At 64.5% G+C, this 57,065-nt stretch carries 51 protein-coding genes and 1 other RNA gene (1 of these 52 running past the window's edge); 41 read left to right on the top strand and 11 right to left on the bottom strand.

The window, feature by feature from the left end; all coding sequences use genetic code 11:
• Positions 1 to 203 precede the first annotated feature (203 nt).
• Positions 204 to 1,124, bottom strand: coding sequence for a DMT family transporter (locus FJ957_RS04550; RefSeq protein WP_140828942.1), 921 nt, complete (start codon positions 1,122 to 1,124; stop codon positions 204 to 206).
• Positions 1,125 to 1,340: 216 nt separating this feature from the next.
• Between FJ957_RS04550 and FJ957_RS04555 the strand changes: the two genes are divergently transcribed.
• Positions 1,341 to 2,561 carry an alanine racemase gene (locus tag FJ957_RS04555; RefSeq protein ID WP_140828945.1) on the top strand — a complete coding sequence of 407 codons (1,221 nt, stop codon included), beginning with the start codon at positions 1,341 to 1,343 and terminating at the stop codon, positions 2,559 to 2,561.
• A gap of 159 nt (positions 2,562 to 2,720) precedes the next feature.
• Here FJ957_RS04555 and FJ957_RS04560 read toward each other — a convergent pair whose 3' ends face one another.
• Both FJ957_RS04560 and FJ957_RS04565 read right to left on the bottom strand, forming a co-directional pair.
• Complete coding sequence (locus FJ957_RS04560; protein ID WP_140828948.1) at positions 2,721 to 3,899, bottom strand: lytic murein transglycosylase; 1,179 nt, start codon at positions 3,897 to 3,899, stop codon at positions 2,721 to 2,723.
• A gap of 183 nt (positions 3,900 to 4,082) precedes the next feature.
• Entirely contained in the window at positions 4,083 to 4,874 is a 792-nt protein-coding gene (locus FJ957_RS04565; protein WP_140828952.1) for a GH25 family lysozyme, read from the bottom strand.
• A gap of 232 nt (positions 4,875 to 5,106) precedes the next feature.
• Here FJ957_RS04565 and FJ957_RS04570 point away from each other — a divergent pair, with 232 nt between their 5' ends.
• Positions 5,107 to 6,489 (top strand): serine hydrolase, encoded by a 1,383-nt coding sequence (locus FJ957_RS04570; RefSeq protein WP_140828956.1) that lies wholly within the window; start codon positions 5,107 to 5,109, stop codon positions 6,487 to 6,489.
• Between the two features lie 25 nt (positions 6,490 to 6,514).
• Here FJ957_RS04570 and FJ957_RS04575 read toward each other — a convergent pair whose 3' ends face one another.
• The 5 genes from FJ957_RS04575 to FJ957_RS04595 all read right to left on the bottom strand — a co-directional run bounded on the left by FJ957_RS04575 (position 6,515) and on the right by FJ957_RS04595 (position 12,862).
• Positions 6,515 to 6,823 (bottom strand): HigA family addiction module antitoxin, encoded by a 309-nt coding sequence (locus FJ957_RS04575; RefSeq protein ID WP_140828959.1) that lies wholly within the window; start codon positions 6,821 to 6,823, stop codon positions 6,515 to 6,517.
• 8 nt (positions 6,824 to 6,831) lie between these two features.
• Positions 6,832 to 7,128 carry a type II toxin-antitoxin system RelE/ParE family toxin gene (locus FJ957_RS04580; protein WP_140784107.1) on the bottom strand — a complete coding sequence of 99 codons (297 nt, stop codon included), beginning with the start codon at positions 7,126 to 7,128 and terminating at the stop codon, positions 6,832 to 6,834.
• Positions 7,129 to 7,231: 103 nt separating this feature from the next.
• Positions 7,232 to 7,897 carry a class I SAM-dependent methyltransferase gene (locus FJ957_RS04585; protein ID WP_140828963.1) on the bottom strand — a complete coding sequence of 222 codons (666 nt, stop codon included), beginning with the start codon at positions 7,895 to 7,897 and terminating at the stop codon, positions 7,232 to 7,234.
• The gene (locus FJ957_RS04590; protein ID WP_140828967.1) at positions 7,894 to 9,192 is read right to left on the bottom strand and encodes a DUF3419 family protein; all 1,299 of its coding nucleotides are present in this window, start codon (positions 9,190 to 9,192) and stop codon (positions 7,894 to 7,896) included. Before FJ957_RS04590 ends, FJ957_RS04585 begins: the two co-directional genes overlap by 4 nt.
• Positions 9,193 to 9,235: 43 nt before the next feature.
• Positions 9,236 to 12,862, bottom strand: a complete 3,627-nt coding sequence (locus FJ957_RS04595) for a hydantoinase B/oxoprolinase family protein (RefSeq protein ID WP_140828968.1) — start codon at positions 12,860 to 12,862, stop codon at positions 9,236 to 9,238.
• A gap of 179 nt (positions 12,863 to 13,041) precedes the next feature.
• Here FJ957_RS04595 and FJ957_RS04600 point away from each other — a divergent pair, with 179 nt between their 5' ends.
• The 7 genes from FJ957_RS04600 to FJ957_RS04630 all read left to right on the top strand — a co-directional run bounded on the left by FJ957_RS04600 (position 13,042) and on the right by FJ957_RS04630 (position 17,022).
• Positions 13,042 to 13,254: a hypothetical protein gene (locus FJ957_RS04600; protein WP_027168700.1), complete on the top strand. Its 213-nt coding sequence runs from the start codon at positions 13,042 to 13,044 to the stop codon at positions 13,252 to 13,254.
• A gap of 144 nt (positions 13,255 to 13,398) precedes the next feature.
• Positions 13,399 to 14,118 carry a DnaJ family molecular chaperone gene (locus tag FJ957_RS04605; RefSeq protein ID WP_140657459.1) on the top strand — a complete coding sequence of 240 codons (720 nt, stop codon included), beginning with the start codon at positions 13,399 to 13,401 and terminating at the stop codon, positions 14,116 to 14,118.
• Positions 14,115 to 14,900, top strand: a complete 786-nt coding sequence (locus FJ957_RS04610) for an N-acetylmuramoyl-L-alanine amidase (protein ID WP_140828970.1) — start codon at positions 14,115 to 14,117, stop codon at positions 14,898 to 14,900. The genes FJ957_RS04605 and FJ957_RS04610 overlap by 4 nt, the downstream gene beginning before the upstream one ends.
• 168 nt (positions 14,901 to 15,068) lie before the next feature.
• The gene (locus tag FJ957_RS04615) at positions 15,069 to 15,773 is read left to right on the top strand and encodes a transglycosylase SLT domain-containing protein (RefSeq protein ID WP_140828972.1); all 705 of its coding nucleotides are present in this window, start codon (positions 15,069 to 15,071) and stop codon (positions 15,771 to 15,773) included.
• 127 nt (positions 15,774 to 15,900) lie between these two features.
• Positions 15,901 to 16,296: RNase P RNA component class A (gene rnpB, locus FJ957_RS04620), an RNA gene on the top strand.
• Between the two features lie 153 nt (positions 16,297 to 16,449).
• Complete coding sequence (locus FJ957_RS04625) at positions 16,450 to 16,725, top strand: type II toxin-antitoxin system ParD family antitoxin (protein ID WP_140657453.1); 276 nt, start codon at positions 16,450 to 16,452, stop codon at positions 16,723 to 16,725.
• 3 nt (positions 16,726 to 16,728) lie between these two features.
• Entirely contained in the window at positions 16,729 to 17,022 is a 294-nt protein-coding gene (locus FJ957_RS04630) for a type II toxin-antitoxin system RelE/ParE family toxin (RefSeq protein ID WP_140657451.1), read from the top strand.
• Positions 17,023 to 17,030: 8 nt separating this feature from the next.
• Here FJ957_RS04630 and FJ957_RS04635 read toward each other — a convergent pair whose 3' ends face one another.
• Positions 17,031 to 18,146, bottom strand: a complete 1,116-nt coding sequence (locus FJ957_RS04635) for a cystathionine gamma-lyase (RefSeq protein WP_140828974.1) — start codon at positions 18,144 to 18,146, stop codon at positions 17,031 to 17,033.
• A 396-nt stretch (positions 18,147 to 18,542) separates the two neighbouring features.
• On the opposite strand from FJ957_RS04635, the gene mraZ reads away from it, so the two are divergent.
• From mraZ to FJ957_RS04740, 21 genes are all read left to right on the top strand, one after another.
• Positions 18,543 to 19,001 carry a division/cell wall cluster transcriptional repressor MraZ gene (mraZ, locus tag FJ957_RS04640; RefSeq protein ID WP_140644023.1) on the top strand — a complete coding sequence of 153 codons (459 nt, stop codon included), beginning with the start codon at positions 18,543 to 18,545 and terminating at the stop codon, positions 18,999 to 19,001.
• On the top strand, positions 18,998 to 20,014 hold the full coding sequence (rsmH, locus tag FJ957_RS04645) for a 16S rRNA (cytosine(1402)-N(4))-methyltransferase RsmH (protein ID WP_140828978.1): 1,017 nt from the start codon (positions 18,998 to 19,000) through the stop codon (positions 20,012 to 20,014). The genes mraZ and rsmH overlap by 4 nt, the downstream gene beginning before the upstream one ends.
• Before the next feature lie 4 nt (positions 20,015 to 20,018).
• Positions 20,019 to 20,414: a hypothetical protein gene (locus FJ957_RS04650; RefSeq protein WP_140828981.1), complete on the top strand. Its 396-nt coding sequence runs from the start codon at positions 20,019 to 20,021 to the stop codon at positions 20,412 to 20,414.
• Entirely contained in the window at positions 20,411 to 22,135 is a 1,725-nt protein-coding gene (locus tag FJ957_RS04655) for a penicillin-binding protein 2 (RefSeq protein WP_140828983.1), read from the top strand. Before FJ957_RS04650 ends, FJ957_RS04655 begins: the two co-directional genes overlap by 4 nt.
• A gap of 54 nt (positions 22,136 to 22,189) precedes the next feature.
• Positions 22,190 to 23,644 carry a UDP-N-acetylmuramoyl-L-alanyl-D-glutamate--2,6-diaminopimelate ligase gene (locus tag FJ957_RS04660; protein WP_140828985.1) on the top strand — a complete coding sequence of 485 codons (1,455 nt, stop codon included), beginning with the start codon at positions 22,190 to 22,192 and terminating at the stop codon, positions 23,642 to 23,644.
• The gene (locus FJ957_RS04665; RefSeq protein WP_140828988.1) at positions 23,641 to 25,074 is read left to right on the top strand and encodes a UDP-N-acetylmuramoylalanyl-D-glutamyl-2,6-diaminopimelate--D-alanyl-D-alanine ligase; all 1,434 of its coding nucleotides are present in this window, start codon (positions 23,641 to 23,643) and stop codon (positions 25,072 to 25,074) included. The genes FJ957_RS04660 and FJ957_RS04665 overlap by 4 nt, the downstream gene beginning before the upstream one ends.
• Before the next feature lie 26 nt (positions 25,075 to 25,100).
• Positions 25,101 to 26,183, top strand: a complete 1,083-nt coding sequence (gene mraY / locus FJ957_RS04670) for a phospho-N-acetylmuramoyl-pentapeptide-transferase (protein ID WP_140828990.1) — start codon at positions 25,101 to 25,103, stop codon at positions 26,181 to 26,183.
• 9 nt (positions 26,184 to 26,192) lie between these two features.
• Positions 26,193 to 27,596, top strand: a complete 1,404-nt coding sequence (gene murD, locus FJ957_RS04675) for a UDP-N-acetylmuramoyl-L-alanine--D-glutamate ligase (RefSeq protein ID WP_140828992.1) — start codon at positions 26,193 to 26,195, stop codon at positions 27,594 to 27,596.
• On the top strand, positions 27,596 to 28,747 hold the full coding sequence (gene ftsW / locus FJ957_RS04680; RefSeq protein ID WP_140828994.1) for a putative lipid II flippase FtsW: 1,152 nt from the start codon (positions 27,596 to 27,598) through the stop codon (positions 28,745 to 28,747). Before murD ends, ftsW begins: the two co-directional genes overlap by 1 nt.
• A gap of 6 nt (positions 28,748 to 28,753) precedes the next feature.
• Positions 28,754 to 29,878, top strand: a complete 1,125-nt coding sequence (gene murG / locus FJ957_RS04685; RefSeq protein ID WP_140828996.1) for an undecaprenyldiphospho-muramoylpentapeptide beta-N-acetylglucosaminyltransferase — start codon at positions 28,754 to 28,756, stop codon at positions 29,876 to 29,878.
• Positions 29,875 to 31,281 carry a UDP-N-acetylmuramate--L-alanine ligase gene (gene murC, locus FJ957_RS04690; RefSeq protein WP_140828998.1) on the top strand — a complete coding sequence of 469 codons (1,407 nt, stop codon included), beginning with the start codon at positions 29,875 to 29,877 and terminating at the stop codon, positions 31,279 to 31,281. The genes murG and murC overlap by 4 nt, the downstream gene beginning before the upstream one ends.
• Positions 31,278 to 32,243, top strand: a complete 966-nt coding sequence (gene murB, locus FJ957_RS04695) for a UDP-N-acetylmuramate dehydrogenase (protein ID WP_140829000.1) — start codon at positions 31,278 to 31,280, stop codon at positions 32,241 to 32,243. The genes murC and murB overlap by 4 nt, the downstream gene beginning before the upstream one ends.
• Positions 32,244 to 32,554: 311 nt before the next feature.
• A complete protein-coding gene (locus tag FJ957_RS04700; RefSeq protein ID WP_140829002.1) occupies positions 32,555 to 33,481 on the top strand; it encodes a D-alanine--D-alanine ligase in 927 nt (308 codons plus the stop codon).
• The gene (locus FJ957_RS04705; protein WP_140829004.1) at positions 33,469 to 34,416 is read left to right on the top strand and encodes a cell division protein FtsQ/DivIB; all 948 of its coding nucleotides are present in this window, start codon (positions 33,469 to 33,471) and stop codon (positions 34,414 to 34,416) included. Before FJ957_RS04700 ends, FJ957_RS04705 begins: the two co-directional genes overlap by 13 nt.
• The gene (gene ftsA, locus FJ957_RS04710) at positions 34,413 to 35,720 is read left to right on the top strand and encodes a cell division protein FtsA (protein WP_140829006.1); all 1,308 of its coding nucleotides are present in this window, start codon (positions 34,413 to 34,415) and stop codon (positions 35,718 to 35,720) included. The genes FJ957_RS04705 and ftsA overlap by 4 nt, the downstream gene beginning before the upstream one ends.
• Before the next feature lie 67 nt (positions 35,721 to 35,787).
• Positions 35,788 to 37,446 (top strand): cell division protein FtsZ, encoded by a 1,659-nt coding sequence (ftsZ, locus tag FJ957_RS04715; RefSeq protein ID WP_140829008.1) that lies wholly within the window; start codon positions 35,788 to 35,790, stop codon positions 37,444 to 37,446.
• A 378-nt stretch (positions 37,447 to 37,824) separates the two neighbouring features.
• Complete coding sequence (lpxC, locus tag FJ957_RS04720) at positions 37,825 to 38,772, top strand: UDP-3-O-acyl-N-acetylglucosamine deacetylase (RefSeq protein ID WP_140829010.1); 948 nt, start codon at positions 37,825 to 37,827, stop codon at positions 38,770 to 38,772.
• Positions 38,773 to 38,973: 201 nt separating this feature from the next.
• Entirely contained in the window at positions 38,974 to 39,843 is an 870-nt protein-coding gene (locus FJ957_RS04725) for an outer membrane protein assembly factor BamD (protein WP_140829011.1), read from the top strand.
• 8 nt (positions 39,844 to 39,851) lie between these two features.
• Positions 39,852 to 41,525 carry a DNA repair protein RecN gene (recN, locus tag FJ957_RS04730; RefSeq protein WP_140829013.1) on the top strand — a complete coding sequence of 558 codons (1,674 nt, stop codon included), beginning with the start codon at positions 39,852 to 39,854 and terminating at the stop codon, positions 41,523 to 41,525.
• A 134-nt stretch (positions 41,526 to 41,659) separates the two neighbouring features.
• Positions 41,660 to 43,867 (top strand): NAD-dependent DNA ligase LigA, encoded by a 2,208-nt coding sequence (gene ligA / locus FJ957_RS04735; protein ID WP_140829015.1) that lies wholly within the window; start codon positions 41,660 to 41,662, stop codon positions 43,865 to 43,867.
• Positions 43,867 to 44,559: a TIGR02453 family protein gene (locus FJ957_RS04740; RefSeq protein ID WP_140829017.1), complete on the top strand. Its 693-nt coding sequence runs from the start codon at positions 43,867 to 43,869 to the stop codon at positions 44,557 to 44,559. The genes ligA and FJ957_RS04740 overlap by 1 nt, the downstream gene beginning before the upstream one ends.
• Positions 44,560 to 44,586: 27 nt before the next feature.
• Here FJ957_RS04740 and FJ957_RS04745 read toward each other — a convergent pair whose 3' ends face one another.
• Positions 44,587 to 45,345, bottom strand: a complete 759-nt coding sequence (locus FJ957_RS04745) for an SDR family oxidoreductase (RefSeq protein ID WP_140829018.1) — start codon at positions 45,343 to 45,345, stop codon at positions 44,587 to 44,589.
• A 182-nt stretch (positions 45,346 to 45,527) separates the two neighbouring features.
• Between FJ957_RS04745 and FJ957_RS04750 the strand changes: the two genes are divergently transcribed.
• The 11 genes from FJ957_RS04750 (at position 45,528) to FJ957_RS04800 (ending at position 55,867) form a co-directional block, all read left to right on the top strand.
• Positions 45,528 to 46,937, top strand: a complete 1,410-nt coding sequence (locus FJ957_RS04750) for an aldehyde dehydrogenase family protein (protein ID WP_140829020.1) — start codon at positions 45,528 to 45,530, stop codon at positions 46,935 to 46,937.
• A gap of 19 nt (positions 46,938 to 46,956) precedes the next feature.
• A complete protein-coding gene (locus FJ957_RS04755; RefSeq protein WP_181180495.1) occupies positions 46,957 to 47,754 on the top strand; it encodes an N-formylglutamate amidohydrolase in 798 nt (265 codons plus the stop codon).
• A gap of 71 nt (positions 47,755 to 47,825) precedes the next feature.
• Positions 47,826 to 48,410, top strand: a complete 585-nt coding sequence (locus FJ957_RS04760) for an XRE family transcriptional regulator (protein WP_140829024.1) — start codon at positions 47,826 to 47,828, stop codon at positions 48,408 to 48,410.
• Positions 48,411 to 48,548: 138 nt separating this feature from the next.
• Positions 48,549 to 49,274, top strand: a complete 726-nt coding sequence (locus FJ957_RS04765; RefSeq protein ID WP_140829026.1) for an ABC transporter ATP-binding protein — start codon at positions 48,549 to 48,551, stop codon at positions 49,272 to 49,274.
• A gap of 41 nt (positions 49,275 to 49,315) precedes the next feature.
• The gene (locus FJ957_RS04770; RefSeq protein ID WP_140829028.1) at positions 49,316 to 50,470 is read left to right on the top strand and encodes an ABC transporter substrate-binding protein; all 1,155 of its coding nucleotides are present in this window, start codon (positions 49,316 to 49,318) and stop codon (positions 50,468 to 50,470) included.
• Between the two features lie 15 nt (positions 50,471 to 50,485).
• Positions 50,486 to 51,190, top strand: coding sequence for an ABC transporter ATP-binding protein (locus FJ957_RS04775; RefSeq protein WP_140829030.1), 705 nt, complete (start codon positions 50,486 to 50,488; stop codon positions 51,188 to 51,190).
• 8 nt (positions 51,191 to 51,198) lie between these two features.
• Complete coding sequence (locus tag FJ957_RS04780) at positions 51,199 to 52,098, top strand: branched-chain amino acid ABC transporter permease (RefSeq protein WP_140829032.1); 900 nt, start codon at positions 51,199 to 51,201, stop codon at positions 52,096 to 52,098.
• Between the two features lies 1 nt (position 52,099).
• Complete coding sequence (locus FJ957_RS04785) at positions 52,100 to 53,197, top strand: branched-chain amino acid ABC transporter permease (RefSeq protein ID WP_246685767.1); 1,098 nt, start codon at positions 52,100 to 52,102, stop codon at positions 53,195 to 53,197.
• 29 nt (positions 53,198 to 53,226) lie between these two features.
• Positions 53,227 to 54,621 (top strand): glutamine synthetase family protein, encoded by a 1,395-nt coding sequence (locus FJ957_RS04790; RefSeq protein ID WP_140829033.1) that lies wholly within the window; start codon positions 53,227 to 53,229, stop codon positions 54,619 to 54,621.
• Positions 54,622 to 54,845: 224 nt separating this feature from the next.
• On the top strand, positions 54,846 to 55,574 hold the full coding sequence (locus tag FJ957_RS04795) for an AzlC family ABC transporter permease (RefSeq protein ID WP_140829035.1): 729 nt from the start codon (positions 54,846 to 54,848) through the stop codon (positions 55,572 to 55,574).
• Positions 55,571 to 55,867, top strand: coding sequence for an AzlD family protein (locus tag FJ957_RS04800; RefSeq protein WP_140829037.1), 297 nt, complete (start codon positions 55,571 to 55,573; stop codon positions 55,865 to 55,867). Before FJ957_RS04795 ends, FJ957_RS04800 begins: the two co-directional genes overlap by 4 nt.
• 122 nt (positions 55,868 to 55,989) lie before the next feature.
• Here FJ957_RS04800 and FJ957_RS04805 read toward each other — a convergent pair whose 3' ends face one another.
• Positions 55,990 to 57,065: the 3' portion of an aminopeptidase P family protein gene (locus tag FJ957_RS04805; protein ID WP_140829039.1), read on the bottom strand. The gene runs 769 nt beyond the window's last position; only the last 1,076 of its 1,845 coding nucleotides appear in the window; its start codon lies beyond the right edge, outside the window; the stop codon is at positions 55,990 to 55,992.

Genomic DNA, 57,065 nt, shown 5'->3' on the forward strand with positions numbered 1-57,065 from the left:
TCAGTCCCATGCCATAGCCTCCTCTTCAGAGCTATGGCGGGAGTCTAGGGTCATTTGTGCCACAGGCAAGCGGAAAACGTGCTGCGATGCGACATGATTGTGGAATTTGCGACCTGGAATTTGCCGTTAGCCGTTGAAACTCTTTGGCAAAAGCCGGCTCAGGGGTTGTGAATAAATTGTGGCGGCGGTGTGGCATGACACCGCTACCATTTGCCGAACAGCCGCCCGTCGATGGTGATGAGGCCGAGTCCGATCAGCGTCATGCCGCCGATCTCGAACAGCGCCAACCGCTCGCCGAGGAACAGGAAGCCGAGCAGCACCGCGCTGACCGGCACGACGAGGGTGACCAGCGAGGCATTGGTGGCGCCGGCCGAGGCGACGAGGTTGAAATAGAGGATGTAGGCAAAGGCGGTGGACAGCAGCGCCAGGCCCAGCACCGCGGCCCAGACGGGTGGCGAGGCCGAGAACAACCCCGCCGGACCATAGGCAATCAGCACGATGGGGGTCATGATGATGGTCGATGCGGTCAACTGCCCGGTGGCGATGACGGGCGAAGGAATGCCCTTGAAGCGGCGCGCGATCATCAGGGCGACGGCGTAGGAGAGCGAAGCGCCGATCAATGCGAACTTGGCCCAGACCGGTCCGCCGAGCCCGGCAAGCAGGCCAGGTCCGATCATCACCGCAGTGCCGGCGACACCGAGAGCGATGCCGGCCAGCTTGTTCAAGGACAGCTTCTCGTCGGTCGTGAGCGCGTTGGCCAGGATCAGCGTCCAGAACGGCGTCGTCGCGTTGAGCACCGAGGCGACGCCGGCGCCGAGTTGCGTCTGGCCGGCGAAAATCAGCGAGAACGGTATGACATTGTTGGTGAGCGCCAGCAGAAAGAACAGGCCGGTATGCGGTAAGGCGAGCCGGAACGAAGGGCCGCGGATCGCCAGATAGAGATGAAGTGCTGCCGCGGCGATGGCGACGCGGAAGAGCACCAGCGCCAGCGGGTGGATTTCCGATACTGCAATGCGGGCAAAGAAGAACGAACCGCCCCAGATCGCGCCGAGCAGGAGAAGCTGCGCCCAATCCTTGAGCGCCATCGGTCCGCGCGTCGGCGCGGCGTCGGCCGTAGTCGACATGTCCTGTTTCCTCCCCGGAGCCAATCGCAATCTCAGCCCGTCAGACATCTCAACAACCGTTATCGGGTTCGGCGGCAAGAGCCACCCGAAACCTGACCGGTGGTTTAGCGTTGGCAAGAAGTGCGGCCGGCTGCGCGGTATGGCGAGACACAGAACTGTTTTCTTTGGCGGCTAGCTAGGATTAATTGTGCGCGCTCCAGACCTGAGGATTCGTCCATGCAGCGATTCGAAAATGCCCGTGAGGCGGCACTGGCGCTTCGTCCGGACGACCCGGTCTACTGTTTCCGCCCGCAGGTGTTGAAGGCGGATGCCTTGCAGTTCATGGGGATGTTCCCAGGCAAGACCGCTTATGCGGTGAAGACCAATGGCGAGCAGATCGTGCTGAAGACATTGGTCGAAGCCGGCGTCAGCACTTTCGACGTCGCTTCGCCGGGCGAGTTCGCCGCCGTGCGCGCGGTCTCGGCGGATGCCGAGATGCTCTACATGCATCCGGTCAAGGCGCAGTCGGACATCAAGCTGGCGCTGGAGAAGTACGGCATCCGGGTGATCTCGCTCGACCATGAGGACGAGATCACCAAGCTGACGCGCGTTGTGCGGGCGCTCGATATCGATCCGGGCGCTATCACCGTCTTCGTGCGCATCCAGACCAAGGGCCATGCGGCCTACGAATTGTCGAAGAAATTCGGCGCCGGGCCGGCCAACGCGATCGAGCTTGCCGAGCGGCTGAACCGCACCGGCTACAAGGTGGGGCTCTGCTTCCATGTCGGCAGCCAGATCGAGGATCCCGATACCTATGAACGGGCGCTCGCCTCGGCCGACTGGGTGCGCAACCGCTTGACCTTCGACATTGCCGGGCTCGATGTGGGCGGCGGTTTTCCCGCCGAATACGGCCACGATCCCAATCGCAAGCAGGTCGAGATGCCGTCGCTCGGCCAACTGATGTCGCGGCTTGCCGGCGACCTGAAAGAGTATCAGTTCGACCAGATGCCGCTGGTGGCCGAGCCAGGCCGCGTGATCGTGGCGCGCTGCCTGTCGCTGATCGTGCGGGTGCTGTTGCGCAAGGGCAAGCGGCTCTACATCAATGATGGCATCTGGGCCTCGCTGTCGGATTCATGGACCGGCAAGATCACGCTGCCGGCCCGCTTCATCCCCGATCCGGCGATCCGCACGCGCAATGGCGACGAAAACACCATCGTGCCGTTCAAGGTCTGCGGCGCGACCTGCGATTCCGTCGACATCCTGTCCAGGCCATTCTGGCTGCCGGAAACGGTCGACACCGGCGACTGGATCGAGATCGGCCATATCGGCGCTTACTCGCTGTCGCTCAGGACGCGTTTCAATGGGTTCTATCCCGACACTTTCGTCGAGGTGACGACGCCGTTCGACGAAGGCGACGCGCCGCAAGGCTTTGCCAGCCTGGAGACGATGGCGGATTGATGAGTGGGGAATAGTGAATAGTGAGTAGTGAGTAGTGAGTAGTGAGTAGTGAGTGGTAATTCGGATTGACCTCACTCATATATGGGTGATTTTCCTGTTATTCACTATTCACTATTCACTATTCACTATTCACTATTCACTATTCACTATTCACTATTCTCACAATTTTGCCAGCAATTCCGGCGTCGGCCAGCCATCGACCGGCAACCCGAGCCGCGTCTGCTCCTTGCGGACAGCTTCGCGCGTGTTGGTGCCCAAGATGCCGTCGACCGTGCCCACGTCATATCCCTTGGCCTCGAGCTTGGTCTGCAGCGCCTTCATCTGGTCGCCGCTCAGACCTTGCTCGGGCATACGCGGGTCGAATTGCGGCGCGCCGGCAAGGCGCGTGGCAAGCACGGCTGCGGTCAGCGCGTAGGTGAAGGACTGGTTCCATTCCAGGTAGACGTCGAAATTGTCGTAGGCCAGGAAGGCAGGCCCCTTGCGGCCCATAGGCAGCGCCAGGCCGGCTTTCAGCCCGTTGTCGGCGAGCGGCGTGCCGTTCGGGTTGGTCACACCCCATTGTGCCCATTGCGACAGCGGCAGCTTGTTGGTGCGGCCAGTCTGATCCCAGGGCATGTCGTCGGGGACGCGCACTTCCTGGATCCAGGGCTGGTCGCGCTTCCAGCCGCGCGACATGATCTTGTTGGCGGTCGTCATGATGACGTCCGGGACGCTGTTCCTGAGATCGACCTTGCCATCGCCATCGCCATCGATGCCCTCGGCCAGATAGTCGGTCGGCAGGATCTGCGTCTGGCCGATCTCGCCGGCCCAGGCGCCCTTGACGTCGGCCGGCAGCACCCCGCGGTCGATCAGAGTGAGCAGCGGCACCAATTGCGGCCGGAAAAGCTGCGGGCGGCGGCAGTCATGCGAGAGCGTCACCAGCGCATTCAGCGTATGGAAGTCGCCCTGCACGGCGCCGAAGTCGGTCTCCAGCCCCCAGAAGGCGGCGATGATGGCCGGCTGGACGCCGAACTCCTTGTCGGCGCGGTCGAAGACCTCGGCATATTTCTTCAGATTGGCCGCGCCCTGCTTCAGGCGGTAGGCCGAAATCATGCGGTTGGAGAATTCGGTGAAAGTCTGGGTGAAGACGCCCTGGGCGCGGTCGCGCGCCAGCGCCCGCTCGTCGATGGTAGCGTCCTCCAGCGCGTCGAGGCCGACGGCGCCGACGCCGGCGGCCTTGGCTTCGGCCGCCACGCCCTGCTTCCAGGTCTCGAAATCGCCGCCGCATTCCTGCGCCGCCGCGGGCAGTGCAAGCGCGCCGACAAACAGCGCCGCCAGGATTTCAACGCGCAATCGCATCGCTTCCCTTTCGAGACCGGCACATGACCCCATCGCGACCCCGGACGGGATCGGACAAGTGCATGCGAGGATTTCAAAGCCCAGGAGCCGCGCCAGGCACTCGCGTGAGTGCGCCGCTCCGGATTACCAGCGGTTGCATGTTTCGCCGCCCGCCGTGTCGAAAAGCAGGCGGGGCGGCCGATGTCAACGGGTGTTCTGCCGCAGCCACTTCTTCCAGGCGGCTTCCGAGCCGTTGAAGACGTTGATGTCGGATTTGCCGATCATGCCGGGCACGATGCCGGTTCCGGTGTACTGCCAGAAGGTGAAGGGGTGGCTGCCGTATTTCTCGCGCGGATGGCCCGCGACCGAGCGCAGCCAGTAGGGATAGCCGCGGAAGGTCGCCAGCTGGTTGTCGTCGAAGAAGTCGAGCGAGGTGTAGATGATCGGCTTCTTGCCGTAATGGCGCTCGACCATTTGCAGGAAGACGGTCATTTCGCTGCGCACAGTAGCCGGATCGGGGCGCAGCCTGCAGGTCGGCGATTTCGGGTTCCATTCCATGTCGAGCACCGGCGGCATCGCCGACGGGTCTCTTGGAACATTGGCGATGAACCAGCGCGCCTGGGTTTCGGCCGGCGTGCAGAAATAGAAGAAATGATAGGCCGCGCGCGGAACTCCGGCGGCTCTGGTGCGCGACCAGTGCTCGTTGAAATATTCGTCGAAGCGGTCGCCGCCTTCGGTCGCCTTGATGAAGGCGAAGGAAATGCCGCTGGCCCTGGCAGTCGGCCAGTCGACCGAGGTCTGATATTTGGAGACATCCGTGCCGTGGATGGCGTAATTCCACGGCGCGCCGCTGTCCCATTCATGCGGCTTTGAGTCCTCGAACTTGGGCGCGCGCACGGCCACCGTCTGCGTAGACGGCGACAATGGCGAAAGATCGTCCACCGTGGAGCAAGCGCCCAGCAGCGTAAGCATCAGGATGGCCGCAAGACGGCGCATGGCATTTCCCAAGCCGGGTTCAGCCGGCCGCTGATGGGTCCTTCACTGGTGGTGGTCGCTTGCGCAAGCCCCCTCCGGATTGTCGCCCCACGAGACTATCCGGCTCCTCCGTTGATCGCCGAACATGGTTGATAATCCATTGACGGCGCTCGACAACATCGATGATTTTGCGGAAGCAATGGCGGCAAATCGATGACATAAATCGAGCCGAAGACTCCAAAGGGCGGAAATGATGCGGGCTGTCGTGAAGTTCATCAAATGGCTGCTTGGCCTTGCGATCCTGGCCGTGGTCGCGCTCGTTGCCTGGCTTTATTTCGCGCCGCCGGAACTCATCCGCGTCGGCTCCGGCTATTCGGCCAAGATCGTCTGCTCGAACGTCTTCATCGCCGGCCGCGACGCCAAGCAAGTGCTGGCTGTCGACGTGCAGGCGCCGGGCCATCCGCTGCTCAAGCTGATGAAGGTCTCCGTCGACAAGGAGAGGGGGCTGGTTTCGGCCAGCCTGTTCTGGGTTCTGGGCAAGAGCGTCGCGGTCGAGCGCGACGGCGTCGGCTGCGCGTCGCTTCCCGATGGAGACACCGGCAAGGCAAGGCAGACGTCGCTGCGCGCCGCGGCCTCCACGCCGGCGCAGCCGGACGCGCTTTGGCCCGATGGCGAGCGCGTGGACGCTTCCCAGAATCCGGATGTGGCGAAGATCGTCGACGATGCCGCCATGGCAGGCACGGGTATGCGAGCGATCGTTGTGGTGAAAAACGGGCGTGTCGTCGCCGAGCGTTATGGCGAGGGCTTTTCGGCCAAGACGCCGCTGCTCGGCTGGTCGATGACCAAGACGGTGAATGCCGCGATCGTCGGCACGCTGGTCAAGGACGGCAAGATGGCAGTCGACAAGAACGGCCTATTCGCGCCATGGAAGGCCGATGGGCGAGCCGCCATCAGCCTTGCCGACATGATGGCGATGTCGAGCGGGCTCGAATTCAACGAGGATTATGGCGACGTCGCCGACGTGACGCGCATGCTCTATCTCGAGCCGGACATGGCAGGCTTCGCCGAGGCCAAGCCGTTGAGCGGCGAGGTCGGCAAGGTGTTTTCCTATTCAAGCGGCACCGCGGTGATGCTGTCGCGCCTGTGGCAGGACGCGGTCGGCGACAAGGCCAAGGCGCTGGCGTGGCCGCGCACGGCGTTGTTCGAGCCGCTCGGCATGCACAGCGCGGTGCTCGAGACCGACGAGCAGGGGACTTTCGTCGGCTCGTCCTATCTCTACGCCACGGCGCATGACTGGGCACGCTTCGGCCAGTTCCTGCTGCAGGGCGGGACCTGGAACGGCAACCAGATCCTGCCCGCCGGTTTCGTCGACTGGATGCGCGAGCCCGCGCCGGCCTCAAAGGTGTACGGCAAAGGCCAGGTCTGGATCGAAGGCCCGGGCGATGAGGAAAATCCCGGCGCAGGCGTCGCTGCAGGCCTGCCCAAGGACACCTATTGGATGGAGGGCCATGACGGCCAGACGGTGGCGATCATTCCGTCGGAGCAGTTGGTGGTGGTGCGGCTTGGATTGACGCCGGCCAAGTTCGGTTATCGTCCACAAGCGATGGTTGGGGCGCTCGCAAAAGCGCTCCATTAGAGGCGTGGCGGTCAATCGCCGGCCTCTATGCGGCGGTCGGCAAAGGTTTGGCGCGATCCACGCGCGCCCGCTCGTCAGGCGAGTTCATGACTTGCCAAAGATCGCTGCGGCGCTGGACGTTCAGCCAGAAATCCGGGCTGTTGCCGAACACCCGCGCCAAAATGAGCGCAGTCGCTGCGGTAATGCTGCGGCGATCGTTGCACAATTCGTTCACATGCTTGCGCGGGACGCCCATTGCCTCGGCCAGAGCGGCTTGCGTCAAGCCAAGCGGGTGCATGAACTCCTCCGTGAGGATTTCGCCAACCGTTGCCGGCTTGCGTGCGGTCATCAACATGTCTCACCTCACTTATAGCTGTGGTCGTCCAAGTAGATGTCCGACGCCTCACCCCGGCCGCCATCCCAGCGGAAAACCAACCGCCATTGCTTGTTGACCCGTATGGAATGAAAGCCTTCGAGATTGCCGCGTAGCTTTTCGAAGTGGTTGCTGGGCGGCACTCGCAAATCCTGGTCGGTAGCAGCGTCGTCGATCATCTGGAGCTTGCGAAACAAGCGGCTTTCGAGATCGGACGGAATGTTGCGGGAGTGGGTATCATCCACAAAGAAGGCTCGCAGCCATCCATCTCTAAATCCAACGATCATCACATGTTTCCAAGCGGGGTCAGTGTACCACTCCTTGGGTCATGGGTGCAATTGTTCAGTTGATTGCGTTCGATACAGGCACAGGCGCCTCAAATTGCGAAATTCAGGGGGCGATCTTGATCACCGCCAGCCAGGCATAGCCGCGATAAAGCGTTCTGAAACGGAAGGTTGCGCCGGTGCGCTCGGATTCCGATTCAAGCACGTCGCGCAGCGAGGCGCGCGGCGTGACATGGAATTTCCGCAGCCAGCCGCGCAGCAACGCCCTGAACCAGCGTGGCAGGCCTTCCTGCTGGCCGAAATCGACAACATGCAGCGAGCCGCCGGGCGTGAGCGCGGCGAGGGCAGCCGATACGGTCTTCTCCCAGCCGGGGATCATCGACAGCGAATAGGAGACGAAGACCCGGTCGAAATGCTCGATGCCGAAGAGAGCCTTGGCGTCGAAATCGGTGGCGTCGCCGCGTGCGAGGTTGACCTTGTCCGTGAGATCTTCGCGAGCGACGGTCGCGTTCGCAGTCTCCAGCATCTCGGTCGAGATATCCAAACCGAAGAAGCGGGCGTCCGGGTAGCGGCGGGCGGCGAGAACGATGTTGCGGCCGGTGCCGCAGCCGAGCTCCAGCACGGTTCCGCCTTGCGGCACGTCCAGTCCGTCGATCAGCCGGTCGCGGCCGAGCAGGTAGTATTTGCGGGTCAGGTCGTAGATGTGGCGCTGCCAGCGGTAGACGCCGTCCATCAGTTCGGCATGGCTGGCAGGCAGCTCCGTCGTGCTCATGCGGCGCGCTTCACATAGAAGTGGAAGCCGCCATAGATGGCCGAGCGGTCTTTTGCGGAGAATTCGCGCGAGGCATCGCTCTCGTAGGTCCACTGGTCGAGCAGCGAGTTGGAGAGGCGTCCCGGCAGCAGGCTGGGTTCGGCCGCGGTGCGGAAAATGACGCGGGCGCCTGCCGATGCCGTGCGGGTGATTTCCGTCCACAGCGCATTGAGCTGGTCGTCGGTCATCCAGTCCTGCGCATCGAGCAGGACGAAACGGTCGACGGTGCCGGCGTCCTTGGCGGCCAAGAACTTGATCAGGTTGGCGTGGTGGATGGCGACGCGATCGATGTTGTCGCGGATCGTCTCGTAGTTGCTCTGTTCCAGATAGGCGGGCAGCGCTGCCTCGCCAGGTTGCGGATAGCGACGGGCAAAGGCCTGCCAGGCGAAGTAATTGTTCTTGAGCGGAAAGTCGCAGGCGAGCTTTTCAAGGCGCGCCTTGAGCACGCTCGCCATCGAGCCGTCGCCAGACGTGATCAGCGAGTCGTATTGCGCCGGCGGGATGCCGAGGCCGAACAGCGAGGCTTTCCGCGACGTCGCCCAGCGCAACAGCTTCTTGTCGAAAACAGGCGCCAGCTCCTCGTTGAAGAAACGGCGCTGCTCGCCGATGTTCTCGGCCTTCATGATGCCGGCCGGGTCGACACCGAACAGCTTGCCGACGCGATGGCCCATGGCGATGAAGAGGCCGAGCAGGCCGGTCTGGTAGAAGTTGCGGTCGAAGACGGAGATGCGGCGGCGACCGCGCCAGCTGCGGCGCTCCCAATAGTGACGGCTGACCGCATCGAGATGCGGCGCGATGAAGCGATCATAGGCGTCGGAATTGTGGCTGGTGCCGGCGGCGCCGAAGAAGCGGAAGAGATCGCCCTGCGACGGCAGGTGGCGCACCGCTTCCAGCTTCATGCGGTTCAGCGCGACGTGCGCGGCATTGAGATCGACGGCATCGATCCTGGCCGGCGAGCGGGTCAGGTAGGCCAGAATGTTGCAGCCGCCCGAGGCGATTGTGACGATGCGGTGGCCCGCGCCGAGCTGCATGGCCTCCATGTCGACATCCGGGTCTTCCCAGATCTGCGGATAGACGAGGCCGGAGAACAGAAAGGCGAACAGCCGCTCGGAAATGCCGTCCTTCGACAATGCGCGGTTCTGGTAGACGGCCTTTCCGACTTCCTTGCCTCGGCGATAAACGAGTTCTCCGGAAACATCCGACATGACAAGGTGATTCCCCGTTTGCGTTGGCGCAAGCGGGTAGCGCAGCGTCATGACAGGCAGGTGACAGCCTGTTGACGGCAGGTTGACGCTGATTTCACGCTTTACCGAAAGCTCCGGGCGTAGGCGTGGTGACGATGACGGCCTCGCCGGCATCGAGCGTGGTCTGGTCGCAGGCCTTCAGAACGTCGACCGAGCCGTCATTGCGCCTGACCTTGGTCGAGCCCGCCTCGCCGTCGCCGCCGCCGTCGAGGCCCTGGGGTGGGCGATTGCGGTGGGAGGACAGGATCGCGCATTCCATCTTTTCGAGGAAGCGGATGGTGCGCCTCGTGCCGTCGCCGGCGTTCCACTTGCCCTTGCCGCCTGAGCCTTCGCGGATGTGGAAGTCCTCCAATACGACAGGGAAGCGCAGTTCCAGCACTTCCGGGTCGGTGAGGCGCGAATTGGTCATGTGCGTATGGACACCGGACGTGCCGGCAAAGCCGCGTCCCGAATTCATCCGGCCGGCCGGCGAGCCGGAGCAGATCGTCTCGTAATATTGGTATTTCTTGTTGCCGAAGGTGAGGTTGTTCATCGTGCCTTGCGCATTGGCGATCGCGCCCATCGCGCCGAACAGCGCATTGGTGACATGCTGCGAGGTCTCGACATTGCCGGCGACGACGGCGGCAGGGTAGGCCGGCTTCAGCATCGAGCCTTCGGGGATGACGATGTTGATCGGCCTCAGGCAGCCGGCATTCATCGGGATCATGTCCTCGACCATGACGCGGAAGGCATAGAGCACAGCGGCGCGGGCGACGGGCTCCGGCGCGTTGAAGTTGTTCTTCATCACTGGCGACGTGCCGGTGAAATCGACGGTCGCCTCGCGCTTTTGCCGGTCGACGGTGATGTTCACCCTGATCACCTGGCCGGTGTCGGTGGGGTATTCGTACGCCGCGCTGTCGGGGAGCCGCTCGATCACGCGGCGCACGCTCTCGGCGGCATTGTCCTGGACGTGGCCCATATAGGCCTCGACGACGTCGAGCCCGAAATGCGCGACCATCTTGCGCAACTCCGCCACGCCTTTTTCGTTGGCGGCGATCTGTGCCTTCAGGTCGGCGATGTTCTGGGCCGGATTGCGCGCGGGGTAAGGGTGGTCGGTCAGCAGCGTCTCCAACTCCGTCTCGCGGAAGCGGCCGCGGTCGACGATGCGGAAATTGTCGAACAGCACGCCCTCCTCATCGACCGTCGTCGCAAGCGGCGTCATCGAGCCGGGCGCGGTGCCGCCGACATCGGCGTGATGGCCGCGCGAGGCAGCCCAGAACAGGATCTCCTTGCGCGCATCGTCGAAGACAGGCGTCACCACGGTGATGTCGGGCAGATGCGTTCCGCCATTGTAGGGCGCGTTGAGAGCGAAGACGTCGCCGGGATGGATGTCGCCCGAATTCAGGCGGATGACGGTTTCGACCGAGCGGTCCATGGAGCCGAGATGCACCGGCATGTGCGGCGCATTGGCGACCAGTGCGCCATGGCGGTCGAACACGGCGCAGGAAAAATCGAGCCGTTCCTTGATGTTGACCGAATAGGCGGTGTTCTGCAGCGTCACGCCCATCTGCTCGGCGATCGACATGAAGAGGTTGTTGAAGACCTCCAGCATCACCGGATCGGCCTCGGTGCCGAGTGCGGCCTGCCGTCGTTTCTTGCTCGTTCGGCGCAGGAGAATATGGCCCTTTGCGGTGATCTCGGCCTGCCAGCCCGGCTCGACAACAACGGTCTGGTTGGGTTCGATAATCAGGGCTGGGCCGGCAACCTTGTTGCCTTGCCTAAGGGCTTCGCGACGAAAGACGCCGGCCTCGCGCCATTCGCCTTCGGCGAATATTTTCCGCTTCTCGGAAGGAACAACGGCAAGATCCTGCAACTCCGCTTCGATTTCCGCGCGGCCCGCGCCGCCGGCATCGCTGCCCTCCACCCCTACAGCCTCGATAATCATCGGCTTGTTTTCATAGACGAACCCGAACTGCGCTTTGTGCGCGGCCTCGAAATCGTCCTTCGCCCGCAGGATCGAGCCGTGCTCGAAATTCACCGGCAGAGCCGTGTCGGTGCCATCGTAGCGGATCTGGAGGATCGGCCTGGCGGTAATCCCGCTCTCGGCGATGCCCTGAGACACAAGTTCGGCGACCACAACCCCGCGCAGGGCGGCCATGAGATTTTCGATCGCCGGCCTGGATGCGTCCGCGAGCGGCTCCAGCAGGGCCTGCTGGCGCGAGGCGAAGACCGATGAGAGACCGATGCCATAAGCGGAAAGCAGCCCCGAAAAGGGGTGGATGAGCACGGCTTCCATGCCGAGTGCATCGGCAACCAGGCAAGCATGCTGACCACCGGCGCCGCCGAAGCAGTTGAGGAGATACTCGGTGACGTCGTAGCCGCGCTGCACCGAGATCTTCTTGATGGCGTTGGCCATGTTCTCGACGGCGATGGTGACGAAACCTTCGGCCACCGCCTCAGGCGTCCGGCCGTCGCCGATTTCGGCAGCAAGTGCGACGAATTTTTCGCCAACCGTGCCGACATCGAGCGGCTGGTCCTGGCCCGCGCCAAAGATCGCCGGGAAGAAATCGGGCTGCAATTTGCCGAGCATGACGTTGGCATCGGTGACGGCAAGCGGACCGCCGCGCCGGTAAGCGGCGGGGCCGGGATTGGCGCCGGCGGAATCCGGGCCGACGCGGAAGCGGCCCGCTTCATAGTGCAGGATCGAGCCGCCTCCGGCGGCGACGGTGTGGATGCGCATCATCGGCGCGCGGATGCGCACGCCGGCGACCTCGGTGTCGAAGGCGCGTTCGTATTCGCCGTCATAATGTGCGACGTCGGTCGAGGTGCCGCCCATGTCGAAGCCGATGACCTTTTGGAAGCCGGCGAGCTTCGCCGTCTCGACCATGCCGACGACCCCGCCCGCCGGGCCGGACAGCAGCGCGTCCTTGCCCTGGAACAGGTCGGCGGCGGTAAGACCGCCCGACGACATCATGAACATCAGGCGCGGTCCGGCGCCAAGTTCGCCGGCTACCCGCTGCACATAGCGCGACAGGATCGGCGACAGATAGGCGTCGACCACGGTGGTGTCGCCGCGGCCGACCAGCTTGATGAGCGGCGAGACCTCGTGAGAGACCGATATCTGGCTGAAGCCGATGTTGCGGCAGACTTTTGCCACGGCCTTTTCGTGATCCGGATATTTCCAGGCATGCAGGAAGACGATGGCGACCGCGTCGATGCCGTCGGCTTTGGCCTGCTCGATCGCCGGGCGGCAGGCCGCGATGTCGAGCAGCCGCTCGACGCAGCCGTCGGCGCGCACGCGCTCGTCGATCTCGATGACGCGCTCGTAAAGCTGCTCCGGCAGGATAATCTCCTTGGCGAAGATGTCCGGCCGCGCCTGGTAGGCGATGCGCAAGGCATCGCGAAAACCCTTGCTGATGAGCAGCAGGACGCGGTCGCCCTTGCGCTCGAGCAGCGCATTGGTGGCAACGGTCGTGCCCATTTTGACGTCGCCGATCGCGCCGGCGGAAATGGCGGCGTCGGCCTTCAACCCCAACAGGTCGCGGATGCCCTGGATGGCGGCGTCAGCGTAGGCCTCGGGATTTTCGGACAGAAGTTTTCGAGGGTGCAGCCGGCCTTGCGGGTCACGACCGATGACGTCGGTGAAGGTGCCGCCGCGGTCGATCCAGAAGTCCCATTTCCCAGTCCCTGCGGCTACCGGCATTCTGCTTATCCATCATATCTTCGAGCGTATGTTCTGTTAGTTCGGGATTTCGGCGCCAGCAATCGCAAGTTGATGATGTTACACATGGAAATGCAACGTTACGAAACCGGCGGGCCTGCTGACGCATTTCCTTTGCGACCGCTCACCGAAATGTGAGCGTCTGTTGAAGGAGAGATACCATGAAGAAGCTCATTCTGGCGTCTGTTTCGGCGCTCGCCCTGCTGGGGGTCGCGGCTTGCAGCGACAGTGGCACCGGCACCGACAATACCACCACGCAAAGCACCAATCCGCCGGCCAACGAGCAGCCCATGAAGCCGGCTTCGCCCGACGCCTCGAAGCCCGCTGAACCGGCTCCGGCAACAAATCCGGCTCCTGCCGCGCCCGCGCAGTAAGAGCCTGACTGATAGTATCGAGGAAGGCCGGCTTCGCCGGCCTTCCTTTTTCGTCCGTTTTCGCCCTCGATCCCGCGCAGCGCGGGTCGCCTGCGGCATCGTCCCGGCTTGATAGAACCGCCCGGTTCGCACTATGAAGCCGACATGTCGATTTGGGACCGTCTTGGCGACTTCATCGCTCGCGTTTCGTCGTCGGCGTCCTCGGGCGTCGCGGATGTCGTCGAAGCCGTGCGCACCGTGTTTTCGGGCGACCCGGACCTGCGCCGGCGCGTGGCCTTCTCCGTGGCCATGATCGCGCTCTCGGCCAAGATGGCCAAGGCCGACGGCATCGTCACGCAGGATGAGGTGCGTGCCTTCCAGGAAATCTTCGAAGTGCCGCCGAGCGAGACACGCAACGTGGCGCGGCTTTACGACATCGCCAAGCAGGACGTCGCGGGCTTCGAGATCTATGCCCAGCGCATGGCGCAGCTCTGCGGGTCCGGCCATGCCAACTGCATGATGCTGGAAGATATCCTCGACGGTCTGTTCCATATCGCCAAGGCGGATGGCCTGATTCATGAGCATGAGGGCCAGTTCCTGCATCGCATAGCCGAGATTTTCCGGATCGACGAGGCGCATTACGAAGCGATCCTGTCGCGGCACGTCGATCTCGGCGCCGCCGACCCCTATGTCGTTCTGGGCATCGAGCGCGGCAAGCCGTTCGAGGAGATCAGGAAACGCTACCGCAAGCTCATCTCGGACAATCATCCCGACAGGCTGATCGCACGCGGCTTGCCGCAGGAATTCATCAAGATCGCCACGACCAGGGTCGCGGCGATCAACGCCGCCTATGAGATGATCGAGCGGGGCCTCAGACACGTATGAGCGGGTTCCTGCCCGACCAGCCGGGCGCCGAGGTCCGGGTGTCGCCGAATTTCGGTCCGCGCCGCGACACGCTTCGACCCGACATGATCGTGCTGCATTATACCGGCATGGCAAGCGGCGCCGGCGCTGAGGCGTGGCTGTGCGATCCGGCGAGCGAAGTGTCCTCGCATTATCTCGTTCATGAGGACGGCCGCATCGTCCAGATGGTACGCGAGAGCGACCGGGCGTGGCATGCCGGCAAGAGTTCCTGGCTCGGGCGTACCGACATCAACTCCTGGTCGGTCGGCATCGAGATCGTCAACCCTGGGCATTCGCTGGGTTACAAGGCCTTCCCGAAACGGCAGATCGATGCCGTGATCGAGTTGTGCGCGGGCATCGTGGGCCGTTATTCGATCCCCGCGGCAAGGGTGCTCGCCCATTCGGACGTGGCCCCGGGCCGCAAAGTGGACCCTGGCGAAAAATTTCCGTGGAAGGCGCTGTTCGTGGCGGGCGTCGGCCACCTCGTGCCGGCGGCGCCTATAAAGCCCGGCGCCGCACTCAAGGCCGGCGATACCGGCGCCGATGTCGAGGCGCTGCAGTCGATGCTGGCGCTCTATGGCTATGGTGTCGAGATATCGGGTATTTACGACCGGCAGACGGAAATCGCGGTGGCGGCGTTCCAGCGGCATTTCCGCCGGCGGTTGGTGGATGGCGTGGCGGATAATTCGACGATACGCACGCTGCATAGGCTCCTCGCTTCCGTAGAGGCAGCCTCCGTCAAACAATCGCGGCAAGTTTCTTAAGTTACAATCTGTCACTTAAAGTGAATTGCGCCGCCTTCATTGCCGCCAATTCCGCCTTCAAATGCCACTTCCGCAAGTCGTCGGACATCTATCCTCCCCGGATGATCCGACGTTGAATTGGCACAACTGCGAGAAGTTCTTCGCGCGGTTCTAACAGAACAGGACTACATGCAAAAATTGACCGTTGTAGCGGCAGCTGTTGCTGCCGTAGTGATAAGTTTTGCCTTCAATCCGGCAAGCAGCGCCCCTTTAAGCCTTCGGGCGGACAATGGCCTTGCCGCTGCCCCCACAACGACCAAGGCTGCACCGGGCAGCAAAACGCCAAAGATCAAGAGAGCCCCGGCAAAGGTGCTGAAGGCCGCCGCGACCAAGGCGGCGAAATCGACGGCTAAGCGCGCCAAACGCGGCAGAAAGGCGATCGATCTCACCACGACCGCTTCTATCAACCTCGGCAAGATCGCCCTGGCGGCACCCGCTGCGGCCGGCGGCGGCCAATATTCGGCGATCGTTGCCCGCTATGCCGCAAGCTACGGCGTGCCGGTGTCGCTGGCCAAAGCCGTCATCAAGATCGAAAGCAACTACAGGCCGAGCATGGTCGGCAGCGCCGGCGAGATCGGCCTCATGCAGATCAAGCCGGCCACGGCGCGCATGATGGGTTATACCGGTTCGACCAAGGGGCTGTTCGATCCCGACACCAACATCAAATTCGGCATGAAGTATCTTGCGATGGCGCAGGGTCTCGGCGGCGGCACCACGTGCGGCACAATCCTGAAATACAATGCCGGTCACGGCGCCAGGCGGATGAATCCGGTTTCGGCCGCCTATTGCAGCAAGGTGAAGGTGCAGATGGCGGCGCTGGGTTCGCCGGCTTAAACCGGCCTACCGAAGTGGATTTGGGCAACGCGTGTTCTGCTTCATGCGCGTCGTTGTCCCAAACCGCCGCGCATCCGGACGCTTTTTCGTTTGCGTTTTCGGGCGGGAATCCCTTTATACGCGCTTGCCAGCTGGCCGGGCGGCCGCACCCGCGAGAACCGAAAGGTTGCGGGTGAGGAAAGTCCGGGCTCCATGGAGACACGGTGCCGGCTAACGGCCGGCGGGGGCGACCCCAGGGAAAGTGCCACAGAAAGCAAACCGCCACGGCATTGCCGGGGCAAGGGTGAAAGGGTGGGGTAAGAGCCCACCGCGCGACTGGCAACAGAAGCGGCAGGGCAAACCCCACCGGGAGCAAAACCGAATAGGGGCGGTGCGAGGGGAAACCTTCGAGGGCTGTTTCCGGCCCACCGTCCGGGTAGGTTGCGTGAGGCGCATGGCAACATGCGCCCAAGATGAATGGCCGCCACGTTCTCGCCGCAAGGCGAGGGCCATACAGAACCCGGCTTACAGGCCAGCTGGCATTTTTCAAATCGCGGTAGCGGCACGAAATCAGAAGGTTACGCCGGAAGGCGTGCCTTTTGATTCAAGGTGCGGCGCAATCGCCCTGAACGCGATGACCTGTTCCTTGAAGCTGGTGCGATTAAATCGTACCTTGAAGGAGGAACAGGAGCGCATCATGGGCCAGGTCGACAAACGCAGCATCACACTTTCGCCGGAGCTGGCAGCCGCGGTTGACGATGTGGTCGCGGCTGGCGAATACGCCTCGGCCAGCGAAGTGATCCGCGATGCGCTCAGGCAATGGAAGGAGCGGCGCGATCTGCTCGGCTACAGCGTCGAAGAGCTGCGGAAACTGGTGCAGGAGGGGATCGACAGCGGGCCCGGCCGGTTCGAATCTATGGAAGAAATCAAAGCTGAGGCGCGCAAGCGCTTTCGGTCTGGCGGAGCGGTATGACACTTGCTGCGCATCGTTCGAACCTCGCACGCCGAAGAGGATTTGATCGCGATCTGGCAGTATGTTGCGCGCGATAGCGAAGCCGCAGCGGACCGATTGCTCGATCGCATCGAAAACCGTTGGCAGCAACTCGCCATCTATCCGTCTTCTGGTCCCTTACGCGACGATATTGCTCCGGGCATTCGCCATCTCATCGTTGGCGAATATCTCACCTTTTACCGTGTCGGCGAGGACACGGTCCAAATTCTCCGCGTCCTTCATGGCCGGCGCGAAATCGAGGCTGGCGATCTGACGTGATGGGCAGGCTAGGCGCCGATCCTATCCAGCGACGCCTCAATCGCCTGCCACAGTTCCTCGACCGGCTCGCAGCCGATCGCCAGGCGAACGAAGCCGGGCGGCACGGCATCGCCGCGTTTCGAGCGCCGCTCCGCCGACGTATGCACGCCGCCGAAGGACGTTGCCGCTTCGATAAGCCGACAGCCGTCGATGAACGCCTCGGCCTGTTCTTCGGAGGCGAGTTCAAAGGAAATCAGGAAGCCGAAGCGCTCCATCTGGGCGCGCGCCAGATTGTGCGAGGTATCGCCTTCGAGTCCCGGAAAGCGCAGGCCGCTGACGGCGCGATGGTCCTTCAGGCGGCGCGCGATCGTTTCGGCCGACGAGCACATGCGGTCGAAGCGCACTTCCAGCGTTTCGAGGCCGCGATGCACGAGCCAGGCCTCGAACGGACCGGGGATGCCGCCGGCCGTCTCGCGCCAATCCTTCACCCTGGCGACAATGTCCGGATCGCGGCTGGCGACATGGCCGAAGAGCACGTCGGAATGGCCATTGATCGCCTTGGTGTCGGCCGAAACCACAATGTTCGCGCCAAGGTCGAGCGGGCGCTGGCCGAAGGGCGTCATCGTCGTGTTGTCGACGATCAAGGTCCCCCCTTGCACATGGACGGCCTTGGCGACGGCGGTGATGTCGCAAATGTCCAGTCGCGGGTTCGACGGACTTTCGACGAAGACCGCCCGGTAGCCGGCGAAGCCGCCATCGAGCATGCTTGCCGTCGGCCTCTCGTCATAGGCGACGCCGAGCGGTTTCAGGAAACGCTCGGCCAAGGCCCGCGTCGTGTGATAGCCGTCCGACGGCAAGAGGATGCGGTCGCCCGATTTGACGAGCGCGAAGAAAGCCGCGGAAATCGCGGCCATTCCTGACGGGAAGGCGACGCATTGCGCATCTTCCAGATGGCCAAGCGCGTGCTCGACCGCATGCCAGGTCGGATTGCTGAAGCGGCCGTATTGATCGAAGCCCGTCGCGTCGCCCGGCGCGTGGAAGATCGAGGCCATGGTCAGCGGCAAGGGGATGGGATCGCCCATCGCGAAATCGGCGCTGCGCAGATGGGCAAGTGTCGCGGCGCGTGACTTCGCAGTGTCGGACATCAGTTGGATCCTTGATTAGGGCAGAAAACCTCAACAGACGCTATGCGCGCCGGCTGTGCGCATCAAGCCGCGTCTTTTTGGGCCAGAGGGCTCTAAACGCTTCGTTAGGCTTAATAGAGGATAAAGACGAGACGTGCCTTCAGCCTGCGCTTTGTGGTTGTAGTGCGCGTGTTTGTGATACCTATTCCCGTTGACGCCCATAGTGCCCCATGATATCCCATTCGCATCATCAAGCTTTCGTTCCGCGTCAGGGTGAAGCGTACGCCAATCGGGCAGCCGCGGCGGCTGCGCGTTTGTCGATTTTCGCCCCGGTGAATGAAGCGATTTGCCGCAAGCGCGGCGAAGGCGCGGAGAACAACATGAGGGGTGCAGCGGCGCCAGCGGCTGTAGAGTTTATTGGACCGGTTTCTGTCGAACACCGTGAGCAGGATCGATGCGAAGGGGCGGGTGTCCGTTCCGGCGCATTTCCGCGCCGTGGTGCAGAAACGCGGCTATTCGGAACTCTACGCGCTGCGCTGCCTGGACCTGTCGGCGATGGATGTCGGTGGGCTCGACCTGCTCGACCGCTACGAGCAGCGGATCGCGCTGGAGGACCCGTTCCTGCAGACGGCGGACGACATGTCGTTCTTCTGCCATGGCGACGGAACGTTTCTGAAGCTGGACCAGGACGGCCGCATCACCATGACCGATTTCATCCGCGAGCATACGGGCATCTCGAACGAGGTGGCCTTTGTCGGCCGCGGCAATTTCTTTCAAGTCTGGGAGCCGGGACGGCTTGCCGCCTATGGGGCGCAGGCGCGGGCCAGGCTTTTGCAGCTTCGGCAGGGGACGAAGCCCGGGGAGCGATCGGAATGATGGCTGGCCACGGCGATGACCCTCACGCCGTTGGCGGACTGGCCCGTCACATTCCGGTCCTCCTTGCCGAGGTGCTCGACGCGCTCGCACCGAAGGCCGGCGAGACGATCGTCGACGGGACATTCGGCGCCGGCGGCTACACCAGCGCCATCCTCGATCGCGGCGCTTCCGTCGTTGCCATCGACCGCGACCCGGACGCAATCGCGGCGGGCAGGGCGCTCGAAGAACGGGCAGGCGGCCGACTGAGGCTTGTCCAGGCGCCGTTCTCGACGCTGGACGAGCATGTCAAGAGCGCCGATGGCGTGGTGCTCGACATCGGCGTTTCCTCCATGCAGCTCGACCAAGCCGAGCGCGGCTTTTCCTTTCGCGCCGACGGGCCGCTCGACATGCGCATGGCGCAGGCGGGTCTCTCCGCCGCCGATGTCGTCAACACCTTCAAGGCGGGCGACCTTGCGCGTATCTTCGGCTTTCTCGGCGAGGAGCGCCATGCCGGCCGCATCGCGCGCATGATCGAAAGCCGGCGCGAGAAGAGGCCTTTCGAGCGCACGCTCGATCTCGCCGACGCCATCGAAACGCATATCGGAAGAGGGCCGAAGGACAAGATCCATCCGGCCACGCGCGTCTTCCAGGCGCTGCGCATCTTCGTCAATGACGAACTTGGCGAGTTGGCAAGAGCGCTGCTGGCCGCCGAGCGGGCGCTGAAACCCGGCGGACGGCTCGCCGTGGTGACGTTCCATTCGCTGGAAGACCGCATCGTCAAGCGCTTCATCGCCGACCGTTCCGAAGCAGCCAGCGGCTCGCGGCATATGCCCGACGCGCCCGTGCGCATTGCCACCTTCCGCAAGGCCGGCGGCGGCGTGACGCCGGGAGAGGCCGAGACGGAGGCCAATCCGCGCGCGCGCTCGGCCAGGCTGCGCGCGGCGATACGCACCGATGCCCCGGCGCGCGCCGGCGACTTTTCGATTTTCGGCCTTCCAAAGCTTCCCGCCGTCGAGCGGCCGGGAGAGAGGTGAGCACGTGTTTCGTACCAGCGACATAGTCCTGATCGCCGTCATGGTCTCGGCCGCCGCCCTTACCTACAAGACGAAGCGCGAAGCCGAAGAGCAACAGGCGGCTGTGCAGAAGATCCAGGCGCAGATCCACTACGAGGAAGAGACGATCGATCTCCTCAAGGCGGACTGGAGTCTGCTCACCCAGCCGTCGCGGCTGCAGAAGCTTGCCGATGTCTATAAGAGCCAGCTCGGGCTCGAACCGGTCAACGCGCACCAGATCGGCAGCCTCGACGACATCCCCGTGAAACCCCTGACCATCGAGGACCTCTCCTCGCAGCGGCTTGGCGGCATGGCCGACAATTCCGGGAAGGAGCCATCTGAAGGCAAGGATCCGGTGGTCACCGGGAGCACCGTTCAATGATCGGCGGGCTTCCAAGGATCGGCGAACTGCTGAAGCGCCGGAAGAAGCAGGCGGAGGATGGCTCGATCGTCGTCGACGCCGCGCGCAAGGCGACTGGCGGCAAGGCAAGGACGCGCATCGTCATGACGATGGCGGTGTTCTTCACCATCTATTCGACCATTGCCGGCAGGCTCGTCTATCTCGGCATGCAGAATCCGGATCTTTCCGGCGGCCCGGAGAACCGGGTCACGGCATCGCGTCCGGATATCGTGGATCGCAATGGCGAGGTCCTGGCGACCGACATCAAGACGGCGTCGCTGTTTGCCGAGCCGCGCCGTATCGTCGACGCCGACGAAGCGATCGAGAAATTGTCGGCCGTGTTGCCGGAGATCGACTACGAGCAGACCTATCGCAAGCTCAAGAGCGGCGCCGGCTTCGTCTGGCTGCAGCGCCAGCTGACGCCGAAGCAGCAGGCCGACATCATGGCGCTGGGTGTCCCCGGCCTCGGCTTCCGCACCGAAAAGCGCCGCTTCTATCCGAGCGGCGAGACCTCGTCCTACATCGTCGGCCTCACCAACATCGACAACCAGGGCATCTCCGGCATGGAGAAGTATATCGACGAGCAGGGGCTGAGCGACCTGCAGGCGTCGGGGCTCGCGGTGGCCAAGGATCTCAAGCCGGTCAAGCTTTCGATCGATCTGCGCGTCCAGCATGTGGTGCGCGACGAGATCGCCGCCGGCCTGGAGCGCTATCGCGCACTGGGCGCCGGCGCCGTCGTGCTGAACATCAAGACGGGCGAAGTGATGGCCATGGCCTCGGTGCCGGACTTCGACCCGAACAATCCGTACAACGCCCAGGAAAAAGACCGGCTGAACCGTATGTCGGCCGGTCTCTACGAGATGGGCTCGACCTTCAAGAGCTTCACCTCGGCCATGACGCTCGATTCCGGCAAGGCGACGATGAACAGCCGCTTCGACGCGTCGCATCCGATCCGGGTCGGCCATCAGGCCATCCACGATTTCCACGGCAAGAACCGGGTGCTGTCGCTGCCGGAAGTGTTCCTCTATTCGTCCAACATCGGGTCGGCCAGGGAGGCCGAACTGGTCGGCATCGAGGGGCACCGCGAATTCCTGCACCGCCTCGGTATTCTGGACAGGATGCAGACCGAACTGCCGGAAGTCGCGCGCCCGACCGAACCCAAGGTCTGGAAACAGGTCAACTCGTTCACCATCGCCTTCGGCCACGGCGTGTCGACGACGCCGCTGCAGGCCGCCGTCGGCTGCGCGGCGCTGATGCAGGGCTATCTGATCGAGCCGACATTCCTGGTGCGCAGCGAGCAGGATGCCATGGCGGTCGCCAAGAAAGTGGTCAGCGACAAGACGGTCGAAGGCATGCGCTATCTCTATACGCTGAACGCCGAGAAGGGCTCGGCCAGAAATGCCAGGGTCCCCGGCTACCGGGTTGGCGGCAAGACCGGAACGGCCGAGAAGGTCATCAACGGCCGCTACTCCAAGGACTTGAATTTCAACACCTTCGTCGCCGCCTTCCCGATGGACGATCCGCAATTTCTGGTGTTCACGATCGCCGACGCTCCGCATCCGGAGAAGCCCGGGATGACCGACGTCGCCGCCAACAATGCGGGGGTTATGGCCGGCAACATCATCAGACGCGCGGCCGCCATGCTTGGCGTGAAGCCAGATTTCAGCCATGAAAATGGTGCAACGCTGGTTTCCTATCAGTGATTCTTGCGGCGCGCCGGCAACTGCGCGCTATTTTGTTGCGGTGAACGGGACTCAATGCATCTAAAAGATCTAGCCGGTATCCTGCCTGTCGAGGGAACAGCTTCCCGCGATCTGGAGGTGACCGGACTTTCCTCCGATTCCCGCTCGGTCAAGACCGGCGTCGTCTTCTTCGCCCTTGCCGGCAGCAAGGCCGACGGATCGACCTATGCCGTCGATGCCGCGGCCCGAGGGGCCGCGGCGATCGTGACCGGCAGGGGCGCGACCGTCTCCGGTCTGTCGGTACCGGTTCTTGCCGTCGATGATCCGCGCCTGGCGCTGGCGCTCAGCGCGGCGCGCTTCTTCGGACGCCAGCCGGAGACCATGGTCGCCGTCACCGGCACCGCCGGCAAGACATCCGTCGCCGCCTTCACCCGCCAGATCTGGGAGCAGGCGGGTTTTGTCGCCGCTTCGATCGGCACGACCGGTGTCGTTGCGCCCGGCCGCAACGAATATGGCTCACTGACGACGCCCGATCCGGTGGCGCTGCACCGACTGCTCAAGGAACTGGCAGATGCAGGCGTCACCCACGCCTCGATGGAAGCCTCGAGCCACGGTCTCGACCAGCGCCGCCTCGACGGCGTGAAGCTCGCGGCCGGCGCTTTCACCAATCTCGGCCGCGACCACATGGATTATCATCCGACGGTCGAGGATTATCACCGCGCCAAGCTGCGCCTGTTCGACACGCTGTTGCCGAAGGGCGCGCCCGCCATCGTCTTTGCCGACGACCCGTGGTCGGAGCCCACGATCAAGGCCGCAAAGGCGGCGGGCCTGAAGGTGTTGACCGTCGGTCGCCATGGCGATTTCCTGACACTCAAGCGGGTCGAGCATGAGCGCCATCGCCAGCGCGCCGAGGTCGTGGCGGACGGCGTGCTGCATGAGGTCGACCTGCCTTTGGCCGGCGATTTCCAGATCGCCAACGCGCTGGTCTCTGCCGGCCTTGCCATCTCGACCGGAACGCCCGCGGACAAAGCCCTGGCGGCGTTGGAAAAATTGCAGGGCGCGCCGGGCCGGCTCGACCTCGTCGGCACCACCGCCGCCGGCGCCCCCGTCTATGTCGACTACGCGCACAAGCCCGATGCGCTGGAGAATGTGCTGACCTCGGTCCGGCCTTTCACCACGGGTCGCGTCGTCGTGGTGTTCGGCTGCGGTGGCGACCGCGACCGAGGAAAAAGGCCGATCATGGGCGAGATCGCGACGCGGCTCGCCGATATCGTCATCGTCACCGACGACAACCCGCGCACGGAAGTGCCCGAAACGATCCGCGCGGCGATCCTCGCAGCGGCGCCGGGCGCCATCGAGATCGGCGATCGCCGCAAGGCAATCCACGAGGCGGTTGCGATGCTTCGCGCCGGCGATACGCTCATCGTCGCCGGCAAGGGGCATGAGGAGGGCCAGACCGTCGGCACCGAAACCTTCCACTTCTCCGACCACGAGGAAGTGCGCGAGGCGCTCAAGGAGCGCGCCGCATGAGTTTGCTGTGGACGTCGGAAGCGCTGGTCGAAGCCATGGGCGGCAGGCCGATCGGCTCGCTGCCGGAGGGCATCACCGGCATTTCGATCGACAGCCGCAGCCTTGCGCCCGGAGACGCCTTCTTCGCCATCAAGGGCGAGGCGATGGACGGCCATGATTTCGCGACAGCCGCGGTCAAGGCCGGAGCGGCTGTGCTGGTCGTCGCCGAGGGCAAGCTGCCCTCGCTCGGTCGGCTGACGGCGCCGATGATCGTCGTGCAGGACGTGCTTGCGGCTCTCGAGAAGCTCGGCGTGGCTGCCCGCGCCCGCTCGAAGGCCAGGATCATCGCGGTCACGGGCTCGGCCGGCAAGACGACCACCAAGGAAGCGCTGCGCCATGTGCTGTCGGCGGTCGGCAAAGTGCACGCCTCGGCGCAGTCGTTCAACAACCATTGGGGCGTGCCGCTGACGCTGGCGCGCATGCCGCAGGACTGCGACTACGCGGTCTTCGAGATCGGCATGAACCATCCGGGCGAGATCAGGCCGCTGGTCAAGATGGTCAGGCCGCATGTCGCCATCGTGACGATCATTGCCGCCGCCCATCTCGGCTTCTTCAAGAATCTCGACGAGATCGCCATGGCCAAGGCCGAGATTTTCGAGGGGATCGAGCCCGGCGGCGCCGCGCTACTCAACCGCGACGATCCACGCTGGAAGCTGCTCGGGAAAATGGCGAAAGAGGCGGGAGTCGAGCATGTCTTCGGCTTCGGCGAAAATCCCCGCTCAGCCTTCCGCCTTGTCGGCTGCGAGCTTCATGCCGACCATTCCGACATCGCCGTCAAGATCGGCAAGAAGGACCTGACCGCCCGTGTCGGGGCGCCTGGCCGCCATATCGTACAGAACGTGCTGGCCGTGCTCGGCGCCGCGCAACTGGTCGGTGCCGATCTCGACAAGGTCGCGGCCGCGCTCGCCGATCTTTCGGCCGAGCGCGGGCGGGGCCGGCGCCATGTCCTGCATCATCCCAACGGGCCGATCACGCTGATCGACGAGAGCTACAACGCCAATCCGGCGTCGATGGCGGCGGCCATGGCGCTGCTCAACGCCACGCCTGTCTCGGGCGAGGGCCGGCGCATCGCGGTGCTCGGAGACATGCTGGAACTCGGCAGCCATTCGGCCAAGCTCCACGCGGCGCTTGCCGGGCTGATCGTCGGCACGGGCACGCGCAACGTCTTTCTCGGCGGGCCGGAAATGCAGGCGCTGGCCGACGTCCTGCCGTCAGACATCGCAACCGAGTATCGATCGGAAGCGGAAGAACTGAAGCCGGTGGTGATCTCCGCGCTCAGGCCCGGCGACGTGGTGATGGTCAAATCGTCGAAAGGCATCGGGTTTTCAAAGCTGGTCGAGGCATTGCTCGGCAAATTTCCGGCGGAAGCCACAAACATTAAGCCGACCTAGGTCGGATTCCGGGGGACGGAAAGACCATGTTCACACTGCTCGTCGATTTCGCGGACAAGATCTCGTTCTTCAACGTCTTCCGCTACATCACTTTTCGCACCGGCGGCGCGCTGATCACGTCGGCGCTGATCGTCTTCATCTTCGGGCCGACGATCATCAATTCGCTGCGTATCCGGCAAGGCAAGGGCCAGCCGATCCGCGCCGACGGCCCGCAGACCCATTTCAAGAAGGCCGGAACGCCGACCATGGGCGGGCTGATGATCCTGTCTGGCATCATCGGCTCGTCGCTCTTATGGGCAAACCTTTCCAGCATCTATGTCTGGGTCGTGTTGCTGGTCACCGTCGGCTTCGGCTCGATCGGCTTTTACGACGACTATCTCAAGGTCACCAAGCAGTCGCATCTGGGCTTCTCCGGCAAGGCGAGGCTGGCGATCGAGTTCGTCATCGCGGCCATCGCGGCTTGGGTGATCATGCATAACGGCCAAGCCCCGTTCTCGTCGTCGCTGACCTTCCCCTTCGCCAAGGAATTCCTCGTCAACCTCGGCTGGTTCTTCATCCCGTTCTCCTGCTTCGTCATCGTCGGCGCCGGCAATGCGGTGAACCTGACCGACGGCCTCGACGGCCTGGCCATCGTGCCGATCATGATCGCGGCGGCGTCCTTCGGCGTCATCGCCTATCTTTCGGGCAACGCGGTCTTCGCCGAATATCTGCAGATCCATTTCGTGCCCGGCACCGGCGAGCTCGCCGTCGTGCTCGGCGCGGTGATCGGCGCCGGCCTCGGCTTCCTCTGGTTCAACGCGCCGCCGGCCGCGATCTTCATGGGCGACACCGGTTCGCTGGCGATGGGCGGGCTGATCGGCACCATCGCGGTCGCCACCAAGCACGAGATCGTACTGGTTATCGTCGGCGGCCTGTTCGTGGTCGAGATCCTGTCGGTCATCATCCAGGTCGGCTATTTCAAGATGACCGGCAAGCGCGTCTTCCTGATGGCGCCGATCCATCACCATTTCGAAAAGCTCGGCTGGACCGAAAGCCAGGTGGTGATCCGCTTCTGGATCATTGCCGTCATCCTGGCGCTGGTCGGCCTCTCCACCCTCAAGCTGAGATAGGGCACCCGCTTGATCCCCGCCTTTTCCTTTTCAGGCAAACGCGTTTCGCTCTTCGGGCTTGGCGGCTCGGGGATCGCCACCGCGCATGCGCTGATCGCGGGGGGCGCCGAGGTGCTGGCCTGGGACGACAATCCGGACAGCGTCGCCAAGGCGGCGGCCGCGGGGATTGCGACCGGCGACCTGCACACCGCCGACTGGCAGCATTTCGCCGCCTTCGTTTTGTCGCCAGGGGTACCGCTGACGCATCCCAAGCCGCATTGGACGGTGGAGCTGGCGCGGGGTGCCGGCGTCGAGGTCATCGGCGATATCGAGCTGTTCTGCCGCGAGCGCATCAGCCGCGCGCCGGCAGCACCCTTCATCGCGATCACCGGCACCAACGGCAAGTCCACGACGACGGCGCTGACGGCGCATGTCTTGAAGTCGGCGGGTCGCGACACGCAGATGGGCGGCAATATCGGCCGAGCGATCATGACGCTCGATCCGCCTGAGCCGACACGGCATTATGTGGTCGAGTGCTCGTCCTACCAGATCGATCTCGCGCCCTCGATCAATCCGACCGCCGGCATCCTACTCAACCTGACGCCGGACCATCTCGACCGGCACGGCACGATGGCGCATTACGCCTCGATCAAGGAAAGGCTGGTTGCCGGCTCAGACATCGCGATCATCGGCGTCGACGATTCCTGGTGCGCCCAGATCGCAGACCGCCTGGAGCGCGCCGGCCGGCAGGTCATCCGCATTTCCAAGCGCCTGCCACTGACCGACGGCTATTTCGCCGACGGCACCAATCTGATGGAAGCCGTGCATGGCCGCTACAGCCGCGTCGCCTTCCTCGAAGGCATCGGCTCGCTGCGCGGCCAGCACAATGCGCAGAATGCGCTGGCCGCCGTCGTCGCCTGCCTGAAGGTCGGGCTCGATCTGGGCGAGATCCAGGCCGGGCTCGAAAGCTTCCCCGGGCTGGCGCACCGCATGGAGCAGGTCGGCCGCAAGGACCATGTGCTGTTCGTCAACGATTCCAAGGCGACCAATGCCGATGCGGCCGCGCCCGCGCTGTCGAGCTTCGCCAACCGTATCTACTGGATCGCCGGCGGCCTGCCCAAGGAAGGCGGCATCGAGCCGCTGCGCGGCTTCTTCCCGCGCATCGCCAAGGCCTATCTGATCGGCGAGGCGGCGCCCGCCTTTGCGGCGACGCTCGGCGAGACGGTGCCTTACGAGATATCCGGAACGCTGGCGGCGGCGGTGGAGCATGCCGCCGCCGACGCGGCAAAGGACACCGGCGGCGAGGCCGTGGTGCTGCTTTCGCCGGCCTGCGCCAGTTTCGACCAGTTCAAGAATTTCGAAGTTCGCGGCGAAGCCTTCAGGCAAGCTGCGACTGCTATTGATGGTGTGAAACCCATCGGAGGGCCACGTTGATGCAAAGCCGTCTCGACAAAAGTCCTGTCGCCACCTGGTGGTGGACGATCGATCGCTGGTTCCTGGCGGCATTCCTGTCGCTGATGGGACTGGGTATCGTGCTGTCTTTCGCCGCAAGTCCGGCGGTGGCCGAGCGCATCGGCCTCGACAGCTTCCACTTCGCCACGCGCCAGATCATCTTCACCATCCCGGCGCTTGTCGTGATGCTGGCGGTCTCTTTCCTGGAGGCGCGGCAGATAAGGCGCATGTCGCTGGTGATGATCTGCATCATGCTGGTGCTGATGGTGGCGGTGCTCTACATCGGCGTCGAGGTAAAGGGGGCGCGGCGCTGGGTGTCGCTCGCCGGGCTTTCCATCCAGCCGTCCGAGTTCCTGAAACCGGCCTTCGTCATCATCTGCGCCTGGCTCTTTGCGGAGCACAGGCGCCAGCCCGACATTCCCGGCAATCTGTTCGCCATGCTTTTGCTTGCGCTGGTCATCTCGCTTCTGGTGGCGCAGCCCGATCTCGGCCAGACCATGCTGGTGCTGGGCACCTGGGGCGTGATGTTCTTCATGGCCGGCTTGCCCTGGTTCTGGATCGTAGCACTGGGTGCTGCCGGCATCGGCGGCGTGTTCGCGGCCTATACGGTGTTTCCACACGTCGCCGCGCGCATCGACAAGTTCATGACCGGCGAAGGCGACACCTTCCAGGTCGATATGGGGCGCGAGGCGCTGATCAATGGCGGCTGGTTCGGCGTCGGCCCGGGCGAGGGCACGGTGAAGCGGGTCATCCCCGACAGCCACGCCGACTTCGTCTTCTCGGTCGCGGGCGAGGAGTTCGGCCTCATCATGTGCTTCTTCATCATGTCGATCTTCGCCTTCATCGTGCTGCGCGGCTTGAGCATCGCGCTCAAGGAGCAGGACGATTTCACCCGCTATGCCGTGGGCGGCCTTGTCACCGTCTTCGGCCTGCAATCGGCCATCAATATGTGCGTGAACTTGCAGCTGATGCCGGCCAAGGGCATGACGCTGCCCTTCATCTCCTATGGCGGCTCCTCGCAGATCGCCATCGCCGTCTCGATGGGCATGGTGCTCGCATTGACGCGCAAGCGTCCGGAAAAGCGCAAGCAGATGGGCTTCGTCCTCTCGCAGCGCGCTATGCCGGCGGAATGAGACAGGATGGCGAAGGGTGTCATCCTGCTTGCAGCCGGCGGAACGGGCGGACATCTGTTTCCGGCCGAGGCGCTGGCGCATGAGCTGATCGAACGCGGCTGGAAGGTGCATCTCGCCACCGACCGGCGCGCCAAGCGTTATTCCGGCCAGTTTCCCGCCGCCGACATCCACGCGATCGCCTCGGCGACGCTGGGATCGAGGAATCCGGTCGCCGTGATCTCGGCCTTCTGGAAAATCTGGCAGGGCGTGCGCGAAGCGGGACGGATCATCGCCAGGATCAAGCCGGAGGCGGTCGTCGGCTTCGGCGGTTATCCGACGCTGCCGCCGCTCTACGCGGCGACAAGGCGAAGAGTGCCGACGCTGATCCATGAGCAGAACGCCGTCATGGGCCGCGCCAACAAGGCGCTTGCCAGCCGCGTGGATGCGATTGCCGGCGGCTTCCTGCCGGAGGGCGCCAGCGCTGACGGCGCAAAAACGGTGACCACCGGCAATCCGGTCAGGCCGCAGGTACTGGAAGCCGCGAAGACGCCGTATTTGGCGTCGAACGGGGGCGAGCCGTTCCGTTTCCTGGTGTTCGGCGGCAGCCAGGGCGCGCAGTTCTTTTCCGATGCGGTTCCGGCGGCGATCGCGCTTTTGCCGGAAGATCTGCGCAAGCGGCTGGCGATCACCCAGCAGGCGCGCGCCGAGGATGTGGCGAGGGTGAAGGCCGCCTATGCCAAACTCGGCGTCGACGTCCAGGTTTCGCCCTTCTTCACCGACATGGCGGCGCGCATGGGGGCGGCGCATCTGGTGATGTCACGCTCCGGCGCCTCGACCGTTTCGGAAATCGCCGTCATCGGCAGGCCGGCGCTGCTGGTGCCTTATCCGCACGCGCTCGATCACGACCAGGCAGCGAATGCCGCGGCCCTTGCCGCCGCCGGCGGGGCCGAGCTCCACCCGCAATCGACGCTGTCGGCGGAGCGGATCGCCGAGTTGGTCTGTGGGCTGATGAAGGACCCGAACCGGCTGGCGACCATGGCCGCCGCCGCCCGCTCGGCCGGGAAACCGAACGCGGCGCGGTTGCTCGCCGATCTGACAGAGGCTATTGCGTCCGGCAAAACGGTTTCGGACTACAGGAGGACGCGCGCATGAAGATGCCGCAGACGATCGGCCTTGTGCATTTCATCGGGATCGGCGGCATCGGCATGAGCGGCATCGCCGAGGTGCTGCACAATCTCGGCTACAAGGTGCAAGGGTCCGACCAGGCCGACGGCGCCAATGTGCAGCGGCTGCGCGACAAGGGCATCGAATGCTTCGTCGGCCACAAGGCCGAGAATCTCGGCGACGCCGAAGTCGTGGTCGTTTCGACCGCTATCAAGAAATCCAACCCGGAACTGAAAGCCGCGCGCGAAAAGTTGCTGCCGATCGTCCGCCGAGCCGAGATGCTGGCCGAACTGATGCGCTTCCGTCAGGCCGTTGCCATCGGTGGCACGCATGGCAAGACGACGACCACCTCCATGGTGGCGACGCTGCTCGACGCCGGCGGGCTCGACCCGACCGTCATCAATGGCGGCATCATCAACGCCTATGGCACCAATGCGCGCATGGGCGATGGTGAGTGGATGGTGGTCGAAGCCGACGAGAGCGACGGCACCTTCCTGAAGCTGCCGGCCGACATCGCCGTCGTCACCAACATCGATCCCGAGCATCTCGACCACTATGGCAGCTTCGACAAGGTGCGCGAGGCCTTCCGTCAGTTCGTCGAGAACGTGCCGTTCTACGGCTTCGGCGTGATGTGCACCGACCACCCGGAAGTGCAGGCGCTGGTCGGCCGCATCGAGGACCGGCGCGTCATCACCTATGGCGAGAACGCGCAGGCCGATGTGCGCTTCACCAACCACCGCATGCAGGGCGCGATCTCCGAATTCGATGTCGTGATCCGCGATCGCAAGGGGCGGGGCACGACTTCGATAAAGGACCTGCGCCTGCCGATGCCGGGCCGGCACAACGTCTCCAACGCGACGGCGGCGATTGCCGTCGCGCATGAGCTTGGCCTCTCGGCCGAGGCGATCAAGAAGGGCCTGTCGTCCTTCGCCGGCGTCAAGCGGCGCTTCACCCATACCGGTTCGTGGAACGGCGTCGAGGTGTTCGACGATTACGGTCACCATCCGGTCGAGATCGCGGCGGTGCTGAAGGCGGCTCGCAGCGCGACCAAAGGGCGTGTGATCGCCATCGCGCAGCCGCATCGCTTCACCCGCCTGCACGATCTCTTCGATGAGTTCTCGGTCTGCTTCAACGACGCCGACACGGTGATGGTGGCGCCAGTCTATGCGGCTGGCGAGGAGCCCATCGAAGGCGTGACCTCCGACGCACTGGTGTCGCGCATCCGCTCGGGCGGCCATCGCGACGCGCGCTATATCGATGGCGCGGCGGCGATCGCGCCAGTCATTCGCGAGCTTGCCAAGCCCGGCGATTTCGTCGTCTTCCTCGGCGCCGGCAATATCACGCAATGGGCCTATGCGCTGCCCAAGGAACTGGGTGGGACGCCCTCATGATGCGTGGCCAGGACCTGATCGACAAGCTCGGCGACAAGCTTTCGGGCCTGCGCGGCCGTATCACGCCGAACGCGGAGATGGACAAGATCACCTGGTTCCGGGCCGGCGGCCTGGCCGAGGCGCTGTTCCAGCCGGCCGACGAGGAAGACCTGGCGGCCTTCCTGCGCGCGGTGCCGGAAGAGGTGCCGGTCACGGTGGTCGGCGTCGGCTCGAACCTTCTGGTGCGCGACGGCGGCATTCCGGGCTTCGTCGTCCGGCTCTCGGCCAAAGGGTTCGGCGAGGCCGAAGTTGTTTCGTCGATCGGCATCAAGGCGGGCGCTGCTACGTCCGACAAGCGTCTCGCAGCGGTCGCCTATGAGGCCGGTATCGGCGGCTTCCATTTCTACCACGGCATCCCCGGCGCCATTGGCGGCGCGCTCAGGATGAACGCCGGCGCCAACGGCGTGGAGACCCGCGAGCGCGTCGTCGAGGTGAGGGCGCTGGACCGCAAGGGCAACCTCCATACGTTGCTCACTGACGATATGGGCTATGCCTATCGCCACTCATCCGCGCCTTCCGGCCTGGTCTTCACCTCAGCTATTTTCGAAGGGTTTCCAGAAGACAAGGCCGCGATCAAGACGGCGATGGATGCCGTGCAGAACCACCGCGAGACGGTGCAGCCGATCCGCGAAAAAACCGGCGGCTCGACCTTCAAGAATCCGGAAGGCACCTCGGCCTGGAAGGAAATCGACAAGGCGGGCTGTCGCGGGCTGATGATCGGCGGCGCGCAGATGTCGCCGATGCATTGCAACTTCATGATCAACACCGGCACGGCCACCGGCTACGACCTCGAATATCTCGGCGAGACGGTGCGGGCGCGGGTGCTCGAGAATTCCGGCATCCGGCTGCATTGGGAGATCAAGCGCCTCGGCAATTTCAGGCCGGGCCACGCCGTGCAGGAGTTCCTCGGGCAGCTCCTTTAGCTTGGGCTGAAGTTCATGTGATACTTGAACTTCCAGCAGTCTGAAATGGCCGTAAAACCGTTGCCTCAAAGACTCACAATTCACTTTTTGCGGCTGTTTTCGCGGAAAGTGAATCTCTCGGAATCGTAGGCACTTGCCAGCGAATCAACTCTCTGATTCTCTGCCCTAAAGCGTTTCCTGATTTGAGTCGTTCGACGCGTGAATCCGCGTTTTCCGTCTGGGGGGCAACCTGCCGGAAGACTCGGACTCAATGTTTGGAAATGCGGTGCGGGAATATCGGTTGCAGACCCGGCGTGAGAGGGATGACGGGAATGAAGAACAAGCATGTGGCTGTCCTCCTGGGTGGATTCTCCTCGGAGCGGCCCGTGTCTCTGTCCTCGGGGAAGGCGTGTGCGGATGCGCTCGAGAATGAAGGCTATCAGGTCACCCGTGTCGATGTTTCTCGCGATGTCGGGTCTGTGCTTGCCGAGCTCAAGCCTGATGTCGCCTTCAATGCGCTGCATGGTCCGTTCGGCGAGGACGGCACCATTCAGGGGATTCTCGAATATCTCGGAATTCCCTACACCCATTCGGGCGTACTTGCTTCGGCGCTGGCCATGAACAAGGAGCAGGCCAAGAAGATTGCCAAGGCGTCCGGCATTCCGGTCGCGGAATCCAAGGTGGTCAATCGCTTCGCCGTCCAGAACAAGCATCCGATGAGGCCGCCTTATGTGGTCAAGCCGGTCAATGAGGGATCGAGCTTCGGCGTGGTCATCGTGCATGAGGGGCAGTCGCATCCGCCTCAGGTGATCGGTTCGACCGAATGGCAATATGGCGAGGCCGTCATGGTCGAGCGCTACATCCATGGGCGCGAATTGACCTGCGCGGTGATGGGCGACGTGGCGCTCGGCGTCTGCGAGATCATTCCGACCGGGCATTCCTTCTACGATTACGATTCAAAATACGTTCCCGGCGGATCAAAACACGAAATCCCTGCTAAAATTTCACCGAATATTTACCAAAAAATACAGACACTGGCCCTCAAGGCTCATCTTGCCATTGGTTGCCGGGGCGTTTCCCGATCGGACTTTCGTTACGACGACCGTCACTCCGAAAACGGCGAGGTTGTCTGGCTAGAGGTCAACACTCAGCCGGGCATGACGCCGACGTCTCTGGTGCCTGAAATCGCCGCGCAAGCGGGACATTCGTTCGGCGATTTGTTGAGTTGGATGGTGGAGGACGCTTCGTGTCTGCGTTGAGGTGGGGACAGGTTAATGGCGGTGGCGCGGCTGGTTTCGCGCTGTTCGGCATGCCGCTGTCATTCGACCGTTTCGTATTGCCGCGTCAGCTCCGCCGGCCGATGCGCGTGCTGGCGCGCCTGTGTGGCGGCGAGTATGAGGCGCCGCGCTTTTCGGCGGCGATCCTTTCCGCCGCGTTGATCGCATCCAGCAGCGCCTATGGCGCCTATCTTGGCGGCTACACCGACAGCATCGTGCAGGCCATCACGGCTCGCACCGGTTTTGCCGTCGACCAGATCAAGGTGGTCGGCAATCGCCAGGCGTCCGAGATCGATGTGCTGGACCGGCTCGGCCTCGACGGCTGGACCTCGCTGATCGGCTTCGATGCCGAAGCGGCTCGCGAGCGCATCGCGACGCTGCCCTGGGTAGAGGGGGCGGCGGTACGCAAAATCTACCCGCATACGCTTGAAGTGCGCATCGAGGAACGCGAGCCCTTCGCGCTCTGGCAGCAGGGCAATTCGGTTTCGGTCATCGAACGATCGGGCGAGATGATAGCGCCGTTCTCGGGTGGCAGGCAGGCGCTGCTCCCGCTGATCATCGGCACGGGCGCGCCGGCGATGGCGCCGGCCTTTCTCGCCAAGATCGAGCGCTACCCCGCATTGGCGGCGCGGGTCAAAGGTTACATCCGTGTCGGCGAGCGCCGCTGGGACCTGAGGCTCGAGAACGGCATCACGATCAAGCTGCCGGAAGACGGCGAGGACCAGGCGATCGCCGAGCTCGTCAAGATCGACCATGATAACGGGCTGCTGACGCGCGACATCGCGGCCGTCGACATGCGGCTCCCCGACCGGCTGGTCGTGGAGCTCTCGCCGGAAGCGGCGACGCAGCGCGAAGCCGCGCTCAGCGAAAAGCCGAAGAGCCTGGCCAAGCGCAGCAAGGCGGAGAGAAAGATATGAGCTGGCTTGGCGGCAGCGGTGACGCTTCTTCGCGCCGGTCGGGCACGCTCACGGTGCTCGATGTCGGGTCCAGCAAGGTTTGCTGCGTCGTGGCGAAGCTCAAGCCGAACGAGGAAGGCAAGCTTCTGCGTGGGCGTTCGCATCGCATCCAGGTGATCGGCATCGGTCACCAGAAGTCGCAAGGCGTGAAGTCCGGCGTGGTGGTGGATCTCGATCGCGCCGAGCATGCCATCCGGCTTGCCGTCGACGCGGCCGAGCGCATGGCCGGGCTCACGGTCGATTCCCTCATCGTCAACATGACGGCGGGCCGGCTGAAGAGCGAAGCCTTTTCGGCGACGATCAATCTCGGCGGTCACCAGGTCGAGGACGTCGACATCAAGCGCGTGCTAGCCGCCGGCGCCAAGCAGGCGCTGCGGGCCGAGCGCGAGGTGATCCATTCGCTGCCCGTCGGTTTCTCGCTCGATGGCGAGCGCGGCATACGCGACCCGCGCGGCATGGTGGGCGATGCGCTTGGCGTCGACATGCATGTCTTGACTGGCGATGCCGCGCCGATGCGCAACCTCGAGCTTTGCATCAACCGCTCGCACCTGTCGGTCGAGCGCATGGTGGCGACGCCCTATGCCAGCGGGCTTGCCTCGCTGGTCGACGACGAGCTCGAAATGGGCGCCGCTTGCATCGATATGGGCGGCGGCACGACGACCATCTCGGTGTTCTCGGAAGGCAAGTTCGTCCATGGCGACGCCATCGCCATCGGCGGCAACCATGTGACGCTCGACATGGCCAAGGGCCTGTCGACCTCGCTCGATGCCGCGGAGCGGCTGAAGGTTATGCATGGCTCGGCGCTGCCCGGCAGCGCCGACGACCGCGACCTCGTCTCGATCCAGCCGATCGGCGAGGAAGGCGATGTGCCGCTGCAGATTCCGCGCTCGGTGATGACGCGCATCATCCGCGCGCGCATCGACGAGACACTGGAGCTTTTGCGCGACCGGCTGAACAAGTCCGGCTATGGCAATGCCGTCGGCAAGCGCGTCGTGCTCACCGGTGGCGCCAGCCAGCTCGCCGGCCTGCCGGAAGCGGCGCGCCGTATCCTCGGGCGCAACGTGCGCATCGGCCGGCCGCTGGGCGTCGCAGGCCTGCCTGAGGCGGCCAAGGGACCGGCGTACTCGACCCCGGTCGGGCTGATGATCTATCCGCAGATGGCGAGCTTCGAGAGCCATTCGGCGAAAGGACTTTCCGGTTTCAGGATGACCGGAACGGGTGGAAAACTGCATCGCATGAGTCAGTGGTTGAGAGACAGTTTTTAATTTGACGGGGACAGCCCCATAGGCGGCCGCAGCGGCGAGGCGGCGGGAAAGGCAAAGGACGGAGACAATGACCATCAATCTGCAGAAGCCGGACATCACCGAGCTTAAGCCCCGTATCACCGTGTTCGGTGTCGGCGGCGGCGGCGGCAATGCCGTGAACAACATGATCACAGCCGGCCTGCGCGGCGTCGAGTTCGTGGTGGCCAACACCGACGCGCAGGCGTTGACCATGTCGAAGGCCGAGCGGCTGATCCAGCTCGGCGCGCATGTCACCGAAGGCCTCGGCGCCGGCTCGCAGCCGGAAGTCGGCCGCGCGGCGGCGGAAGAGTGCATCGACGAGATCATCGATCATCTCTCCAACACCCATATGTGCTTCGTCACTGCCGGCATGGGCGGCGGCACCGGCACGGGCGCTGCTCCGGTCGTTGCCCGCGCGGCGCGCGAGAAGGGCATCCTCACCGTCGGCGTCGTCACCAAGCCGTTCCATTTCGAAGGCCAGCGCCGCATGAAGACGGCCGACTTGGGTATCGAGGAACTGCAGAAATGCGTCGACACCCTGATTGTCATCCCCAACCAGAACCTGTTCCGGCTGGCCAATGACAAGACCACCTTCGCCGATGCCTTCGCCATGGCCGACCAGGTGCTCTATTCGGGCGTCGCCTGCATCACCGACCTGATGGTCAAGGAAGGCCTGATCAATCTCGACTTCGCCGACGTCCGTTCGGTGATGCGCGAGATGGGCAAGGCGATGATGGGCACTGGCGAGGCTTCGGGCGAGGGCCGCGCGATGGCCGCCGCGGAAGCCGCGATCGCCAATCCGCTGCTCGACGAGACCTCGATGAAGGGCGCCAAGGGCCTGCTGATCTCGATCACCGGCGGCCGCGACCTGACCCTGTTCGAAGTCGACGAGGCGGCGACCCGCATCCGCGAGGAGGTCGACCAGGAAGCCAACATCATCCTGGGCGCCACCTTCGACGAGGAACTGGAAGGCGTGATCCGCGTGTCGGTCGTCGCCACCGGCATCGACAAGTCGGCGGCCGAAATCGCGGCCGCGCCGATCTCGATCCGCGCGCCGCAGAAGCCGGCCGCCCGCCCGGCGGCTCCGGCCGCTGAAATCCGTCCCGCGCCGGTCCAGCCGCAGGCCTACGAGACGCGCGTGGTCGATCCGGTCGCCGAGGCGATCCAGCTTGCCGAGGCGAACGCCGCCGCCATGGCGCAGCCGCGTCCCGCGCCGGTCGACGACTTCCGGCCGCAGAGCAAGATCTTCCAGGCTCCGCCGGCCCAGCCCCAACCACAGCCGGTGGTGCCGCAGCAGGTCATGCAGCAGCCCGCGCCGCAGCGCGAGATGCCGCAGCCGATGGCCGCTGCCCCGCAGCGCATGCCGCGCGTGGAGGACTTTCCGCCGGTGGTAAGGGCTGAAGTCGAAGCCAAGACCCGTCCGGCGGACCATGAGAACAGCGGTCCGATGGGGCTGATCAAGCGGCTGACCAACGGCCTGACCCGCCGCGAGGAAGAGCCGGCCCGGCTCCAGCCGGCGCAGCCGCGCGAGCCGAAGCTGCGCCAGGCCGCGCCGGAGATGCGCCGTCTCGCCAGCCAGGATCCGCAGCTCTACGCGCCGCGTCGCGGCCAACTCGACGATCAGGGCCGGCTGACGCCGCAGGCCCGCACGGTCCAGGAAGACGACCAGCTGGAAATCCCGGCTTTCCTGCGCCGCCAGGCCAACTGAGGATGCGGCGAACCGCCGATCGTTGATGCGGCGAACCGCCGATCGTTAACGATATATAACGGTTGTTAACAGGCAGACGAGAGATCGTCTGCCTGTTGCTTTTATAAAGCGCATTAAAAACAGTGCTTTATGAGCTGTTTCTGACACCGTTTCGCAGTTACACAGGGTAAGAAACCGTGATTTGGAGTCTCCAAAGCGGGTCATTATCTTCGCCACGGACTAAAGTCGGTTTGCCGGGATTCGGGGAGTAGCCCTGCCTGCCGATTATACCAGAGCCGCATGCTCTTGCTTATTTTGCCGCCTTGTGCGAGCGCCAGACCATTCAACTGGCTGCAAGATACCCAAGGCCGATGGAGCGGACGCAGGCATTTTGGGCGTATGGGGTTTCTCTTGCACGACTATCAGACGACAGTGAAATCGCGCGCGACGCTGGCTGGCATCGGCGTTCATAGCGGCAAACCCGTCACCGTTCATTTCCTGCCGGCCGATGCCGACACGGGCATCGTCTTCTATCTTTCGAACGGCGGCGAAGCCCGAGAGTTTCGCGCCCTGGTCGCCGAAGTCGGCGCCACGGATCTCTGCACCATGCTTGGCGACCCGACCGGCGAGCATATCGGCACCGTCGAGCATCTGATGGCCACCGTGTTCGGTCTTGGCATCGACAACCTCATCATCGAGATCGACGGTTCGGAAGTCCCTATCTTCGACGGCAGCGCCATGGCCTTCGTCGAAGCCATCGACCAGGCCGGCATCGAGCCGCTGGCGGTGAAGCGTCGCTACATCCGCGTCGTCAAGCCGGTGCGGGTGGAAGCCGGCGCGTCCTGGGCGGAGTTCCGCCCCTATGACGGCACGCGATTCGAGGTCGAGATCGATTTCGAGAGCCCGGCGATCGGCCGCCAGCAATTCGCTTCCGACATCAATCCCGACATCTTCCGCCGCGACATCGCGCGGGCGCGGACCTTCGGCTTCATGAAGGACGTCGAGAGGCTTTGGGCCGCCGGCTACGCGCTTGGCTCCTCGCTGGAAAACTCGCTGGTCATCGGCGACGACAACCGCGTCATCAATGTCGGCGGACTGCGCTATCCCAACGAATTCGCCCGCCACAAGACGCTCGATGCGATGGGCGACCTGGCGCTGGCCGGCGCGCGCTTCATCGGCTGCTTCCGCTCCTATCGCGGCGGCCACCGGATGAACGCCTCGGCGCTACGCCGGCTGCTTTCCGACCACACGGCCTTCGAGATCGTCGAAACGAGGCGCCGCGAGCGCGGCCGCGTCGCCGAGATGATCGCCGTCAGCCGGCCGGTCTACGCACCCTGGGTGATCTGATTTTTAACCGTTTTCTGGCTTTGTGGTCAGGCTTGTGTTGCATGGCTGCATCACAGGGCTGCTAAAATCCGCGGCTTTGGCCATAGCGTGGGCTTGCCACAAAAATGTGCGATTGGCCGGACATAGCGTTGCCGGGCAAGGGGATAATGGTTTAAGGCTTCGGCCCGGACCGAAACGACGCCGAAGGGGCGGAATCCAAACATGTTTTTTTCGCGAGTTGGTCAATCGGTAACGCCGCGTCGGGGTGTTTTGCTGGCGCTGTCGGTGATTGCTCCCGCGCTCGTGCTGTCGGCCTGCATGTCCTCCGAGAAGGATGTCAACCTGGCGACCTATGTCGATCAGACGGAACCGGCCGACGTTCTCTACAACCAGGGCCTGGCCAACATGAATGCCGGCCGTCTCGACGAGGCGAGCAAGAAGTTCGACGCGGTCGACCGCCAGCATCCCTATTCGGAATTCGCGCGCAAATCGATGGTGATGGGCGCTTTCGCCGACTACCGGGCCGGCAATTACGACGAGGCGATCGGCTCGGCCAAGCGCTACCTGACCCTCTATCCCTCGACCGACGACGCGGCTTACGCGCAGTACATCATCGGCCTCTGTTACTATCGGCAGATCAAGGACGTCACCCAGGACCAGAAGGAAGCGCGCCAGACCATCCAGACGATGCAGGATCTGGTGACGCGCTGGCCGAACTCGGAATATGTCGGCGACGCCAAGGACAAGATCCGCTTTGCCAGCGACCAGCTCGCCGGCAAGGAGATGCAGGTCGGCCGCTACTATCTCGAGCGCCGCGAATACATCGCCGCAGTGAAGCGTTTCCGCACCGTGGTCGAGAACTATTCCAACACCCGCCATGTCGAGGAGGCGCTCGCGCGCCTGACCGAGTCCTACTATGCGATGGGCCTGACCTCCGAAGCGCAGACGGCTGCGGCGGTGCTCGGCCACAACTATCCGGACAGCTCGTGGTACAAGGATTCCTACAAGCTCCTGCAGAGCAACGGGCTTGAACCGCGCGAAAATGCCGGGTCGTGGATTTCCAAGGCCGGGAAGCTGATCACCGGCGCCTGAAGCTTGCGATGCTGTCCAGACTGTCGATCCGCGATATCGTCCTGATCGAGAAGCTGGACATCGACTTCCTGCCTGGGCTTTCGGTGCTGACCGGCGAAACCGGCGCCGGCAAATCCATCCTGCTCGATGCGTTGTCGCTGGCGCTTGGCTCGCGCGGCGATGCCTCGCTCGTGCGCCATGGCGCCGCGCAAGGCCAGGTCATCGCCGTGTTCGACGTGCCGCGCAACCATCCGGCACGTGCGTTGCTCGCCGGAAACGACATCGAGGACGATGGCGACATCATCCTGCGCCGCGTGCAGACGGCCGATGGCCGCACCCGCGTCTTCGTCAACGACCAGCCCTCCAGCGTCACCCTGATGCGCGATGTCGGCCGCGCGCTGGTCGAGATCCACGGCCAGCATGACGAGCGGGCTCTGGTCGATCCCGGCGCGCATCGCGAATTGCTGGACAGTTTCGGCGGCCATCTGGGCGCCGTGCGCGGCACGGGCGAAGCCTGGCGGTACTGGCGAAACTGCGAGCAGGAGCTTTCGCGGCATCGCGCCAAGGTCGAGGCGGCGGCGCGCGAGGCCGATTATCTGCGCGCTTCCGTCGCCGAGCTCGCAAAGCTCGACCCGCAGCCAGGCGAGGAAACAGAGCTTGCGGAATTGCGCGCGACGATGATGCGCGTCGAAAAGATCGCCGGCGAAATCCATGATGCGCAGGATGTGCTGTCGGGGCCGTCCTCGCCCTTGCCGCAGCTCGCCAGCCTGTTGCGGCGGCTGCAGCGCAAGTCCAGCGAAGCGCCCGGCTTGCTCGACGATGTGGTCAAATCGCTCGATGAAGCGATGCTCTCGCTCGACGCCGCGCAGTCTGGCGTGGAAGCAGCGCTTCGCGCCACCGAATATGATCCGCAGCGTCTGGAGAAGGCGGAAGAGCGTCTGTTTGCGCTACGCGCCGCCTCTCGCAAGCATAGTGTCGCGGTCGACGATCTGGCGCAACTGCGCGACACGATGGTGGCCGATCTTGCCGACCTCGATGCCGGCGAGGAACGGCTGCACGCGCTGGCCAAGCAGGCCGCCGCGGCGCGCGAGGCCTACGATATTTCCGCGGCGCAGCTTTCATCGCTGCGCCATGCGGCGGCGGCGGGCCTGACCAAGGCGGTGATGGCGGAACTGCCGGCGCTCAAGCTCGAACGGGCCGAGTTCATCGTCGAGATGGGAAGCGATGCCGAAAGCCGCATGGAAGAAGGCATCGACCAGGTCGAATTCTGGGTGCGCACCAATCCGGGCACCCGGCCGGGACCGATGATGAAGGTCGCTTCCGGCGGCGAGCTCTCGCGCTTCCTTTTGGCACTGAAGGTGGCGCTGGCCGATCGCGGCTCGGCGCCGACCCTCGTGTTCGATGAGATCGATACCGGCGTTGGCGGCGCGGTGGCCGACGCCATCGGCCAGCGGCTGGCGCGATTGTCGAAGCGGGTGCAGGTGCTTTCCGTCACGCATGCGCCGCAGGTCGCGGCACGCGCGGCCACGCATTTCCTGATCTCGAAATCCGGCGGCAAGGAGCGTGTGGCCACCGGCATTACCGAAATGAATCGCGCAGCGCGCCAGGAGGAAATCGCGCGCATGCTGGCCGGCGCCACCATCACCGATGAGGCCCGCGCGGCTGCGGAGCGGTTGCTGCGCGAGAATACCGCGGCGGCTTAAGATTTCTGGACGCTGGCAGGCTGAGTCAGCAGATGGCTGCATCCCGCTGTTCAGCAACGATTTCTTCGCAACCCGACTCCCTCGCAGCGAATCCTGATTTATAGTGGCCAGCCAAAATTCGAGGACCGCGTTTCATGTCGGAAAAATCAGTCGAATCGCTGACCGAAGGCGAGGCCGCGGAGGAGCTGAAGCGGCTGGCGGCAGAGATCGCCGAGCATGACCGGCGCTATCATGCCGAGGATGCGCCGACGATCACCGATGCCGAATATGACGCGCTGCGGCGGCGCAACCTCGCTCTTGAAGAGCATTTTCCTGGCTTGATACGTGAGGATTCGCCGTCGCTACGGGTTGGCGCCGCGCCGGCGGAAGGATTTGCCAAGGTACGCCACGCCGTGCCGATGCTCAGCCTCGCCAAGGCCTATACCGATCAGGACGTTGCCGATTTCATCGAGCGCGGCCGGCGTTTCTTCGATCGCGACAAGGACCTCGACATCGCCTTCACCGCAGAGCCGAAGATCGACGGGCTGTCGGCTTCGCTGCGTTACGAGAACGGCGTGTTCGTGCAGGGCGCGACGCGCGGCGACGGCACGGTCGGCGAGGATATAACCGCCAATCTGAGAACCATTGCCGACATCCCGGAGATGCTGAAGGGATCGGGCTGGCCCGAGACGATCGAAATCCGCGGCGAGGTTTACATGACCTATGCCGAATTCGAGGCGCTGAAGCAGCGCTCGGCGGCGGTCGGCGGCCAGGATTACGTCAATCCGCGCAACACAGCGGCCGGATCGCTCCGCCAGAAGGACCCGTCGGTCACCGCCAGCCGCAATCTGAAATTCTTCGCCTATGCCTGGGGCTATACGACGGCGGATCCGGCTCCCACCCAGTACGATTCGGTGCAGAAATTCGCCGAGTGGGGGTTCAAGGTCAGCCCGCTGATGGTGCGGGCGAAGTCGATCGGCGACCTCATCGCGCACTACCATCGCATCGAGGAGCAGCGCTCCTCGTTGGGCTACGACATCGACGGCGTCGTCTACAAGGTCGACCAGCTGGAGCTGCAACGCCGCTGGGGTTTCGTCACCGGCGAGCCGCGCTGGGCGGTGGCCCACAAATTCCCGGCCGAGCAGGCGATGACGACGGTCGAGAGGATCGACATCCAGGTCGGCCGCACCGGCACGCTGGCGCCCGTGGCGCGGCTGGCGCCGGTCACGGTCGGCGGCGTGGTGGTAGAGAACGTCACGCTGCACAACGAAGACTACATCAAGGGTTTCGACAGCAACGGCCAGCCGATCCGCGACGGTATCGACGTGCGCATCGGCGACACGGTGGTGATCCAGCGGGCAGGGGACGTCATCCCGCAGATCGTCAGCGTCGTCGTCGACAGGCGGCCGGCCGGCGCGGTCCCTTATGAATTCCCGCATACCTGCCCGGTTTGCGGCTCGCCGGCGACGCGCGAGATCAACGAGAAGACGGGCAAGGAGGATTCGCGGCGGCGCTGCACGGGCGAGCTGATCTGCGCCGCGCAGGCCGTGGAGAGGCTGCGCCACTTCGTGTCGCGCGGCGCGCTCGACATCGAGGGCCTCGGCGCGGAAAACATCGACCTCTTCTTCAATTCGGGGCTGGTGAAGACGGCCGCAGACATCTTCACGCTGAAGGATCGCCGCCCGGCCGTCACCAAGGCGCTGGCCGAGCGGCGCGAGGAGCAGGCGAGGCTGCGCGAGGAAGCCTCGGGCAAGGCGCGCAAGAATGTGCGCAGCGTCGAGGAGCGCAACTATGAAGGTCTCGACAAGCTATTTTCAGCCATCGACGCGCGCCGCGAACCGGAGCTCGACCGTTTCATCTTCGCGCTCGGCATCCGCCATATCGGCGAGACGACGGCCGCCGTGCTTGCCCGCCAGTTCTCGACCATCGAGGAATTGATCCGCGTCGGCAAGGAGACGGCAAAGGCGGAAGATCCGCACACCGTGTTCCCGTCGATCAACGGCATCGGCGACACGGTGATCAACGCGTTGCGCGACTTCTTCGGCAATGAGCGCAATGACGATGTGCTGGATGCGTTGCTCGCGCAGGTTCATCCGAAACCCTACGTCATGGAAATCTCGGCCGGCAGCGAAGTCTCCGGCAAGACGGTGGTGTTCACCGGCTCGCTGGAAAAGATGACGCGATCCGAAGCCAAGGCGATGGCGGAGCGGCTCGGCGCCAAGGTTGCGGGCTCGGTTTCCGCCAAGACCGACCTGGTGGTGGCGGGTCCGGGTGCCGGCTCGAAGCTGAAAACTGCGAGCGACCTCGGCATCGAGGTGATCGACGAGGATACCTGGCTGCAGCGCATCGGCAGGGGCGGCTGATGACTGGCGCGTTCAAGGGTTTTGGGCAGAAGGCCATTCCGTTCTTCAAGGCGCTCGACTTCCACCAGAGCCGCGAATGGTTCCAGGAAAACCGCGACCTGTTCGACAGCGAGCTGCACGGGCCGTTCTGCGATCTTGTCGAGACGCTCAGCGAGCGTTTCGAGGCGGCCAAGCTCGGTCTGCGCGGCGACCGCAAGAAATCGCTGTTCCGCATCAATCGCGACGTGCGCTTCGCAAAGGACAAGCGGCCCTACAACCGACACCTGTCGGCGATCCTCTCGCCCGACGGCAGCAAGATGTCGCAAGGGGTCTTTTATGTGCATATCGGGCTTGAGCGCTGCTTTGCCGGTGTGGCCTGGTGGCAGCCGGCGCCCGAGCTGCTGCAGGCGATGCGCAAGGCGATCGTGACCAAGCCGGCCGCGTTCCGCAGCATGGTCTCGTCGCTCGAGAAGGCCGGCCTGGCACTCGATCCGGAAGACCGCCTGAAGCGCGCGCCGCGCGGTTTCGAGGATGTCGGCGACGAGGATCTCGCCCAGGCGGTGCGCAACCGGCATTTCGTCGTCCGGCACGACATCGATCCGGCGACGATCCATTCGCCGGCGCTGGTCGACGATCTCGTCGATTTCACGCTTGGCGCCAGGCCGCTGCTCGACTGGGGCAGGGCGATCCAGGGCACGGCCGTGGCGGCCTGATGCCGTCGTCCGGCTGCCGCCGAAGCCTTACATCCGCATCAGCAGGCCGCCGTCGACGGCGAGTTCGATGCCGGTGATGTAGCTCGCGGCGTCCGAGAGCAGGAACAGCGCGGCGTTTGCCATGTCCTGCGGCGTGCCGATGCGGCCGAGCGGCGCGTAGCTCGCCACGGCGGCGCGCTTCTCCTCGGTGTCCCAGCGCGCCTGCAGCGGCGTCAGCGCCATGCCGGGGCAGATCGCGTTCGAGCGGATGCGCTCGCCGGCAAGCTGCATGGCAAGCGACTTGGACAGCGCGCACACGCCGGCCTTCGACGCCTGATAGGCGTCCTGCGGGTTCGGGTCGCCGCGATACCACTGGATGGTCGAGAAATGCACCATGGCGCCGCCGCGTCCGCCGGCCCGCATATGGGGAACGACCGCGCGCGCGGTGTGCACGAAGGATTTCAGGTTGATGTTGAAGACGTCGTCCCAGACGCCGAGGTCCATATCCAGCGCTGACTTGTCGCGGCCGAACCACAGCACGCCGGCGACATTGGCCAGATAGTCGATGCCGCCGCGCTCGCGGCCGGCGGTGCCGATGACCTGTTCGACGAAGGCGGCGTCGGTGAGGTCGCCCCGGGCGAAGGTCAGCCGATCGTCATATCCGGCAAGCGAGGCCGGACGCGCCTTGACGTCGATGGCGGTGACGGAGGCACCTGCATCGAGCAGGGCAAGCGCAATGGCTTCGCCCATGCCGCCGCCGGCGCCGGCCACGACCGCATGCCTGCCGGTGAAATCAAAGACGACCATCCGTCACCCCTCTCATATCGGCGCACCAAGGCGCGATCTCTATCGGCGCCTTAGCGCAATGGCGGGACAATAGGGGCGGACAAAAAATCCATCAAGCCGTATTCGAAAAAATTTGCCAAAATGGAAAATAGCGATATCGTGCCGTGATTGAGGACTTTCCTTTTTGGGTGGATTCCAAGACCATGAACCTGCATTCCGGCGCGCGGACCTTTTCGGTGACCTCTCCTGTCGACGGCTCGATCTACGCCACGCGCGCCTATGCGGACGGCGCGGCGACCGAGGCGGCCGTCGCCCGGGCTCGCGCGGCGCTGCCCACCTGGCGACGCACGCCGCTGGCCGAGCGCCTGGCGATCCTTCTGCGCTTCGGCGAGGAGATGAAAGCGCGCGCCGTCCCGCTCGCCGAGGCGGTGGCGTGGCAGATCGGCAGGCCGCTCTGGCAGGCCGACGAGACGCCGCGCCTGGCGCTGATCGGCGAACTGCTTGCCGGCGCCGCGCCGGAGACGCTGGCCGACATGCCCTATCCGTCGGATGAGAACATCCGCCGCTACGCCAAGCCGATTGCTGGTGGCCTGCATCTTTCGATCTGCGCCTGGAACTACCCGACAGCCATGCTCGGCTATCTGGTCACCTCGCCGCTTGCGGCGGGCAATGTGGTGATCTTCAAGCATTCGCCGCAGACGCCGCTGATCGCGGAGCTTGCAGAGGAGGCTTTTCGCGCCGCCGGCGGGCCGGAAGGTGTGTTCCAGAGCCTGCATCTCGACCATCCTGACGCCGAGCGGCTGATCGCGTCCGGCGTCTTCAACGCCGTCAATTTCATCGGCTCGGTCAACGGCGGCCGCCGCGTGCATGCGGCCGCCGCCGGCACCTTCACCCAGGTGCATCTCGAGCTCGGCGGCAAGGATCCGACCTATGTGCGCTCCGACGCCGACCTCGAAGCGGCGGTCCCGCTGATCGCGGAGGGAAGCTATTCCAATGCCGGCCAGTCCTGCTGCTCGGTCGAGCGCATCTATGTCGATTGCTCGATCCACGACCGTTTCGTCGAGGCGCTGGTCGCCGAGACGGCGAAATGGAGCATTGGCCATCCGATCGGCGAAAAGCCGATGGTCGGTCCGGTGGTGCGCGCGGTTGCGGCCGACACCATTCGCGGCCTCACCGACAGCGCGGTGCGGGCGGGGGCGAAGCGCCTGATGCCGCAGGATGGCGCGCTCAAGGCGGCAAGCCTCGGGACCGCCTATGTCGCGCCCGAGGTGCTGACCGGCGTCGATCATGGCATGCAAATCATGCGCGACGAGCTGTTCGGGCCGGTGGCCTGCGTCCAGGCGGTCAGCGGCGATGACGAAGCGATACGATTGATGAACGACAGCGACTACGGTCTCAGCGCCTCGATCTGGACGCGCGACGTCGAGCGCGGCGTGGCGTTGCTCGATGAGGTCGAGGCCGGCACGGTCTATCTCAACCGCTGCGACCATGCCGACCTTTACCTGCCCTGGGGCGGCATCAAGAATTCCGGTCTCGGGCGCACCAACGGACGTGCCGGCCTTATCGAGGCGACGGCGGCGAAGGCGTACCATGTCCGCTCCATCATCGCCTGATCGCCAACGGCATCCGGCCGTGCGGGACCTTGAAAAGCTTGGCGATGCGGCCGTAGCGGCGCTTGCCGCCGCCGGCGTGGAACGGTTGCTGCCGGAAGCGGCCAACCCTTATCTTTTGATCGCCGAGCATGCCGGCAACGCCGTGCCGGCGCTATGGCGCGATCTTGGCCTGGCAGGGCCCTATCTCGACACGCATTTCGCGGTCGACATCGGCGTCGATGCGCTGACGCGGAGGCTCTCGCAAACGCTGCGGGCACCGGCCGTGATCGCGCGCTATTCGCGGCTGTTCCTCGACTACAACCGGCCCGCGGATGAGTGGGATTTCATGCGGCCGGATCTCGGCGGCATCCCGGTGCCGGGCAATCTGGCGGTCGATGCCGCGGATGCGAGGCTGCGCAAGCTCGTCGCCTGGGCGCCGGTTGAGCGGGCGATCATCGATGCCGCCGCAGGCTGCCGGGCGCTGATCTCGGTGCACTCCTTCACGCCGGTGATGGGCGGGGTGAAGCGCAATGTCGATATCGGTGTGCTGTGGCGGGAACAGTCGCCCTTCGTCAATTCGGTGCTGAAAACGCTCGGGACCCAGGGCGCGGAAGCAGGCTTCGGGATCGGCGACAACGAACCTTACGACTGGCGCCAGGCCGTCGGCTACACACTAAACCGGCATGGACTGCAGCAGGGTCGGCCCTGCCTCTACCTCGAGGTGCGCAACGACCTGCTTGCCGATCCGGAGACTTTCGAACGCATCAGCCGCCTTCTCGAAAATGCCTTTTCCACCGTCGCGATGTCGCTATGGCCGCAATCAGCCGTAGCCGTCTAAAGGCTGGACGCTCAAATAGCGGAACGCTAGAGCTTGTCGAATTGGAAACACGACAGCCAAGGGCGTGGACGATGCAAGGCAATGTGGGCAGCAAGATCCGCGACGCGCGCAAGCACCAGAACATCACCTTGCGCGATCTGAGCGAGCGCTCCGGCCTCTCCGTTTCGCAGCTGTCGAAGCTGGAGAACGGCAAGGCCAGGCTGACCGTCGACATCGCGCTGATGATTGCCGGGGTGCTGCACGTGCCGGTGGCCTCGTTCCTGTTCAGCCCGAAGCCCGGACCGCAGGCGCGCCGTTCGATCACGCGCGCCGGCAGCGGCATCCTGCATGAAGGCAACGCGATGGAATTCGAGGTCTTGTGCAGCGATTTCCGCGACAAGACCAATATTTTCTGGCGCGTCACGCTGCACGCCAGAAGCTTCGAGGAAAACGGCGGCTGGCGCAGCCATTCGGGCGAGGAGTTTATCCATGTGCTGAGCGGCAGCCTGCAACTGCATACGCTTCACTACGACCCGACTGTGCTGCAGCCCGGCGACAGCATCCTGTTCGACGGCGAGATGCAGCACGCCTATGTCGCGCTCGGCGACGAGCCCGTCATCATGCTGATGTCGAACACCGTGCCGCGCGACGGGCTGCCGCCGCGAGCAGGCGGCTGAGCGGCGGGCCGAGGCCTTTCCGTTCAAGAACTTTTCTAAAATGGAAAAAATTGCTTGTTCTGGAAAAGTCAGAGGGCTAGCATCCTTTTGACGGCCGACAGGAGAACAGCCAGCGGCCGGCAATGGGAGAGATGACCGATGCTGTCGGTTGAGGCGGTCAGCAAGACATTCGGCGGCGTGCAGGCTCTGCGCAACGCCTCGCTGACCTGCGAGGCCGGCGAGATCCTCGGCCTCATCGGTCCGAACGGCGCCGGCAAATCGACGCTCGTCAACGCCATCTCGGGCGTGCTCAAGCCGGACAGCGGCAGTGTGCGCCTGGCGGGCGAGGAGATCACCGGGCGAGGCCCGGAGCATTGCGCGCGGGCAGGGGTCGGCCGCACCTTCCAGACCATCAGGCTGTTCAAGGATTTGACTGTACGCCAGAACGTCGAGGTCGCACATATCACCTGCCGCGCCGTGCGTCCCGACGCCGCCGCTCGGATCGGCGTCGACCAGCTGCTGCTGCAATACGAGCTGGCGGGCTTCGCCGACAGCCCGGCCGGCACGCTGCCCTATGGCAGCCAGCGCCGGCTCGAGATCGCCCGCGCGCTGGCGCTGGGGCCGTCGCTCTTGTTGCTCGACGAACCGGCGGCCGGCCTCAACGAGGCCGAGTCGGAGACGCTGGCGGTCGCGATCGAAGGCATCCGCCGCGACGTTGGCTGCGCGACCATCGTCATCGACCACGACCTGCGCTTCATCAACCGGCTCTGCGACCGGCTTTGCGTGATGGACCAGGGGCAGGTGATCGCTTCGGGCGAGACGGAAGAAGTGTGGCGCGATCCGCGCGTAATCGAGGTCTATGTCGGGCAGTCGGAGACGGCCTGACGGCTGCGAAGAAACAACCACATGAGAGGAGGAGGGGTAGAATGGAAAAGATTTTGCTGGGAGCGGCGGTGCTGACCGCCGGGCTGTTGCAGGCAGGGCACGCGGGTGCTGCCGATCTGAAGATCGGGCTTGCGGTCGCCATGACCGGCGCCTACGCGCCCTATAGCGAGGCCGAGGGCGCCCGCTGCATGGCCGACAGACTGAACAAGGCGGCGGGCGCGAACGATCCCAAGGTCGAGCTGATGATCGAGGACAACCGCTCCGACCCGCAGCTTTCGGTCTCGCTCGGCCAGAAATTTCTCGATGCCGGCGCGCAGATCATCACCGGCGTGCCGTTTCCCGATGCGCTGATCCCGATGGCGCAGACCGCTCAGCCTTACGGCGCCACAGTGTTCTCGGCGCCGAACACGCAGCTCGAGATGCAGCAGGCCGGCCTCGACAATTTCATCGCCGGCGCCGTGCCCGATCCGATCAACGCCTCGGCCACCGCCAACGCGCTTTACGGCAAGGGCGCGCGGACCGTCGCACTGATGGTGTCGCCCGATGCCGGTTCCTACTCGGAGAAACTGCCGGAGTGGTTCGGCGAGGTGTTCGAGCATCTCGGCGGCAAGGTTGTCGGCAAGTTCAACTATTCCTATGGCACCACCGACTGGTCGCCGCAGATCGCCAGCATCAAGGCGCTGCCACAGAAGCCGGACGCCATCCATATCTGCGCCGTGCTGCCGGATGTCGGCATCCTGATCCGGCAACTGCGCGCCAACGGCTATGAGGGCTGGGTGGCTGGCTGCGACGCCTTCGACGACAAGTCCCTGGAAGGCACCGTCGGCGATCCGAAGTCACTGGAAAAGGTCATGTTCGCGACCCATGGCGCGACCGGCGTCGATGGTCCGATCGACAAGTTCCTCGCGCAATGCAAGGCCGACGGCTACAAGATCAACGGCATCTTCGACGCGCTCGGCGCCGACATGGTGCAGATCAGCTATGAAGCGGCGAAGAAAGCCGGCACCGTCGACCCCGCGGCCCTGCGCGAGGCGATCCGCGCGCCGGGCGGCTATCCGGGCACGACGGCGCCGACGATCTCCTTTGCCGAGAAGAAGGGCTATCCGGTCAAGGCCGTTCCGGTAATGGGCTTTGCAGACGGCAAGCGGGTGCTGATCACCGACGCGCCGCCGACCTTCGTTCCGGCGCTGAACTAGGCAGGGCCGGGACACGTGCTGAAGGTCGAGAAGCTCGTCGTGCGCTACGGCGCCGTCACGGCGGTGCGCGAACTGTCGCTCGAGGTCGGGCAGGGCGAACTTGTCGCCCTGCTCGGGCCCAACGGCGCCGGCAAGAGCTCGACCATCAACGCGCTGACAGGCCTGGTCACGCCGGCTTCGGGCCGCATCGTCCTCGACGGCAAGGACATCTCGCATGTCCGCACCGAGGACCGCATCCGCGCCGGACTGACCTCGACGCCGGAAGGCCGGCACATCTTTGCCAACCTGAGCGTCGGCGAGAACCTGCGGCTGGGGGCCGCGACGAGGCGCGACCCCGCTGGTGTGCGCCAGGACATCGAGCGGTACCTGGCGCTGTTCCCGGTGCTTTCCGAACGCTACGGCCAGGCGGCCGGCACGCTTTCGGGCGGCGAGCAGCAGATGCTCGCCATCGCCAGGTCGCTCATGTCGCGGCCGAAGCTGCTTTTGCTCGACGAGCCGTCGCTGGGACTCGCGCCGAAGATCGTGGCGCGCATCTTCGATTTCATCGGCGAGCTAAAGGCGCAAGGGCTGACGCTGCTGGTGGTCGAACAGAACGCGAGGCAGGCGCTGCGCTTCGCCGACCGCGTCTATGTCGTGAGCTCGGGCACGCTGCGCTATGACGGACCGCCGGCCAGGCTCGCCGACGAGCACGGCCTGTTCAACCTCTATATCGGCGGGTAGGCGGCGACATGGACTACGTTCTGCAGCAGCTTCTCAATGCGCTCGCCTTTGGGGCGGAATATTCGCTGGTGGCGCTGGGGTTGGCCGTCGTCTTCTCGATCATGGGCCTGGTGAATTTCGCGCATGGCGAGATCATCGGCGTCTCGGCCTACAGCGTGTTCCTGGCCGCGGCACTCGGGCTGACCTCGCCCTTCGTGGCGGTGCTGCTTGCCGTCGGCATGGCGGCGCTGGCGGCGGTCGTGTTCGAGCGCGTCGCCTTCCGTCCGGTGCGCTACGCGCCGACCACGACCGGGCTGCTCACCGCGTTCGGCGTGTCGATCGTGGTGCAGAACCTTTTCATGCTCTTGATCTCGCCCAAGCCGCAGTCGGTCTCGATCCTCAACGGCCTGAATCAGATGTGGTTCTTCGGTCCCTTCGCCGTGTCGTCGCTGCAGGTGATGGAACTGATCGTCTCGGGCCTGACGATCCTTGCCCTGGTGCTCTTCCTCAACCGCTCGACGCTCGGCCTCGCCATCCGCGCCGCTTCGCGCGATTTCGCCACGGTGCGGCTGATGGGGATCAAGGCAAACCGGGTGATCGCCACAGCCTTCGCGATTTCAGGCGCGCTGGCAGGCATCGCCGCCGTCTTCATCCTGGCGCGGCGCGGCAGCGTCTCGCCCGACCTCGGCTTCGGCCTGGTGCTGAAGGCCTTCGTCGCCTGCGTCATCGGCGGCTTCGGCTCGCTGCCGGGCGCGGCGGTGGGCGGCATGCTGCTCGGCTTCATCGAAGTCGGTCTGCTCGTCGCCCTGCCGCAGGAATATGCGGGCTTCAGGGACGCGCTTACCTACGCCATCATCGTCGCGCTGCTTGTCTACCGCCCGGAGGGCCTGCTCGGCCAGCGCGTCGAACTCGGCGATAAGGAGATCTGACGTGGCTGGCTCCGAACTCTCGCAGGCCGTCGAACAAATGGCGGTGCCGGCCGCCGCCGCGCAGCCCGGCAACGCGGTCTTCCGCTCGCTGATCGGCGGGCTGGTGACGGCAATGCCGGTGCTGGCGATCGGCCTCCTGGTGCTGAATTTCGCGCCGACCTACTACACCTTCCTGGCGCTCGGCGCCTTCGTGAACCTGATCGTGGTGGTTGGGCTGCAGGTGTTCATGGGCAATTCCAACATCGCCAATCTCGGCCACAGCGCCTTTGTCGGGCTCGGCGCCTATGGCGTCGCCATCCTGTCGACGCCGCTTGCCATGAAGAAGCTGTCGATCCCCAACGCGCCGTTCGGCTTTGCGACGCTGGAGCTCGATCCGGTTTCGTCGGCGCTCATCGCGCTCTTGGTCGTCGGCATCGTGGCGCTGGTCAGCGGCAAGGTGATCAGCCGGCTGTCGGGAGTCGCGGCGACCATCGTCAGCCTGGCGCTGCTGATCATCGTCCACTCGGTGTTCCTCAACTGGACCGACCTGTTCAAAGGCAACCAGGCCTTCTTCGGCATTCCGAAAGTCGTCGGCCTGCCGTGGATGCTGGTCTTCGCGGTGGTGGCGATCGTGGCGGCGCGGCTGTTCAAGGACAGCCGCTGGGGCCTGCAGCTGCGAGCCAGCGCGCAAAGCCCGCAGGCAGCGGCCGCGCTCGGGATCGACGCGAAAAAGCTGCGGCTGATGTCATGGGTGCTGTCGGCGCTGATCTGCGGGCTCGCCGGCGTGCTCTACGCCTATTTCGCCGGCACGATCAGCCCGAAGCTGTTCTATTTCCAGATGATCTTCAATACGCTGGCGATGCTGATCCTCGGCGGCATGGCGACGGTGACCGGGGCGGTGACCGGCGTCATCGTGCTTTCGATCGGGCTGGAATTCATCCGCAGCATCGAGTCCGGCGTGACCGTCGCGGGCATCCAAATGCCGCAGTTGCTCGGGCTCTCGGGCGTGGCGCTCGGCGTGGTCATCGTGTTTTGCATGGCATTCCGGCCAAGCGGCATCAGCGGGCGGCACGAGCTCGACGAGCTGCTGTCGCTTCTTTTCCGGCGCAGCGCCAAATAGCGTCGTCATTTCCTGGTGGAGGGTTGAACGTGGAATTTGAGGACAGGGTGGCGGCGTATGCGCCGAAGCTCGAAGCGCTGCAGGCCGAGCTCGCGTCGCGCGGCGTCGAGTTCGTCGAGGTGCATACGGTCGACACGTCAGGCGTCGTGCGGTCCAAGATCGCGCCGCTGAAGCTTTCGACCTATGGCGAGTCGATCAACGCCATCCTCTATTGCGTCACCCATGGCGACGGCCAGCCGATGGGCGACGTCGCCTTCGCCTCGCCGAGCGCAAATGAGGAGAACGGCTTTCCAAACATAAAGGGGCTCATCGATCCGGACACGGTGGTGCAGCATGGCTGGAAACCGAAATTCGCTTCCGCCATCACGCGCTCCTACATGCTCGACGGCTCCGCCTGCCCCTATGATCCGCGCGGCGTTCTGGCCCGCGTCGAGGAGCGTGCGCGAGCGCTCGGCTACGAGCCGAAATTCGCGCTCGAATACGAGTTCGGCATTTTCCACGCCGACCACGACCTGATGCGCGCCGGCCGCTACCGCGAGCTGAAGCCGTGGGGCCATTCGCTGATCAACTACGACCTGGTGCGCAGCGGCGACTACCAGGATTTCGCCGCCGAGTTCATCACGCGCATGAAAAGCATCGGCATCGGCGTCGCTTCGCTGGTCACCGAATATGGCTACGGCATGTATGAATATGCGCTGACGCCGACGAGCGCGCTGGAAGCGGCGGACGCGGCGATGCGGGCCAAGCTGCATCTGCGCGAGCTTTGCGCCGAGCGCGGGCTGGTCGCGACTTTCATGACGCGCTTCCAGCCACCGGGCAAGGAAAGCGCCTGCGGCGCGCACCACCATGTCAGCCTGTGGCGGGACGGCAAGCCGGCCTTCGCGGCCGGCCCCAACCGCTTGACGCCGGTCGCCGAAAAATTCCTCGCCGGCGTGCTCAACCGCATGCAGGAGACGCATATCTTCTTCCGGCCGACCGTCAATTCCTATCGCCGCTTCGACCGCGGCGCGTGGTCGCCGGAAGACGTCGCCTGGGGTTTCGAAAACCGCACCGCGCCCATCCGCGCCATCACCACGCCGAACGACGCAGCCTGCCGGCTCGAGCACCGCGCGCCGGGCGCCGACGTCAATCCTTACCTGTCGATCGCCGCGATCCTGGCGGCGGGCTGCGAAGGCATCGAAAAGGACCTGCCGCTCGAGGCGCCGGTGACATCCAATCTGGCCAATCTCGACAAGCCGAGGCTGCCGCGCACGCTTAACGCTTCTATCGAAGCCTTCGCCGCATCCGACTTCTGCGCCGAAGCTTTCGGCGAGGCATTCCGCGACAATTACGCCGAGAGCCGCCGCGCCGAGCAGGCGGCGTTCGATGCCTGGCAAGCCTCGCACATCACCGACTTCGAATGGCAGCGCTATTTCGTCAGCTGAACGCTCAGGAATTTCCGGCGATTGGCAACCCGGCGATCAGTTCCGCTGATCGCCGGGTCAAGCGAATTGGTGTGACAAGCAAGGCGACGCTCCCTAAATGAGGCCGCTCTTAAAGCGCGTCTCGTCGAGCGGATTCAGGCGACGCGCTTCAAGTCTTTGGTTGATGCATGACGTTGTCCCAGAACCGCTGCGCACTTCTGGGCGACATGCTTAAGGAGCGGCTGATGGCGGCGGAAGCAATCTCCAGGGGCAGGACTGGCGGCGATTTCTGGGACGGCGTGCGATTGTCGATGCCGGTCGTCGTCGCCTCGGCGCCGTTCGCGATCCTGTTCGGCGCGATCGCCGTCGATAATGGTTTCTCCGTGCTCGAAGCTTTTCTGATGAGCGCCACGATCTATGGCGGCGCCAGCCAGATGGTCGGCATCGAGCTGTTCGGCCAGCACGTCGCGCCCTGGCTGATCGTGCTGTCGATCTTCGCGGTGAATTTCCGCCATGTGCTCTATTCGGCCGGCATCGGCAGGCGTATCGCGCATTGGCCCGTGCTGCAGCAGGCGCTCGGCTACTTCATCCTGACCGACCCGCAATATGCCATCGCCGAGGCAAGGGCCGAGTCCGGCCGTCCCGTCGGTTTCGTCTGGTATCTGGGTCTCGGCCTGCCGGTCTACGTGTTCTGGGTGATCGAAAGCGGCTTGGGTGCTGTGTTCGGCAAGATGATCCCGGATACGCAGGCGCTGGGCATCGATTTCCTGTTGCCGATCTATTTCCTCGGCCTTGTGCTCGGCTTCCGCAAGCGCCCGCTTTGGGCGCCCGTCGTCGCCGCCAGCGCCGTCGCCTCGATCATCGCCTACAGAACCGTCGGCTCGCCCTGGCATGTCTCGATCGGCGCGGTCGCCGGCGTCCTTCTGGCGGTGATCCTGCCGCCACACCATAGCGGCGTGGGCAAGCGGCCATGAGCACGACCTTCTGGATCATCCTCGCAGGCGCCGTCGCCACCTATCTCACGCGTGTCGGCGGCCATCTCGTCATCTCGCGCTTCGAGACCATCCATCCGCGCGTCGAGGCCGGGCTCAACGCCGTGCCGGCGGCGGTGCTGACGACGCTCGTCGCGCCGGAGCTGCTGCATGCCGGACCGGCCGAATGGGCGGCGCTGATCGTCACCGTGCTGGTATCGCTGCGCGGCGGGCTGATGGCGATGTTTTTGGCCGGCGCGGCGGTGTTGATCCTGGCAAGGCAGTTTATGGGTTAGCTTTCCATCCTGAATGGTTGGCGCTGCCGTCACTGCCTGCGCGTCCTCCCAGCAGCGACGCTGCAGCTACGGAGGGTGAACCGGGCATTTCTCCCGGTGAACGGGAGAGAAAGAGGCTGTTCTCAAATCTTCGCGTCGTGCGGCAGTGGGGCGGTGGCTTTTTCCAGCCAGGCCAGCGTTTCGCCGTCGACCATCGGGCCGATCTCGGCCAGAACCCGGGCGTGATAGCGGTCGAGCCATTGCAGCTCGTCGCGGTGCAGCAGATCGGTGCGGATGAGCCGCTTGTCGATCGGCGCCAGGGTCAGCGTCTCGAAGCCGTGCATGGCGGTGTCGCCGCCTTCGATCTGTTCGGCAGGGGTCACCAGGATCAGGTTCTCGATGCGGATGCCGTAGGCGCCTTCCTTGTAATAGCCCGGCTCGTTGGACAGCATCATGCCGGCGAGCAGTTTTTCCGAGCCGGTGCGGGCGATGCGCTGCGGCCCTTCATGCACTGCAAGGTAGGAGCCGACGCCGTGGCCGGTGCCATGGGCGAAGTCGCAGCCATGCTTCCACAGCGCCATGCGCGCGACGGCGTCGATTTCCGAGCCGCGGGTGCCGGCGGGGAAACGCAGTGTCGAGATGCCAATCATACCCTTCAGCACGAGGGTGAAGCGTTCGCGCATCTCCTCGGTCGGTTGGCCGATCGGCACGGTGCGGGTGATGTCGGTGGTGCCGTCCTGATACTGGCCGCCGGAATCGAGCAGGAACAGCTCGCCGCTTTCAAGCTTGCGGCTGGTGGCACGCGAGACGCGGTAGTGCATGATCGCGCCGTTCGGGCCGGCGCCGGAAATCGTGTCGAAGGAGACGTCGCGCAGCGGCATCTGCGTTTCCTCGCCGGTCTGGCGGCGCACTTCCTCGAGCTTGGTGACGACGGCGATCTCGTCCAGCGAGCCGGGCTTCTGGCGATCCAGCCAGCAGAGCAGCTTGGCGACCGCGGCGCCGTCGCGGCGATGCGCGGCGCGGCTGCCGGCGATCTCGGCCTGGTTCTTGGTGGCACGCGGTATGCGCGCCGGGTCGGCGGCCAACACGACGGTGCCGCCATTGTCCTCGACCAGCATCCTCAGCTTGTCCGCCGCCAGCACGGGATCGAGCGCGATTTTCGCGCCGCCCTTGGCGAGCTCGATGATCGCGGCTTCGAATTCGCCTGGATCGTGCAGGT

The organism is Mesorhizobium sp. B2-4-6 (genome assembly GCF_006442775.1).
Taxonomy (GTDB): domain Bacteria; phylum Pseudomonadota; class Alphaproteobacteria; order Rhizobiales; family Rhizobiaceae; genus Mesorhizobium.

Excerpts from the sequence above, each read along its gene's own strand:
- FJ957_RS04550 (WP_140828942.1), bottom strand. The coding sequence starts at position 1,124 with ATGTCGACTACGGCCGACGCCGCGCCGACGCGCGGACCGATGGCGCTC.
- FJ957_RS04555 (WP_140828945.1), top strand. The coding sequence starts at position 1,341 with ATGCAGCGATTCGAAAATGCCCGTGAGGCGGCACTGGCGCTTCGTCCG.
- FJ957_RS04560 (WP_140828948.1), bottom strand. The coding sequence starts at position 3,899 with ATGCGATTGCGCGTTGAAATCCTGGCGGCGCTGTTTGTCGGCGCGCTT.
- FJ957_RS04565 (WP_140828952.1), bottom strand. The coding sequence starts at position 4,874 with ATGCGCCGTCTTGCGGCCATCCTGATGCTTACGCTGCTGGGCGCTTGC.
- FJ957_RS04570 (WP_140828956.1), top strand. The coding sequence starts at position 5,107 with ATGCGGGCTGTCGTGAAGTTCATCAAATGGCTGCTTGGCCTTGCGATC.
- FJ957_RS04575 (WP_140828959.1), bottom strand. The coding sequence starts at position 6,823 with ATGTTGATGACCGCACGCAAGCCGGCAACGGTTGGCGAAATCCTCACG.
- FJ957_RS04580 (WP_140784107.1), bottom strand. The coding sequence starts at position 7,128 with ATGATCGTTGGATTTAGAGATGGATGGCTGCGAGCCTTCTTTGTGGAT.
- FJ957_RS04585 (WP_140828963.1), bottom strand. The coding sequence starts at position 7,897 with ATGAGCACGACGGAGCTGCCTGCCAGCCATGCCGAACTGATGGACGGC.
- FJ957_RS04590 (WP_140828967.1), bottom strand. The coding sequence starts at position 9,192 with ATGACGCTGCGCTACCCGCTTGCGCCAACGCAAACGGGGAATCACCTT.
- FJ957_RS04595 (WP_140828968.1), bottom strand. The coding sequence starts at position 12,862 with ATGCCGGTAGCCGCAGGGACTGGGAAATGGGACTTCTGGATCGACCGC.
- FJ957_RS04600 (WP_027168700.1), top strand. The coding sequence starts at position 13,042 with ATGAAGAAGCTCATTCTGGCGTCTGTTTCGGCGCTCGCCCTGCTGGGG.
- FJ957_RS04605 (WP_140657459.1), top strand. The coding sequence starts at position 13,399 with ATGTCGATTTGGGACCGTCTTGGCGACTTCATCGCTCGCGTTTCGTCG.
- FJ957_RS04610 (WP_140828970.1), top strand. The coding sequence starts at position 14,115 with ATGAGCGGGTTCCTGCCCGACCAGCCGGGCGCCGAGGTCCGGGTGTCG.
- FJ957_RS04615 (WP_140828972.1), top strand. The coding sequence starts at position 15,069 with ATGCAAAAATTGACCGTTGTAGCGGCAGCTGTTGCTGCCGTAGTGATA.
- FJ957_RS04625 (WP_140657453.1), top strand. The coding sequence starts at position 16,450 with ATGGGCCAGGTCGACAAACGCAGCATCACACTTTCGCCGGAGCTGGCA.
- FJ957_RS04635 (WP_140828974.1), bottom strand. The coding sequence starts at position 18,146 with ATGTCCGACACTGCGAAGTCACGCGCCGCGACACTTGCCCATCTGCGC.
- rsmH (WP_140828978.1), top strand. The coding sequence starts at position 18,998 with ATGATGGCTGGCCACGGCGATGACCCTCACGCCGTTGGCGGACTGGCC.
- FJ957_RS04655 (WP_140828983.1), top strand. The coding sequence starts at position 20,411 with ATGATCGGCGGGCTTCCAAGGATCGGCGAACTGCTGAAGCGCCGGAAG.
- FJ957_RS04660 (WP_140828985.1), top strand. The coding sequence starts at position 22,190 with ATGCATCTAAAAGATCTAGCCGGTATCCTGCCTGTCGAGGGAACAGCT.
- FJ957_RS04665 (WP_140828988.1), top strand. The coding sequence starts at position 23,641 with ATGAGTTTGCTGTGGACGTCGGAAGCGCTGGTCGAAGCCATGGGCGGC.
- mraY (WP_140828990.1), top strand. The coding sequence starts at position 25,101 with ATGTTCACACTGCTCGTCGATTTCGCGGACAAGATCTCGTTCTTCAAC.
- ftsW (WP_140828994.1), top strand. The coding sequence starts at position 27,596 with ATGCAAAGCCGTCTCGACAAAAGTCCTGTCGCCACCTGGTGGTGGACG.
- murG (WP_140828996.1), top strand. The coding sequence starts at position 28,754 with ATGGCGAAGGGTGTCATCCTGCTTGCAGCCGGCGGAACGGGCGGACAT.
- murC (WP_140828998.1), top strand. The coding sequence starts at position 29,875 with ATGAAGATGCCGCAGACGATCGGCCTTGTGCATTTCATCGGGATCGGC.
- murB (WP_140829000.1), top strand. The coding sequence starts at position 31,278 with ATGATGCGTGGCCAGGACCTGATCGACAAGCTCGGCGACAAGCTTTCG.
- FJ957_RS04700 (WP_140829002.1), top strand. The coding sequence starts at position 32,555 with ATGAAGAACAAGCATGTGGCTGTCCTCCTGGGTGGATTCTCCTCGGAG.
- ftsA (WP_140829006.1), top strand. The coding sequence starts at position 34,413 with ATGAGCTGGCTTGGCGGCAGCGGTGACGCTTCTTCGCGCCGGTCGGGC.
- ftsZ (WP_140829008.1), top strand. The coding sequence starts at position 35,788 with ATGACCATCAATCTGCAGAAGCCGGACATCACCGAGCTTAAGCCCCGT.
- lpxC (WP_140829010.1), top strand. The coding sequence starts at position 37,825 with ATGGGGTTTCTCTTGCACGACTATCAGACGACAGTGAAATCGCGCGCG.
- FJ957_RS04725 (WP_140829011.1), top strand. The coding sequence starts at position 38,974 with ATGTTTTTTTCGCGAGTTGGTCAATCGGTAACGCCGCGTCGGGGTGTT.
- recN (WP_140829013.1), top strand. The coding sequence starts at position 39,852 with ATGCTGTCCAGACTGTCGATCCGCGATATCGTCCTGATCGAGAAGCTG.
- ligA (WP_140829015.1), top strand. The coding sequence starts at position 41,660 with ATGTCGGAAAAATCAGTCGAATCGCTGACCGAAGGCGAGGCCGCGGAG.
- FJ957_RS04740 (WP_140829017.1), top strand. The coding sequence starts at position 43,867 with ATGACTGGCGCGTTCAAGGGTTTTGGGCAGAAGGCCATTCCGTTCTTC.
- FJ957_RS04745 (WP_140829018.1), bottom strand. The coding sequence starts at position 45,345 with ATGGTCGTCTTTGATTTCACCGGCAGGCATGCGGTCGTGGCCGGCGCC.
- FJ957_RS04750 (WP_140829020.1), top strand. The coding sequence starts at position 45,528 with ATGAACCTGCATTCCGGCGCGCGGACCTTTTCGGTGACCTCTCCTGTC.
- FJ957_RS04760 (WP_140829024.1), top strand. The coding sequence starts at position 47,826 with ATGCAAGGCAATGTGGGCAGCAAGATCCGCGACGCGCGCAAGCACCAG.
- FJ957_RS04765 (WP_140829026.1), top strand. The coding sequence starts at position 48,549 with ATGCTGTCGGTTGAGGCGGTCAGCAAGACATTCGGCGGCGTGCAGGCT.
- FJ957_RS04770 (WP_140829028.1), top strand. The coding sequence starts at position 49,316 with ATGGAAAAGATTTTGCTGGGAGCGGCGGTGCTGACCGCCGGGCTGTTG.
- FJ957_RS04780 (WP_140829032.1), top strand. The coding sequence starts at position 51,199 with ATGGACTACGTTCTGCAGCAGCTTCTCAATGCGCTCGCCTTTGGGGCG.
- FJ957_RS04795 (WP_140829035.1), top strand. The coding sequence starts at position 54,846 with ATGGCGGCGGAAGCAATCTCCAGGGGCAGGACTGGCGGCGATTTCTGG.
- FJ957_RS04800 (WP_140829037.1), top strand. The coding sequence starts at position 55,571 with ATGAGCACGACCTTCTGGATCATCCTCGCAGGCGCCGTCGCCACCTAT.